Genomic DNA, 56,166 nt, shown 5'->3' on the forward strand with positions numbered 1-56,166 from the left:
TAGACGTCCGTGATCGAAGAGGAGAGGGGCCCCGCGTTGGTGAAGTCGAAGAGGACCTGACCGCCCCCGATGTCCATGACGTCGACCGAGAGCTGGGCCTCGCCGGTCGCACAATCCGTCGCGGAGTTGCCGCTGATGCAGCTGAAGCCGTAGGGGACGGCGTGCGCGGACGGCGCGATCAGGGTCGAGGTCAGAGGAGCGACCGCGAGCAGGGTCATCAGCGCGCGCAAGGAGCGGCGATCCGAGAACAGCATCATCTTCTATCTCCCGCAGATTGGATCGGCGATACACCACGGGAAAGAGCGCACGCCAGACGTGCACTCGACCTTCCCAGGTATTTTCACCCTACCACGGGTCCCGCGTGCGAATGCAAGCACTTTTCCTTTCGGATACGAAGATCCGACCGCGGGCACGGATTCGTCGCGCAGGAGCCGGGTGGGCTCCCGCGGGCGAGGACGCGGGGATGCCCTCAGCCGTCGGCCAGCTCGTCCGCGATCTCCCGCAGCTGGTTCTTGGCCACCTTGTCCAGCGTCGCCACGGGAAAGGCGTCCCGAAAGTAGACGGCCCGCGGGACCTTGAAGTCCGCGAGATTCGCCGCGCAGTGGTCGATGATCATGGACGCGTGGTCTTCCTCGGACTCGGGGGCATCCGGGCCGCGGATCACGAAGGCGACGACGACCTGGTCGAGCATTTCGTGCTTCTGACCGACGACCGCGAGATCCCCGATCCCCGGCAGCGCGCGGATGCAGTCCTCGACCTCGCGCGACGACACGTTCTCGCCGCCGACCTTGAGTGCGTCCTTGTCGCGCTCCTTGTAGAAGAAGTTGCCTTCGGCGCCGAGGGCGACCAGGTCGCCGGTCTTGAACCAGCCGTCCTCGGTGAAGGCCTTCGCGTTCGCGTCGTCGTTGTCGAAGTACTCGAGGAAGAGCTGGATTCCACGCCGGCCGCGAACCCAGAGCTCGCCGGTCTCGCCGTTCATGCACGGCTTGCCCGTCTCGGGGTCGACGATCATGAACTCGTAGCCCGGTGTGGGCTTGCCCATCGAGCCTTCGGGATAGGTCTGGTGCCAGTCGTTCCGCGTCGCGTGGGTGACGGTCTCGGTCATGCCCCAGGCCGACATCACGCGGAGCCCGAGCCAGCTTTCGAGGGCGGGCATGATCAGGCCGAAGACGCCGATCCGGAGCTTGTGCTCGGGGATCGGCTGGCCGGCGAGGGCCTTGAAGACGAAGGGAATCAGCGAGATGTGGGTGACGTCGTGCTTCGTCACGACTTCCCAGAAACGGCTCGAAGAAAACTTGGGCTGGAGGACGATCGTCCCGCCGGCGCCGAGGGTCGACCAGGTCGACCAGCTCTGGGCGTTCACGTGGAAGAAGGGCAGGTAGATCAGGTAGACCCCTTCGCCGTCCATGTCGATGTTGATCGAACCCTGGCGGCTCGCCCAGATCGCGTTGGCGTGGGTGTGGACGACGGCCTTCGGACGAGAGGTCGTGCCGGAGGTGTACATGATGCCGACCGGCGCCATCGGATCCGCTTCGCGCTGGGGACAGCCAGCGGCGTCGCCTTCGAGGCTCGAGAAGGACGGGTGGCCGTGATCCGCGGTCCCGGCGCTCGGCGCCTCACCCGAATCGTCGTCGGTCACGACGATCCACTGGAGGTCCTTGGCGTGCTCGGCCACGACCGCGGCGTACTGGGGCTGCGTGACGGCGCCGACGCAGCCGACGTGCGAGGCGTAGTACTCGATCTCCGGCCCGGCGCTCCGCGTATTGGTCGTGACGCCGACCGCGCCGATCTTTGCGCAGGCGTACCAGGCGAGGATCATCTCGGGGCAGTTGTCGCAGTGGATCAGGACCTTGTCGCCCTTGCGGACGCCCTTCGCCGCGAGTCCGGACCCGATCCGCGTGATCGCGGCTTCGAACTCGGCGTAGCTCCAGCGCCGTTCTTCGCCGCTCTTCGGCTCCCAGATCAGGAAGGGATGGTCGGGCTTCTGCGCGGCCCAATGGGAGACGAGCCAGGGGATGTCCTGGCCCGCCATCTGGAAGGCATCGACGAGGGCGGGATCGAGTGTGTCGGACATCGGGCGGGAAACTCCATTCGGCCGCGGATTCGCGGGCGCTCCGGGTATAGCCGAGTGGTCTCGGGCCATCACCCGGGGCGAAAGAAGGTGCTAGCGTACGCGTCCGCTGCCCGACGTGGTCGAGGGCCGTGAAATCGAATCAGGAGACTCCAGCGATGCCGATCCAGGAAGGCGAGAAGATTCCCGCCGTCACGCTCAAGAACACCGACATGTCCGACGTGACGACGGACGAGCTCTTCTCGGGCCGCAAGGTCGTGCTCTTCGCCGTTCCCGGCGCCTTCACGCCGACCTGCTCCGAGCAGCACCTCCCGGGCTACATCGCCCAGTCCGACGCGATCAAGGCGAAGGGCGTCGACGAGATCATCTGTCTGTCCGTCAACGATGCCTTCGTGATGGGCGCCTGGGGCAAGGACCGGGGCGCCGGCGACGCGGTCCGCATGATCGCGGACGGCAACGGCGACCTGACGAAGGCCCTCGGCCTCGAGATGGACGGCACGGGCATCGGCTTCGGTCTGCGCGCCCAGCGCTTCGCGGCGATCATCGACGACGGCACGGTCACCAAGCTGGCCGTCGAAGAGCCGATGAAGTTCGAAGTCAGCGCCGCCGAGGCGATTCTCGCCGCGCTCTAGGGCGCGCCGCGGACGACCGTTTTTCCGGCGCGCGCAGCGTGTCGGGACTCCCAACACCCAATCTCCCAATTAGAGACTCACAGAGGGGAATCATCCAATGGCCAACGAAGAGTTCGGACCGCTAGCAAAGCTGATCGGCACCTGGCGCGGTGATCAGGGCGTCAACGTCTCCTATGACTACGCCAAGGGCGAGATCATCGAAGAGACCTACACCGAAGAGATGACGTTCAAGATCGTCGGCGACGTCGACAACGGCCAGCAGAAGATCTGGGTGCTCGACTACATCACGGCCGCGAAGCGGACCGGGTCCGACGAGGTGTTCCACACCGAGCTCGGCTTCTGGGGCTGGGATCCGGCGCGCAAGGAAGTGATGCGCTGCTTCATGGTCCCGCGCATGTCGGCCATCCTCGCAGGGGGGACCTGCGAGCCCGATGCGAAGAGCTTCTCGATGAACGCGAAGATCGGCGCCGAGGACTGGGGCGTGCTGTCGAACCCCTATCTCTGCGCGAACGCGAAGTGCACCCGCTACGAGTCGTCCTACACGATCGACGGCGACACGTTCTCCTACGAGGAGAACACGGTGATGGAGATGAAGTCCCTGGGCGGCAAGACCATGGACCACACGGACAAGAACACGCTCACCCGCGTGTAGGGTCCGACCTCTCTCGAGACACCGAGACAGAGAACGCCGCTCCGGCCGAGACCGGAGCGGCGTTTCTGTTCTCGGAACAGGGGTTTACGGTGGACCCCTCTACGGAATCGTGAACTCGACCGGGAGCGTCTGTGGCCCCCGCAGCACCGTTCCCTGGATCCCCGGGTCGGCGCCGTCGGCGAGCGCCAGGTCGGGGAGGCGCTCGGACAGGACCCGCAGGCTCACTTCCATCTCGCGGCGCGCGAGATGGGAGCCGAGGCAGAAGTGGGCGCCGTGTCCGAAGGCCAGGGACTCGCGCTCGCTGCGATCCGGGTCGAACCGATCGGGCTCGCTGAAGACCGCCGCATCGCGGTTCGCCGAGGTGATCCCGAAGATGACCTCGGAGCCGCCCGGGATGTCGACGCCGGCCCAGCACACGTCCTTCGGTGCGAAGCGCGGGAGCATCGCGGTCGGCCCCTCCCAACGAAGCGCTTCCTGCACGACCGCGGGGATGCGGTCGGGATCGGCCTTCACGCTCTCCCAGACGTCGCGGTGGGTCAGGACGGCGTAGAAGAGACTGCCGAGGCCGCGGTAGGTCGTGTCCGCCCCGGCCGGGAAGAGCAGGCGCAGGAAGGAGAAGATCTCCTCGTCGGACAGCGAGTCTCCGTCGATCGCGACGGTCGCGAGGGACGAGAGCAGGTCTTCCCCGGGCTTCGCGCGCCGATCGTCGATGATCGGCTTCAGGTACTCGGTGAATTCTGCCGAGGCGCGCTGGGCGCCCTCCGGATCCCAGGGAAAGTCGATCAGGCCGTCACCCCAACGCTTCAATCGCGCGAAATCCGTCGGCGGAAAGTCGAGGAGTCGCGTGATGACCGTGAACGCGTACCGGGTCGTGTAGCGCTCGACGAGGTCGGTTCGGCCCTTCGGCCTGGTCTGGCCCTCGAGGATCGCGTCGACGAGCTGATGGGCGACGGGGGTCAGGAAGGCCTCGACGAACTCGGTCATCAGGCGCGGGCGGAAGGCGGCGGATACGAGCCCGCGGTTGCGGCGGTGCTCGTCGCCGCCCATGCACTGGATCGTGCGTCCCATGACCGGCTCGGTATGGCGCTCGTAGGCCGCCCAGGACGGAAACGCCTCGTCGTCCGCCATCGCGCTTCGAAGATCCCCGAAGCGCGTGATCAGGTAGGCGGTCGCGCCGTGGTACCGGACGGGGGCCACGGCATGGCGCTCGCGCAGATCGGCCAGAACCTCATGGAGGTTCGGGACGGCATCCATCGCGAAATCGATCTCGGGGTATTCGACCGGGGTCTCGGGCACGGCGGGTCTCCCGGCGACGCGGCGTCGCCCAAAGCTCGGTGTCGAGTCTACCCAGCCGAAACCGGCCGCGCCCTCGCGCTTCGCGGCCTCGCTTGCGAAGGTTGGCGCGGATGGCGGGGGCGGCGGACACGTCGCGTCGCGTGGACGGAGGGCCAGGAAGATGCCGAAGGAATGCGAGGGGCGCGTGGCGCTCGTGACCGGCGCGAGCCAGGGTGGGACCGGGACGGCGCTCGCGATCCGGCTCGCCGCGGAAGGCGCGCGGGTCGCGATCACCGCGCGGAGTCGAGCCGGGCTCGACGCGACCCGGGAACGGATCGAGGCCGTCGGCGCGCGGCCGCTCGTGCTGCCTTGCGATCTCGCCGACCCCGACGGCGGTCGCGACCGCCTGGTGTCCCACGTCGAGGAAGCGCTCGGTCCGATCGACGTCCTGGTGAACAACGCTGCGGCCGGCGGCTACCAGGCCTTCGAGACCTTCGCGCGCGACCAGCGAAGGGCCGCAGCCGAGGTGAACGTGTGGGCGCCGTGGGAGCTCATGGCGGCGGTGCTGCCGGGCATGCGGGCTCGCGGCGAGGGCTGGATCCTGAACATGACGACGTCGGTCGCGGAGCTGCCGCCGGGGCCGCCCTTCGCGAACTCGGGCCCCGCCAGAGCGGGCACGCTCTACGGCGGGACCAAGGCGATGCTCAATCGGGTGACGGTCGGCGTCGCGGGGGAGGTCGAGGGACAGGGCATCGCGGTCAACGCGCTCACGCCCCAGGCCGCGATCCTGACGCCGCCGCTCGAGGTTGCCCGCGAGAAGGGGCTGATCCATCCCGACCTCTTCGAGCCCCTCGAGACGATGGTGGAGGCGTCGATGGCGTTGTGCACGTCGAGCCCGGACGCGCTCCATGCACGCATCGGCTACAGCCTCGATCTGCTCGTCGAGCTCGACCGGCCGGTCTACGGCCTGGATGGCGAGACGTTGCTCGATGGATGGCAGCCCGCGGACCTGCCGGAGAAGCTCCGGCGCCAACGGGCCGCCGTCGAGGCGGACGCAGGGGGCGGCTACGGCCTCGACTGACCGACGGCGTGCGCTCAGGTGTGGCTCGGTCGGTGTCCGGGCGTCGACCGGATCCATTCGACCAGGATCGCGGCGACTTCGGCACCACAGTCCTCCTGCCAGAAATGCCCCGCGCGCTCGAGGGTCTGGTGGGGCTGACCTGCGGCGCCGGGAATCCGCTCGCGGAAGATCTCGGCCCAGCCGCGGGTCGGCGGATCCGAGTCGCCGAAGAGCGTCAAGAAGGGTCGGTCGAAGTCCGCGAGGGCGGCCCAGGTCTGCCGGTTGATCGCAGCGCCTTCGTCGCTCTGCGTGACGGGAATCAGGATCGGGTACTGACGCATTCCCGCCTTGTGCCACTCACTCGGGAAGGGCGCATCGTAGGCCTTCGCCACGTCGTCGCTCACCCCACGCGCGGTCGCGAAGGGGATCGAAGGGCTCGCTTCGAAGTCGGGGGACCGGGTCGAGGCCATGCGCCAGTCGAGGAGCGCGCTGCTCACCGTCGCGTCGAGCTCGCCACTCGCGTGGGCCGCCCACTCGAGGCGCCCCTCGAGCGCGGGCTCGGCGGTGTGGAGCATCGTGTTCGCCGCGCAGATGCGAGAGAATCGGTTCATCTCGCGCGCCACGACACCCATGCCGATCGGCCCGCCCCAGTCCTGACAGACGAGGGTCACGTCGCGCAGGTCGAGGGCGACGACGAGCTGACGCACCCATTCGATGTGGTTCGCGAAGCTGTAGTGGGACGGACGGGTCGGCTTGTCGCTGCGGCCGAAGCCGATCTGGTCGACGGCGACGGCCCGCAATCCGGCCTCGGCAAAGACCGGGATCAGCTTCCGGTAGAGAAACGACCAGGCGGGCTCGCCGTGCACCATGAGGACGACGGGTGCGTCGCGGGGCCCTTCGTCCACGTAGTGCATGCGCAGGGCCGGTTCCGCATGGGGATTCGTGACGTCGACGTAGTTCGGGGCGAAGGGGAAGTCGGGGAGATCTTCGAAGCGCGCGTCCTCGGTCCGCACGGCGATCGGGATCTCGGGTCCTCGGGTCGGGCACGTGGTCATGGTGTGATGCTAACGGGTCGAGGACGACCGCGCGGCGTCGCGTCGCTGCGCTAAACCTCGGTCGAACGATCGAGGAGAGAGGCCGTGGCCGAAGAAGAGAACACCGATCCGGAAGTCGTCCGGACTTCGCGGGACGACCAGGTCCTCCGCCAGCGTCTGCAGGACTGGCTCGCCACGCAGCTGCCGGACGGCGCCGCCCCGCAGGTCTCGGAGATCTCGTCGCCGTCGTCCTCGGGGATGTCGAGCGAGACGCTGCTCTTCGATGCGAGCTGGAAGGGCGAGGGCGGCGCGACGGAATCGGGCGAGTTCGTCGGTCGGATGGCGCCGTCGGAGCAGGACCTGCCGACGTTTCCGAGCTACGACATGTCGATGCAGGCCGGGGTGCTCCGGCTCGCCGGAGACTACGGCGTCCCGGTCCCCGCCGTGCGCTGGCTCGAGACCGACCCCGGACCGCTCGGCGCGCCCTTCTTCGTGATGGAGCGGCTCCGCGGCCGCGTCCCGGGTGACGTGCCGCCCTATCTCGCGGCGGGTTGGGTCTTCGAGGCGAGCGACGCCGAGCGCCGGCAGCTCCAGGATGCGACGGTCGAGGCGATCGCGAAGATCCACTCCATCGACCTCGAGCAGAGCGACGCGTCCTTCCTCGAGTTCGACGAGCCGGGCGACACGCCGCTTCGCCGACACGTCGACAACCAGCGCAGCTACTACGCCTGGCTGACCGAGGGCGGTCGCCGGTCCCCGCTAATCGAGCGGACCTTCGAGTGGCTCGACGCGAACTGGCCGAACGAGACCAGCACCGTCGTGACCTGGGGCGATTCGCGGATCGGCAACGTGATGTACGCCGAGGACGGCTTCGCGCCGGTGGCGATCCTCGACTGGGAGATGGCGGGCCTGGGGACCCGGGAGCTCGACCTCGGCTGGCTCTGCTTCATGCACACCTACTTCTTCCAGGTGCTGCTCGAGCAGGCCGGCGCGCCGGGGCTTCCGAAGTTCCTCCTGGCCGACGACGTCGCCGAGACGTACGGCCGGATCACGGGCCACACGGTCGAAGACCTGCGCTGGTACCTGGTCTACGGAGGACTGCGCCACGCGATCATCATGTCGCGCATCATGGAGCGGACGGTCCACTTCGGGCAGGGGGAGCCGACCGAGGACCCCGACGACCGCATCCCCCATCGCTACACGCTCGCGAACATGCTGGAAGGCCGTTTCTGAGCCTTCGCCGAGGAGAATCGATGCGCCGCGCACCCGCTCTCGTCCCCCTCGTCGTCGTGGTCCTCGTGATCGCGACGACTTCTGTCGCGCGAGAGAGCTATTCGCCCTACGCGGAAGACGACCACCCCAACCGGGTCTTCTGGGGAGATACTCACGTCCACAGCAGCTGGTCGCCGGACGCAGGCGGCTCCGGCAACGAGAGCCTGACGCCCCTCGACGCCTTTCGCTTCGCGAAGGGCGAGGCCGTGGTGGCGCACAACGGCCAGACCGTGCGCCTGCGGCGCCCCCTGGACTTCCTGCTCGTCTCGGACCACAGCGAATACCTCGGTCTCTATCCGATGCTCGAAGAGGGCTATCCCGCTCTGTTGGCGACGGAGACGGGCAAGCGCTGGAAGCGCCTGCTCGCCGAGGGGCGACGCGGTCTCGTGGGCGGGGAGTTCGCGGTGTCGCTGACGACCGGCGGAGACATCGTCGGCGATCGCTCGTTCGTTCCCTTCGTCTGGAAGCGGGTCGTCGAGAACGCGGACCGGATGAACGAGCCAGGGAAGTTCACGGCCTTCATCGGGTACGAGTGGACCTCGATGCCCGCGACGGCGAACCTCCATCGCAACGTGATCTTCCGCGACGGGGCCGACCGAACCCGCGATCTGACGCCCTTCAGCTCGGTCGAGAGTCAGGACCCGGAGGCCCTCTGGGCCTACCTGGCGGACTACGAGGCCCGAACAGGGGGGCGGGCGATGGCGATCCCGCACAACGGGAACATGAGCGCCGGGCGGATGTTCGAGAAGACCCGTCTCGACCGGACGCCCCAGACGAAGGCCTACGCCGAGGCGCGCATGCGCTTCGAGCGCGTCGTCGAGGCGACCCAGATCAAGGGCGACGGCGAGGCCGATTCGTTCAACTCGCCGGACGACGAGTTTGCGGACTTCGAGAACTGGGATGCGTACGCCGGGATGGGCGTGATCGGCCCGCACGAGGACTGGATGTACGCCGGCGAATACGTTCGTCCGGCCCTGGGGCGTGGCCTCGCGCTCGAGGCCGAGCTCGGTGCGAACCCGTTCGCCTTCGGTCTGATCGGGTCGACGGACGCGCACACGAGCCTCGCCACCGCCGACGATGCCGACTTCTGGGGCAAGTTCTCGAGCAACGAGCCCTACGCCGGACGGGGAGAGGATCCCTTCTCCAGCCTCGAGATGCCCGAGTCCGCGAGCTTCGATTTCGACGTGTCGCCGGAACGACTGCCGGAGCAGCTCTTCACGCGTTCCCTCGTCGCGTCCGGGTACGCGGCGGTCTGGGCGCGCGAGAATACGCGGGCCGAGATCTTCGACGCGATGGCGAGGCGGGAGACCTACGCGACGACGGGCCCGCGAATGGTCGTGCGCTTCTTCGGTGGCTTCGGCTACGACGAGGCCGACGCGGCGGCGCCGGACGTCGCGCGGGTCGGGTATGCCGGAGGCGTTCCGATGGGCGGGGAGCTCGCGGGGGCACCCGATGATGGGCAGGCGCCGCGATTCCTCGTGTCGGTTCTGCGCGACCCGGAAGGGGCGCATCTCGATCGGGCGCAGATCGTGAAGCAGTGGCTCGATCCGGCGACCGGCGAGGTGCGCGAACGGATCTTCGACGTGGCGGTCTCGGACGGACGCGCGATCGGGGCCGACGGCCGATGTCGCGAGCCCGTCGGGAATACCGTCGACGTGGAGAAGGCGCGCTACCGGAACTCGATCGGCGATGCGGCGCTGGCCGCGGGCTGGGTCGACCCGACCTTCGATCCGTCGGTCCCGGCGGTGTACTACCTGCGCGTGCTGGAGATTCCGACTCCGCGCTGGACGACCTACGACGCCGCGAAGTTCGGGACGCCGCTCCCGGACGGGCTGCCCGCGACGCTCCAGCAGCGCGCGTATACGTCGCCGATCTGGTACCGGCCGGGATAGGGGCGCCGCGAAGGGACGAGGCCGGCTAGGCGGGGGCGCCCACGCCTTCCGCGGCCGCGTCCAGCTCCTGCCGCAGGCTCCGAGACGCGACGAGCGAATGGAGCGCGCCCCACGCCTTGCCCAGCCCGATCAGGAGCAGCGAGTAGCGGATCGCCTCGAGTCCGTAGCGAGCCTCGAAGACGTCGTTCAGCACACCGACGAGCTGCGGGCCGAGCCCGAGTCCGATCAGGTTCAACACGAAGAGCAGGACCGCCGAGGCCATCGCCCGCATCCGCAGCGAGACCAGGCTCTGGACGCAGGCGTACGTGGGCGCACTCCAGGTCGCCGACAGGAAGGAGATCGGCACGTACGCGAGGAGCGCGGCCGGTCCGGAGTCCGCGAGGATGAACGCGAAGAGGAAGGGCGTGGTCAGCGTGCCGGCGCAGGCGGGGAGCCAGACGAGCCAACGCCGATCCCGCTGGGCGCCGTAGTCGGCGAGCCAGCCTCCGGTCCATGCGCCCGCGAGACCGCAGCCCGCCGCGATCAGTCCGAGCCAGGCGCCGCTCTCGCTTCGCGGCATGTCGTGCACGCGAGTGAGGAAGGTCGGGATCCACATCATGAATCCGTAGGAAGCCACGTTGTAGAGCGCGGTCGCCGTCGCGATCTGGCGGTAGCTCCGGATCGAGAAGAGCACGCGGAGGGCCTGGCCGACCGGAGGCTGCTCTCCCTCGGCGCGACGTCCTTCCGAGGCGCCACGGACGGGTTCCCGCATGCCGAGCAGGACGAGCGCGACGAGGGCCAGCCCGGGGAGCCCGACGGCAAAGAAGGCACCGCGCCAGCCGATGGCCGCCTCGAGCCAGCCGCCGAGCGCGTAGCCCAGGCCGATGCCGACGCTCGCACCCATCGTGTAGAGCGCGATCGATCGCGCACGGCACTCCGGCGGAAAGTAGTCCGCGATCAGCGAGTGGGCGGGCGGGCTTCCCGCCGCCTCTCCGACGCCCACGAGGACGCGGGCGAGGGCCAGGTGGACGAACGATCGTGCGAGGCCGCAGGCCGCGGTCGCTGCGCTCCAGAGCGTGAGGCCGATCGCGATCACCCGGACGCGATTGCTCCGATCCGCGAGACGGGCGATCGGAATGCCCGCCGTCGCGTAGAAGAGCGCGAAGGACGTTCCCGTCAGGAATCCCAGGGCGGTGTCGGAGATGCCGAGCTCCTCCTTGATCGGGACGAGGAGCATCGACAGGATCTGGCGGTCCAGGAGGTTGACCGCGTAGACCACCGAAAGGATGGCGAGGGCGGTCCGCGCCTGACGCGGGGTGACGTGCTGGCTCATATCTCGTCGGGCACTCCGAAGTACTCCTGATACGTCCTGAAGCGAGCCCGCTCGGCAGCGATCTGCTCGGCCTGGGCGCGGTCGTACTCGAACTTCCCGTGCTTGCCCTTCGGCTTGTTCGCGAGATAGTGCTGGATCGCGGCCGCGGTGCCTTCTCCGAACTCGAGCCCGAGGTCCGCATAGCAGCGGCCGATCGTGTCGGCGGGGTCGTTCATGAAGTCGGAGTAGAGCACGTTCGACACGTAGCCCGGCTTCAGGGTCCCGTCCTCCATCCACTTCATGAGGTTCGCCTGGGTTTCGGCCCGCCCGTCCGCCATCACCAGCTCGTCCAGCATGCCGCCGCCCCAGGGATCGTCGGTGCGCCACCAGAAGATCGTACCCATCACGTTCGTGAACGAGTCGGAGACCGTGATCGGGTCCCGGTGGGTCAGGATGATCTTCGCGTCGGGATAGAACTCGAGCACGCGCGGGATGTAGTCGATCCAGATCGGGTTCTTGAGGAGCCAGTGGGGCTTGCCGTACTTCCACTGGAGGAGCTTGAGGAAGCGCTGGTGCCAACGGATCGTGTAGCCCACGTCCTGCTTCTGGAGGTATTCGGCGTAGCTCGGAATCTGGAACGAGAAGACGAAGACGTTCGAGAGGAACGAGGCGTAGAGGTATTCCGCGCACTCGACCGGCAGCCCGCCGCCGAACTTGTGCATCGCCTTCCACTCGGGCGTCACCCGATCGAAGATCGTGATCAGCTTGTCGGCGCGCTCGATCCGCGGGTCGGAGTCGTAGGTCGCGGCCTCCGGCGGCGGGCAAGGGAACATCGCCTCCCAGCGCTTCACGATCCGGAACTGGGGATCCGTCGACATCACCTCGTGGAGGATCGTCGTGCCGGTCCGTCCGTGGCCGAGGATCATGACGGGCTCGTGGATCACCTGCTCGTCGATCTCGGGGAAGCGCGTGTAGTAGTCCTGGATCCTGAGTCGGGTCTCGAGATAGAGCACGAAGTCCTGACGGGTCAGGATCCGGCCCATGAGGTTGAGCTTGGCTTCCTCCTCGATCGCCCGGATCAGGACGCGGAAATGATCGATCCACCCGTCGTCGCCGAAGTCGTCGAGCCCCGTATTGCGTCGTGCTTCGGCGAGCAGCGAGTTCTCGTCGAGGGGGACGATGCTCCGGCTGTTCAGGATCTCGCCTTCCTCGTTGAGGCGGGCCACCCACTCGGGCCGGGGGGCGGGCTGCCAGCGCTCGCGGCGGTCGAACTCACTCATCCTGGATCTCCTCGAATCGAAAGGCGTGCTGGGCTTCACGGACGCGTCGCTGCTCGCGGCGAGCCTCCGGGTCGATCGTCCCCGTCCGGGGGGGCAGATGATCGCGCAGTTCGGCGAGCTCGATCAGGCGGGTCTCGATCGCCGGCGCGCGGACCGGCGGCTTCTCGGGATCGAGGCCGGCCCACCGCACGAAGACGAAGCCGCGCTCGAAGCCGTCGGGATCGAGCCAGTTCGCGATGCCCGGGTCCTCGTGGGAGAGTACGCAGGTGAAACGGCCGTCCGGTTCCCGCTCGGCCTGGCGATCGTTGAGGCTCGCGCCCCGCGCGAGGTTGTCGTTGGTGGTCCCGTAGAGATTGGTGATCGGGACGCCGACGTAGGCCGCCTCCCCGGGATCGACGTCGAAGAGGAGCGCCTGGCCGGGCTTCACGTCGTAGTGGCCGATCGAGTAGGCCATCGTCACGAGCTTGCCGTGCTCTCCGCTCAGGATCGGCGTCGGGAACGCGTTCGCCGGGCGAGACAGGGGGGCCTCCGTCAGGCGGACGGCTTCGCTGAACCACTTCGCGACCCGGGCGCGGGCGCGTTCCACCGTCGCGTCGTCGTCCGTCGTGCGTTCACCGCCGCGATCGATCCGGTTCTCGATCCGGAGCGCGCAGGGCCGTTGCTCCTGCCAGTCGGCGAGGGTCTCCCGCAGGAGCAGCATCTCCGCGTCTGCGGGGAGGGGGACGAAATGATCGCAGTCGGGGCCGGGCTCGGGACCGAAGTGGACCCGGAAACGACTGCCCGGGGCGATGCCCAGGTCTTCGCGGGTCAGGTTGCCGAGGGTCTGCCAGCCCGCGGTCAACCCCGAGAGCTCGAAGATGGTGGCCGGGGACGTAGGGGCTTCTCCCTCCAGTACGAAGTCGGAGCGATCATCGAGGGGGATCAAGCGATAGAACGTGTCGGGGTTGTCGTGGAGCCCGCGATTGCCCGGCACGTGACGGCCTCCGAGCGTGCGCGGCGGCCGCATGATCACCCGCGGCAGGTCCTCGCCGAGCCGTCCGTCGACGACGCCGATCAACGCGTTCAGCGTGATCTCTTCGGCGATCGCGTCGAGCTTCGAGCGGCTCCGCCGGTCGGCCTGGGGGAAGGCGCTTTCCAGCAGGGCGCGACCGACCCGTCGCTCCTCCTGGATGGGCGCGCTCTCGGCGAGCGTGAGGCTGTGTTCTTCGAGGCGGCGCTGGAGTGCACCGGAGTGGCTACGGAACGGGGGCATCGGCGTCTCCTCCTGGCGGGGTGGCCCGGCGATATCGCTCGAGGGCGCTCGCGTAGCCGGCACGCAGCCTGGGCCCCGCGCCGCTTCGCTCGAGGATCGCGAGGGCCCGGGCCTGTACGGCGGCGGCGCGAGCGGGCTCTCCCGCTGCGAACCAGGCCGCCGCCAGCGTATCCAGCTGATTGGGGTCCGGTTCGCCGGAACCGAGCTCGACCAATCGCGTCGCGAGGGTGACCGCGCGCGCACCGTCGCCGCCAGCCTCGGTCGGGGTGGTCGCGAGGGCCCAGGCGAGCTCGTTCAGGTAGGTCGCCGAATCGGCGCAGCCTTCCAGGGCCGCTTCCAGCTCGGCGAGACGCGCGCGGGGTCGGCCGAAGCGCTCGAGGGTACGCGCGCGATCGAGGCGGGTCTCGCTGCAGGGATCGCCCTCGACGGCGAGGGCGCGGTCGAAGAGCGCGAGCGCCTTCGCTTCGTCGCCCTGTCCCGCATAGGCCTCACCGAGCATCGCGAGCACCGTCGCACTCTCCGGATGGGCCCCGACGATCGGCGACAGCGCCTCGATCGCGCGCGGGTAGCGGCCGGCGGAGAGGGCGCCCTTGGCGCGTGAAAGCGTCTCGGCGGCCTGTGCGAGGCCTCGGGGGTCGGGGCCGCGCGGCGCGAGGAGCGCGACCTCGTCCTCGAGTCGCGGCCTGGCCCGCGGAATCACGTAGCCGAGCGCCTCGAGACGCGCGACGTCCACGGCGCTGAGCGCCGCCGGTCGCTCGCCCTGCGTCGGTGCGGAGCGCTCGACGAGTTCACGCAGCCGGTCGGCCAGGCGCGCCGCGACCTCGGGATTCGCCGCGAGGAGGTCTTCCCGTTCCGACGGGTCGGCCGCGACGTCGTAGAGCTCGGGCGCCGCCGAATGGATGTACTTCCATCTCCCCTCGCGAATCAGCCGGAGCGGCGTCGTGCCGAAGATGCGATGGAGATCGAGGCTCTCGCCGTAGATCGGCGCGCCGGCCCGGGCGCCGTCGCCCCGGATCGCGGGTGCGAGGCTCTCGCCGTGCAGTCCGGCGGGAACCTCGCGTCCCATCAGGTCGAGGATCGTCGGGAGGATGTCGACCGTGCGGGCCGGCTCGTCGATGCGAAGTCCGGAGGGCAGGGCGTCGGGTCCCCAGAGCAGGAGCGGCACGCGCATCGTCGAGTCGTAGACGAAGTAGCTGTGGGTCGGCTCCTCGTGCTCTCCCAGGCCTTCGCCATGATCGCTGGTCACGACGACGAGCGTGTGGTCGCGGAGACCATTCGCTTCGAGAGCGGCGAAGACCCGGCCGAGGGAGCGGTCGAGGGCGTGAACCTGGGCGAGGTAGGGCGTGTCGGGGAACGCCGCGCGATCCGCCGGGCGATCGACGTAGGGGAGATGCGCGTCGAAGTAGTGGAGCCACAGCAGGAAGGGCTCGTCGTGTAGGGCGTCGAGGGTCTCGAGCGCCCGCGCGGTCACGTTCTCGGCGCTGCGCCGAAGACCGCCACCCGGCGCGCGGGCGACCGGGGTCTCCCCTTGCGTCGCGGCCGCGCTGTGCGCCTCCGACTCGAAGCCCTGCGCGATCCGCGTGGAGGCGTGGAGGACCGGCGCGGCGATCTCGGCGCGGGTGCGATGTCCAGCGCCCGCGAGGATCTCGGCGAGCGTGGTGTGCTCGGCGGCGAGCGGGAAGCCGTGGTTCGCCCGCGCACCGTGGGCGAAGGGGTAGAGACCGGTCATGATGCTCGCGTGCGAGGCGACGGTATGCGGCGCGGCGCTGGTCACGTCCGTGAAGACGACGCCTTCACGGGCGATCCGGTCGAGCACGGGCGTCGTCGACCGAACCTGCCCGTAGGCACCGAGGGCATCGGCTCTCACGGTGTCGAGCGTGACGAGCACGACGTTCCAGTCGGCGGGCGTACGCGCGTCGCGGTCGTCGCTGCACGACGCGAGTCCTAGGACCATCGCCAGACTGACCAGGGTCGACGCGAGGCGAAGGCTCAAGAGTCTCCGTTCTCCCGGCCGCGGTCGAGCTCTTCGACACCTCCGACGCCTCCGACGCCTCCGACACCTGCGACGCCTCCGACCGACGCGTCGCCCTCCGCCCGCGCGAGCGCGCGCACCCAGTCGAGCAGGGCACCGTTCTCGACGCTCGCGTGGAGCGGGTGGTCGTCGTCGACCTCGATCACGCGGACGCGCTCCGGATCCCCGGTCGCGGCCAGCCGACGACTCTGTTCGACCGGGATCAGCGTGTCGCCCGTTCCGTGCGCCAGCCAGACCGTCGCGTCCTGCGGGAGCGAAGCGGCCGGGTCGTAGTGGACTGCCGCCTGTGCGAGCAGGAGTGTCGGTCCGCGCCAGGCGCCGGTCGCGAGCAGCGCAACCGCGACGGCGCCTCCGAACGAGCTCCCGACCAGGACGTCCGGTCGGAAGGCCTCGATCGCAGCCCGCTGGACCGCGACGCAGGCCTCGAAGTCGGACGTGTCCATCGCCGGTGTCTGCGCCTCGAAGTGCTCTGCGAAGAGCCGCGCCTTCGCTCCCTGTGGACTCCCTTCGAGTCCGTGGACGAAGAGCACCTTCGGATCCGCCATGTCCCCTCCTCGAGATCGTCGTGCGACGGTAGCGCTCGACTGGACCCGCAGTTGGCGCCATTCTCAGGGGGCCGCGCCGGCTAGAGCCGGCTCGAGGAGGGATCCGGTCATGACCGTGTTCCGACGTCGATCGTCCATCCGCGCCGCGCTCGGGATCCTGCGCGTCGGAGCGGTCGTTCTCGTCGCGGCGGCGGCCCCGGTCTCGGCGCAGAGGACGGGATTCGCTTCGATCGATCGTCTCCCCCGCTTCGACTGGGAAGTCGAGCAGTACGAGCTGTCGGACGTCGCCGAGCGGGACATCAAGAAGGCCTACCGCCGCGGGATCGAAGACCTCAAGAAGGGCAATTGCCGCGATGCCTCGAGCAAGTTCGAGTTCATCCTGGGATTCATCGACGACGACCCGATCATCTACTACGTGGCGGCGACGGCGGCTCGCTGCATGCGCGCCTTCCGGGCGGCCGCGGGCTACTACGAGAGCACGATCGAGTTCGAGCCCACGAACTACGATGCACACCGATTTCTCGGCATCTCGCGGCTCGCGCTCGGCCAGATCGACGAGGCCAGCGACGTGCTGGCGACGCTGGATCTCGAGCGGGTCGAGTGCGGAGAGGGCTGCGATCCGGAACTCGAGGCTGCGTACGCCGGCCTCCGCGGGGCCCTCGAGTTCGCGCGGACCCACGCCGCCGAGGAGTGAGGCTGGGGCTCAGTCCCGGGTCACTCGCGCGAGCAGGTCTCCGAAGATCGCGTTGCGTCGCGCGCCATAGGCCTCCTGCATCGTCGCCCGCTCGCCGGGGATCGGCTCCCAGCTGTGGTCGGCGCGCACCCGGGCCCGGGGGACCGTCCGGGTCGGCACCCATTCGGGCTCGATCAGCCAGGCGGTCGCGATGATGTCCCAGATCACCCAGCTCTTGCCCGGCGTCCCGGGCTCCGGCTCGATCGGGTTGCTCGTGTAGGTGTCGAAGAGATACTGCGCGAGGCGGCTGCGTCCCTCGAGCCACTCGCGGGCCGCGGGCAGGGCGAGCTGCAGGACCTCCGCGACCTGGTAGCCGGGGATGTAGAGGAGCGGCACCTCGCTCTCGAAGAGCACGTTGCTCGCGTGGCGGTCCTGGACGAGGTTGAACGAATCGTCCGGCAGGCCCGCGCCGGTCGGGTAGCCGGCGAGGAAGATCACGTGGAGGTTCGGCGTGATCGACGGCTCGATGAGCAGCGCCGACGCCACGTTCGTCGGAACGCCGATCGTCGCGACGTGGATGGGCACCTCGGGACTCGCGGTCTTGGCGAGCGCGATCAGGTGGTCGACCGCCTCGCTCTCGACGGGTTCGTCCGGCCCCGGCATGAACGACGTCGCGCCGTGCTTGACGCGCCCTCCCGGGTCGACGCCGGCCGCCTCGAAGACGCGTAAGATCTCGTCGTGGCTGCGCTGCTCGGAGTCGGCGACCGGGACCCGCTCCAGCAGTCGCGCGCCGCCGTCCGGACCCATCCCGACGGCCATCTCCTCGAAGGGGGTCGCGGGGCCTCCGCGGCGTGCGGCGGCGTCCGCGAGGGCGCCGAAGAAGGTGCCGTGGGAGAAGGGCGCCGCGTGGACGGCTTCGAGTCGGATCCGCTCCGGTGCACGGAGCGCCCAGGCGAGGGCGAACTGGTCGTCGATCTCGTTGGCGGTGTCGGTGTCGAAGACGACGCGAAGCGGAGGCGGCGCGGACATGGGCGAAGCGTACCGACCCGACCGGCGCTTCCGCATCCGGATGGGTACGCTCCGTCGCCCCGTTCCCGTTCCCGTTCCTTGGAGTCCGCCTCATGGCGCACGCGCCCGCCGACCTCGAAGCCGCCGTCGACCGATTCTTCCGCGCGGCGGAAGCCCGGGACTTCGAGACGTTCCGCGCCGGGTTCGCGGACGCGCCGGAGATCTTCCAGAATGGCGACGCGCTCGGACTCGACGATCTCGTCGCGTTCGCGGAGAAGGGCACGAAGTCGGTCCGGTACGTCGACGTCCGTCGCGTCGTCGCCGACGGAGCGGTGATCGAACAGCACCGGGCCGAGATCGTGTTCCCGGACGGCACGCCCTACACGAGCCGCGATATCTGCGTCGTCTTCCGCTTCGACGCGGACGGGCGCTTCTCGCGCGTCGAGGAATACGCTCCCCTGCAAGGTGTGCCTCGCTAGATCAGACGACTGGAGAGAACGAAGATGTTGAAAGTCACGGCCACGATGGGTGCGAACGTCTCCCTGCGAGAGGTGGTCCCCCACGCACAGCGGGTCGAAGGGCTCGGGTACGACACCCTCTCGGTGGCGGAGGCCGTCCACGACGGCATGCTCTCCGCGATGGCCGCCCTCGGCGCCACGACGCGCCTCCGCGTCAGCCAGGGGGTCCTCGTCGCGTTCGCGCGGAGTCCGATGCTCGCGGCGCAGGGCGCGTGGGACCTGCAGCAGTACTCCGACGGTCGCTTCCAGCTCGGCCTCGGCACCCAGGTGAAGGGGAACATCATCGGCCGCTTCGGCATGCCCTGGTCCGCGCCGGCGCAGCGGCTGACCGACTACGTCGGCGCGGTCCGCGCGGCCTTCGACACGTTCCAGAGCAGCGCGCCCCTCCAGTTCGAGAGCGAGAACTACACGCTCAACCGGCTCCAGCCCTTCTTCAATCCCGGGCCCCTCGAGTGCGGACCGCCCTCGATCCTGATGGGCGCGGTTGGCCCGCTCATGACGAAGGCGGTCGGCCGGGTCGGCGACGCCATCCAGACCCATCCGACCAACAGCGAGCCGCGCTTCCTGCGCGAGGTCACGCGACCCCGCCTCGAGGAGGGCGCCAAGGCCGCCGGCCGCGACGTGCGGATCGAGCTGACGGCGGGACCCATGATCGCGACCGGCGCGAATTCGGAGGAGGTCGAGGCGCAGAAGCAGGCGGCGCGCGAAAGCCTCGTCTTCACCCTGTCGACGCCGGCGTACTGGCCGACCCTCGAGTACCACGGCATGAAGCACGTGGGCGAGCAGCTCCGGCAGTTCACCCGTGAAGGCAAGTGGGGCGAGATGAACGATCTCGTGACGGACGAGCTGCTCGACATCTTCGTACCCCAGGGCACGTATGACGAGATCGCGGACGTCCTGCTCGACCAGTACGATGACGTCGCCGAGCGGATCCTCTTTCCGGTCCCCGTCGATCCGAAGAACGACGATGCGGCACGGAAGGCGATCGCGAAGCTGCAGGGCGGCTGAGGTCTACGTCTCCGCCTTCATTCCGCCTTCAATCCGCCTTCATGGAGTCGCTCGAGAGGGCGCCGAAGCCCGGGTCCATCATCGCGGCGTCGGTGGTTCCGTCGAGGGCGATCTGCGGGTCGCCACCGGCCATGACCTCGTCCCAGTGGTCGCGAAAGGACTCCGGGCGGTCGTCGTCGGCGCGATAGCCCGGATAGACGTTCGTCGTCACTCGCGCCGCCCGTCCGCCGCCGACGGTGAAGATGTCGCCCGAGACCGGTACGTCCTCGTGGCAGAGCCACGCGACGAGCGGCGCGACCCGGTGGGCCGGGAACGTCGCGCTCATCCAGTCCCGGATCTCCTTGTTCGGGACGCCAGCGGCCATGCGCGTGTACGCCAGCGGCATGATCGCGTTCACCTTGATCCCCAGCGTCGCGCCCTCCCGCGCGAGGGAGCGGGTCAGGCCGAGGAGGCCGGCCTTCGCGGCGGGATAATCGAAGCTGCCGTCGACGCCGAGGGCCGTCGAGGAGCTCGTGTTGACGATCCGGCCGTAGCCGGAGGCCTTCATGTGACGCCAGGCAGGGCGGAGGACGTGGATCGCCCCGTAGAGATGGGTCTTGAACACGGCGTCGACGTGCTCGTCGCGAACGTCTTCGAAGGGCCCGGTCCCCCCGCCGATCCCGGCGTTGTGGACGACGACGTCGATCCGCCCCCAGAGATCGAGGGCCTGCTCGACCATGGCCGCGCCGTCCGCGCTCTCGGCGACGGAGCCCGCGTTCGCGACGGCTTCCCCGCCGGCCGCCTCGATCTCGCGGACCACCGCCTCCGCGGGGGCCTCGGAGCGCCCCCGACCGACCGTGTCGCCGCCGTAGTCGTTCACCAGGACCCGCGCCCCCCGCGCCGCGAGGAGCAGGGCGTGCTCCCGTCCCAGGCCGTTGCCCGCCCCGGTCACCAATGCCACCCGCTCGTCGAATCGAATCCGGCTCATCCGGAGAGGGTGACACGTCCCCGCCGGAGAGGCTGCCAACCCCCGCGCCGTTCCATAGAATCGACGGGGTCCATCGCACAGAACGGAGAACCGCCATGGCCGCAGCCGAACTCGATCCCGAACTCTTCCTGCCCGACCCGGAGCCGGCCGTCGAGAAGTACACGATCATCTCGGTCGACGATCACGTGGTCGAGCCGCCGCACCTCTTCGAGACCTACGTTCCGGAGAAGCTCCGCGCCGACGCGCCGAAGCTGATCGAGACGCCGGAAGGTCATCAGGTCTGGTCCTTCGAGGGCGAGGTCTTCACGCAGGTCGGAATGAACGCCGTCGCCGGTCGCCGCCCCGAGACCGTCCAGCTCGAGCCCTTCCGCTTCGAGCAGATGCGCCCGGGCTGCTACGACATCGACGCGCGGATCCGGGACATGGACATCGCGGGCATCTGGGCGCAGATGAACTTTCCGTCCCAGATCACCGGCTTCTGCGGCCGCATCTTCGCCAATGCGAAGAACAAGGAGGTCGGCCGCGCCTGCGTGCGCGCCTGGAACGACTGGCTCTTCGAGGAGTGGTACAAGCCGCATCCCAACCGGATCATCCCGTGTGGGATCACCTACCTGCAGGATCCGGCGTGGGCCGTCGAAGAGATCCACCGCAACGCCGAGCGCGGCTTCGTCTCGGTCACCTTCCCGGAGCGTCCGCACGCGGTCGGGATGCCGAACCTCTGGGATCGGAACCACTGGGATCCGATCATCCAGGCCTGCGCGGATACCGATACGGTGATCTCGCTGCACGTCGGTTCGTCCGGCATGTATCCCGCGCCGGAGGGGGCGCCGATGCTCCAGCTGGGCGCGACGATGTTCGGCCAGCTCTCGCTGGCGGCGTGCTCGGAGTGGCTCTGGAGCGAGTATCCCAAGAAGCACCCGAACCTGAAGATCGCGATGAGCGAGGGCGGGATCGGCTGGGTCGCGATGCTGCTCGATCGCCTCGACAACATCATCGACCGCTCGGGCTACGGCATGGGTTGGGACGAGCGCCCCGCCGACATCCTCAAGCGCAACTTCTGGTTCTGCACCCTCGACGATCCCGGCACGATCAACACGCGCCACCGGATCGGGGTGGAGAACATCTGCTACGAGACCGACTACCCGCACGGCGACGGGACCTGGCCGGGCTGCCAGCAGCTCGTCGAAGAGGTCTGGGGCGACATCCCGAACAACGAGCTCCGCATGATGCTCTCCGAGAACGCGGCGAAGCTGTACCGACACCCGCTTCCGGAAGTCGTCCTTCCGGTCGACTAGAACGGCTTAAGCGAAGAACACGCCCTTGATTGCTCGCTTCTCGCGAGCGGGCCCAACCCGGTTGCGGTCGTCCAAGACCGCGCCATGCCCCCAAAGCCAGGAGATCCCAGCCATGTCGACCACCGTGATTCGCGGAGGCACCGTCCTCGATGGAACCGGCGCCCCGGGCGCCCTGGCCGATGTCCTCGTTCGCGATGGACGCATCGCCGAGATCGGGAAGGGGCTCTCCGGCGACCGCGAGCTCGACGCCAGCGGCGCGGTCGTGACGCCGGGCTTCATCGACATCCACACCCACTACGACGCGCAGGTCTTCTGGGACCCCGCGCTCACCCCGTCCTGCTTCCACGGCGTGACGACGGTCGTCGCCGGCAACTGCGGATTCGCGGTCGGCCTCGAGAAGGTCGAGGACATGAACCCGGCGTCGCTCATGGAAGGCATCCCCTGGGACTTCGAGACCTTCCCGGAGTACCTGGCCTCGGTCGAGCGGCGGGGCACGATCCTCAACTACGCCGCCTACGTGGGCCATACGGCGCTCCGCCTCTTCCACATGGGAGACGACGCGTACGAGCGCGAGGCGACGGACGCCGAGGTGGCAGCGATGTGCGCCTCGGTCCGGGAGGCCATGGAAGCGGGCGCCGTGGGCCTCGCCACGAGCTTCGCGCCGACCCACGTGGGCGTCGGCGGCAAGCCCATCTGCAGTCGCGTGGGCGACTTCTCCGAGTTCGAGGCGATGGCAGGGGAGCTGGGGAAGCTCGGCCGCGGCGTGATCGAGGCGACCCTCGGCGGAGACTTCGTCTTCGACAAGGTCTACGACTTCCAGCGCCGCGTGGGCGTCCCGCTCACCTACACCGCGCTCCTCGCGATCCCCGGTCTTTGGCAGCACGGCTCGAACGTCCACCGCGAGCAGCTGGCCAAGGGCGATACCGGCGTCTGGCCCCAGATCTCGGTCCGCGCGGTCACGCTCCAGCAGCAGCTGAAGTCGCCGTTCTCCTTCGACCAGGCCGACTGCTTCTCGTCCCTCTACGCCGAAGCGCCGGAGATGCGCGAGGTCCGCTACAAGGACGCCGAGTGGCGCAAGAAGGCGATCGAAGAGCTGGCGAACATGCCGCTTCCGACGCGCTGGGAGAACTTCTATCTCGCGGAGAGCGAGGTCTACGCGGACCACACCGACCGCAAGCTCGAAGACATCGCGAAGGAGCGCGGCGAGCACCCCTTCGACACGATGGTCGCGATGTCCCTCGAAGAGAACCTCGAGTCGCGCTGGCGCTACGTGCTGGCGAACGACGACGAAGAGGGCGTGGAGCACCTGCTTCAGCAGGACCAGATGGCGATCGGCCTCTCGGACGCCGGCGCGCACGTGGGGATGCTCTGCGATGCGCCGCTGCCGACCGATCTCCTGGGCAACTGGGTGCGCGAGCGCGAGGTCCTGCCCCTCGAGAAGGCGGTCCACAAGCTGACCGGCGAACCCGCCGGGATCTTCCGCTTCGAGGATCGCGGCGTGCTGCGCGAGGGCGCCCACGCCGACGTCTGCGTCTTCGACCCGAACGAGGTCGCGCCCGGCCCGATTCGCCGCGTGCAGGACTTCCCGGCCAACGCGGACCGGCTGACGGCGGACGAGCCCTCCGGCATCCGGCACGTCCTCGTGAACGGCACGGCGATCTGCGAGGACGGGGAGTCGAAGGCCCAGGGCCTCGACGGCCGGCCGGGTCAGCGTCCGAACCAGCTCCCCTTCGCCTAGGGTCCGGAGGAGGGAATCCGGCATGGCCACGAGCGACCCGGTGATCCTCGAGGTCGCGCTCAACGGCGCGACCCCGACCGAACGCAATCCCCACTCGCCGCAGACGCAGGAGGCGCTCGTTGCCGATGCGATCCGCTGCATCGACGCGGGGGCCGCGATCGTCCACACCCACGCGCCGGACATCACGGTCGGCGGCGAGGCGGGCGCGCGGCAGTACCTCGGCCACTTCGAGCCGGTCCACGCGCGTCATCCGGACGCGATCCTCTATCCGACCATCGTCTTCGGCGAGACCATCGAGGAGAAGACGAGCCACGTCGAGCCGCTCAAGAAGGCGTATCCGCTTCGCATGGGGTTCGTCGATCCCGGCTCGGTGAACCTCGTTCCGACCGATGAGACGGGCGTGCCGGCGCCCGCGGACTGGGTCTACGCGAATTCGCCGGCGGACGTCGAGAAGAAGTTCGCGCTCTGCGAGCGCCTCGGCCTCGGGCCGGGCATGGCGATCTTCGAGCCCGGCTTCCTGCGGACCGCGCTCGCCTATCACGCGGCGGGACGGATGCCCCGCGGCGCCTTCCTGCGCTTCTACTTCGGCGGGGAACGCAGCTACCGCGGCGAGGGTCCGGTCGACCTCCTCTTCGGGATGCCGCCGACGCGCGCGGGGCTCGACCTCTATCTCGACATGCTGGGGGACTGCCCCTTGCCCTGGTCGGTCGCCGTGGTCTCCGGAGATCCCTTCGACGGCGACGTCGCAAGGCATGCACTCGAGCGCGGCGGCCACCTCCGAGTGGGGCTCGAGGACTACGCCGGCCTGCGCAGCCCGAGCAACCTGAAGCTGGTAGAAGAAGCGGTCGCGCTCTGCGCGGACGTCGGCCGGCCGGTCGCGACCCCCGCCGAAGCCGCCCGCCTGCTCGACCTGCCGGACTAGCGCCCGTTCTCCCTCGACCTTTCGCGTCGATCAGCCGATAGACTGCGAGCCCGCTCCAACCGCTCCCTCTTCGGAGACCCGCACGCGCATGTCCACCGAGTCCGCATCCGTCCAGGGCGAAGAGGGCGGCCCCGTCGTCCACGAAGGACACGGCTGGTGGCCCTACCTGGTGCCGTACCTCGTCTTCATCCTGATGACGGAGTTCGGCCCGCGACTCGGGGAGGCCGCGCAGCCCTGGCTCCTGGCGATCAAGCCCGCCGTCGTCCTCGGCCTGGTCGTCTGGTTCCGCGCCGGGGGCGCGTACCCCGAGTGGCGGGGCGAGGGCGGACGGATCGGCCTGGTCGGCGGTGCCCTGGACATGGCCGTCGGACTCGCCCTCACGGTCGTCTGGGTCGTTCCGTACTGGCTCTTCCCGGCGATCCGTCCGGAGCCCGGGGAGGTCTTCGATCCGGCGATGGCGGGGGAGTCCTTCGTCGGCCTGATCCTGGCGCTGCGACTCTTCGGCTATGCGGTGGTGACGCCGATCTTCGAGGAGCTCTTCATTCGGAGCTTCGTCATGCGCCAGGCGGACGCGTGGGAGGTCTCGGACTTTCGCGACCTCCCGATCGCCCGCTACACGCTGCGCAGCATGATCGTCACGGTGGTGATCTTCACCGCCGGCCACGTGCCCTGGGAGTACTGGGTCTGCGTGCCCTGGGTCTTCCTGTCGAACCTCTGGTTCTACTACCGGAAGAGCCTGTCCGCGGTGATCCTGCTCCACGGCACCACGAACGCGGCGCTGCTCGCGCTCGCGGTCTGGGGCGGCGATCTCCTGAAGAACCCGGATGGCACGCCGTTCAGCTTCTGGTTCTTCGTCTAGCGCGTTCGGACCGGGGCAGACGACGTCGGGATCAGGCGGCGCCGCGGTGTCCCTGGCGGATCCGCTGCGCCAGCTCGGTCAGCTCGACGATCGTTTCCTGAAGCTCGTCGCCGGCGTCGTCCTCGGCTGCCGTAGCGACGCCCTTCGCGCTCACGGCCATGCCGGGATAGCCGAGACGATCGGCCTCCGACGACAGCGTCCGCGCGAGCTCCGCGACTTCGCCGTGCTTGCCGGCGAGCTCGGCGTCCTGAATCGAGTCGATGCGCTCGGCCAGGCCGATCACGAAGCGATCGATGTCCTCGGCCAGCTCGACGACGTCTTCCTGGGTGGACCGGATGGGCGGCTTGCGTTCGAACATGCTGATCCGAACATCGGCGCGCTCCGGACGGAACTGGAGAGGGGCGGGGGGCGATCCCGCTCCCGGTGGCGCCTGCGCGGGGTCTGCCGCAGGCTTGCGCGATGCGATGTCATGCATGCGATGCAGAGGTCGAGCTCGCCGCAGGCGAGGCCATCGGGTTCCGCGCGGAATGCGATCGCTGCGCGGCGGACCTTCACGTCTGCCTGAACTGCGATCACCACGACCCGGGCGCCTACAACGAGTGCCGCGAACCGAGCGCGGAACGCGTTCGAGACCGGGACCGCGCGAATCGGTGCGAGTATTTCCGATTCCGAACGACGGGAGGCACCGGGGACGGGCCCGAAGCAGAGCGTCGACGTGCGCAGCAGGCGCTGGACGCCTTGTTCGGAGACGACTAGGGCGTGCCGCCGATCCGCGGCGGCGCGTGCCCGCGCCGTGTGCTTTGGGTCTCATTCTGCACGATTGCGGGCACGATGCGCTCCGCCTGCGATCGGGTGACGACGCGAATCGACCGAACAGCACCGGAGCTCGAAAGTACGTCACCGCGACCGCGAACCGGTCACTGACGTAGGTGCAACCCTCGCGTCACTCATCTCATCCAGCGGATCGTCTATCCTCCCCTCGGACCCGTCGTCCTGGGGCATCGCTGTTTCGTAGTCAGCCGCCCCGCCTCCGGAAGGAACCTGCGTGAACATCCTCGGCATTTCCGCGTACTACCACGACAGCGCTGCCTGCCTCGTCCAGGACGGGACGATCGTCGCCGCGGCGCAAGAAGAGCGCTTCACGCGGAAGAAGCACGACTACCGCTTCCCGGAGAACGCGGTCGAGTTCTGCCTCGCAGAAGCCGGAATCGAGGCCTCTCAGCTCGATCTGGTGACGTTCTACGACAAGCCGCTGCTGAAGTTCGATCGGCTTCTCGAGACGTACATCACGTACGCCCCGTCGGGATTCAAGATGTTCCTGATGGGCATGCCGCTCTGGCTGCGCCAGAAGCTGCATACCCCCCGCGAGCTCGATCGGGGACTCAAGAAGCAGTACAAGGGTCGCTACGTCTTCACGGAGCACCACGAGTCCCACGCCGCCAGCGCCTTCTATCCGTCGCCCTTCGAGGAGGCGGCGGTGCTCACCCTGGACGGCGTCGGCGAATGGGCGACCGGCTCGATCGCGCACGGACGCGGCAACCGGCTCGACATGCTGAAGGAGATGCGGTTTCCCCACTCCCTCGGTCTGCTCTATTCGGCGTTCACCTACTTCACCGGGTTCAAGGTGAACAGCGGCGAGTACAAGCTCATGGGACTCGCTCCCTACGGCGAGCCCGTCTACAAGGACCTGATGATCGAGAAGCTGCTCGACATCAAGGACGACGGCTCCTTCCGCATGGACATGGACTACTTCGGGTTCTGCAACTCCGACGTGATGACGAGTCCGAAGATGAACGGCCTGTTCGGGGGCCCGCCTCGAGAGGCCGAGAGCGAGATCACCCAGCGCGAGATGGACATCGCCGCCTCGATCCAGGCCGTGACGGAAGAGGTCGTGTTGAAGATCGCGAACTACGCGCACGAGGTGACGGGTTCGCGCAATCTCACGATGGCCGGCGGCGTCGCTCTCAACTGCGTCGCCAACGGGCGCGTTCTCCGCGAGGGCCCCTTCGACAACGTCTGGATCCAGCCTGCTTCGGGTGACGCCGGTGGGGCGCTCGGCGCCGCGCTCTTCACCTGGCACGAGCTGCTCGACAAGCCCCGCGAAGTCGTGGCGCAGGACTCGCAGTACGGCTCGCTCCTGGGGCCCGCGTTCTCGAACGACGAGATCCGCGAGTACCTGGATGCCGAAGAGGCCGTCTACACGTTCTACGAGGACGAAGACGACCTGGTGGATCGGATCGCGCAGCTGATCGCGACGGAGCACGTGGTGGGCCACTTCTCCGACCGGGCCGAATTCGGTCCCCGTGCGCTCGGCTCGCGATCGATCATGGGGGACGGCCGTTCGCGGGAGATGCAGGCGACGATGAACCTGAAGATCAAGTTCAGGGAGTCGTTCCGGCCCTTCGCTCCGGCGGTTCTCCGCGAGGACGTCCACGAGTACTTCGAGATGCGCCCGGACGAGAACAGTCCGTACATGCTGCTGGTCGCGCCCGTCAAGGAAGACAAGCGCCTGCCCGTCGAGGCGGCGGATCGCGCCAAGGGGCTCGACAAGCTGAAGGAGATCCGATCGGTGGTCCCGGCGATCACCCACGTCGACTATTCGGCGCGGGTGCAGACCATCGACATGCAGCACCATCCGCGCTTCTACAAGATCATCTCGAAGTTCAAGGAGAAGACGGGGAGCCCGGTCGTGATCAACACGAGCTTCAATGTTCGCGGGGAACCGATCGTGAACACGCCCGAGGACGCGATGCGCTGCTTCATGTACACGAACATGGACGCCTTGATCCTCGAGAATTTCGTCATCCTGAAGCAGGACCAGCCGAACGCGAAGGAAATCGACGTCGACGCGTATCTGGCCGAGTTCGCGCTGGACTGACCCTGGACTGAGAAGCGAGACGACGCATGAGCAAGATGGTCGAGATCGATTGGAAGCCCGACGAGGGAACCCTGAAGCAGTTCGGGTTCATCGCACTCGTCGGGTTCTCGTTCCTCGCGGCGCTGGCCTGGTTCCAGCTGCTGATTTTCGCTGCGCTGCCGGACGACTGGCGGGAGCCGGTGTCCATGGGGCTCGGCGCGCTCGCGCTCGTTTCCCTCGTCTTCTCGCTCGTCGCGCCGAAGGCGAACCTGCCCATCTACGTCGGACTGACGGTGATCGCCTATCCGATCGGGTTCGTCCTCTCGTACCTGATCATGGGCTTTCTCTTCTTCGGGATGATCACGCCGCTCGGCCTGATCTTCCGCGTGATCGGGAAGGATCCGCTCAACCGGGCTTTCGAGCCGGAGGCTTCGACCTACTGGGCCGATCCGCGACCGCGCCGCGACAAAGAGAGCTACTTCCGCCAGTTCTAGCAGGGCCCGGGCTCTGCCGGGTTCCGTCGAGATACCGCGTCGCACCGCGTCGCTGGAGGCCTTCAGGATGAGTGATCAGAACAGCGACCAGGATTTCGCCGCTCAGGCGGCGGGTGACCGGACCGGCCTCGTCGGCGAGTTCACGGACTTCCTTCGCGAGAACAAGAAGTGGTGGCTGGCCCCGATCGTGATCGCGATCCTCGGCCTCGGGCTGCTCGTGCTGCTGGGCGGGACCGCCGCAGCGCCCTTCATCTACACCCTGTTCTAGAGCGCGCCGGTCACGAACGGCCGGAGGGGGCTCGAGCGACGCAACGCCGTCGCTCGAGCACGACGCCGGGCTCGTGCGCGCTTCGAAGGCCCGACCCGTGCACGGCTCGGGCTCGAAGAACGTCGCGCGGCTCGGTGGTCCGGAGCGGGCGGTGAGCGCGGGCTGGACGGAGCCGCCGCCGAGCGTGGGCTAGACGGAGCCGCCTGCGAGGTCGCTCGCCAGGCCGGCTGCGCGGGTCGCCCCCATCGCCTTCGCCTTCGCTTCGACGAAGTCCGCCGAGATCGGCGCGATCTGCTTCGAGTACGCCGCGAGGAGCACGCGGTCGGCCAGCAGGCTGATCAGCCGCGGGCACCCCTGCGAGAACCAGTAGAAGACGTTCTCGACACCGGGCTCGAAGATCTCCTCGTAGCGCCCCCCGGCCACGTCGATCCGGTGGGCCAGGTAGGGCTGCACCTGCTCGGGCGTCAACGGCTCCATGTGGTGCTCGACGGCGATGCGCTGTCGGAGCTGCCGGAGCTGGGGGGAAGACAGCTTGCGGATCAGCTCCGGCTGACCGGTCAGCACGATCTGCATGAGCTTCGACGTATCGGTCTCGAGGTTGGAGAGGAGGCGCACCTCTTCGAGGGTCGCGGCGTCGAGATTCTGGGCCTCGTCGATGATCAGGACCGTGTTGCGCCCCGTGCGGAGGCGCTCGAGCAGCATCCGATTGATCGCGATCAGATAGTCCGCCGTCGACTCGAAGCGACCCTCCACCCCGAACTCCGCGGCGATCAGCTTGAGCAGGTCGAGCGGGGTCAGGCCGATCGTGTTGATGATCAGGGCCGTGTCGGTGTCTCGGGGGAGCTCCCGGAGCGCGGCGCGCAGCAGCGTCGTCTTGCCCGTGCCGACCTCGCCGGTCAGGAGCAGGAAGCCCTTGTTTCGGGTGATGCCGTAGACGAGGGTCGCGAGACCCTCCTCGTGGGTGTCCGACAGCCATAGGAAGCGGGGGTCGGGCGTCAGCGAGAAGGGGAGTTCGCGCAAGCCGAAGAAGCTCTCGTACATCTTCGCTGTGTACTCCCCATGGTGAGCAGGCAAGCCTGGCGCCCCACCTGGCTCGACGGCCGCGAAGAGCGGCAGCCCGGCCACCCATATACCCATATCGGTAGGTCGCGCGCCCGCCTTGCGGGGCAAAGCCCGAACCGGGGCCACTGAGTAGGTGCTCACGGGCACCCGGAAGGTGCCTGGGATTTCGAGGTTTTTCGACCAGTTACGGTCGAAAATGACTGTAACTCGGCGGGGCGCGCACGCCAGCGGCAGGTCTGCGGAAGCGACGAAGCGATTTCGTCCCGGGGACCGTGGGCGTGCTACTGCACGGTTTGCGCTCCTGCCGCGATCGCCCCCGCCGACTGTCCCGCGGCGATGAGCGGCTGGAACGGGAAGAGCAGCGCCTGCATCGCGTAGCCGAAGCGGGCGAGAATCGTGGGCGGGACCACGATCAGGTCCCCCTCGCGCAGCACGTGATTCGTGCGCATGTCTCCGTAGGAGATCGCATCGAGGTCGACGGCGAGGATCCGGGTCTCGTTCCCGCGTGTTCGGACCAGCCGAATCGCGTCGAGGTTGGCGAAGGGGCGCGTGCCGCCGACGCGACCGATGGCCTCCGAGACCCGGGTCTCCGTCTCGAGAGAGAAGATGCCAGGGGACGCGACCTCCCCGTACACCGTGACGAACTGACTCGGCGAGGAGACGACCGTCACGTTCACGACGGCGTCTCGCTTGAAACGACCGATCTGCTCCTGGATATCCAGGGCGATCTGTCGTGGCGTTCGACCGGCGGCCTGCACGTCGCCGACGAGGTCGATCGAGATCATGCCGTCCGGACGCACGCGGACCTCTCGGTTGATCTCGGGGTCGGGAAGGATGTGCACTGTGAGCTCGTCGGGTGCGCCGACGATGTAGCTCTCGATCGAAGGCGCGGCCGGCGGCGGCTGCGGATTCGTGGTGCAGCCCAGCGCGAGGGCGAGGCCTGCGATCAGGCCGGTCAAGAGAACGCCCGTAGGACGCGCATGCGACGGAGCGTGACGGAACACGGATCTTCCCCCCAAAACCTGCCGCGAGCGGCTCTGCGGCGTCGCAGGCGCGCATGGAAGCGGACGGGGGAAGGCTATCGGGCCGGGCGGGGGCCCCGCAAGAGACGTGCGGGACGGAGGACTAGTCGTCCTTCAGGAGCACGAAGCGGAAGAGCGTCTGACCGATCTGGATCTCGTCGCCCTCGGCGAGGGGGGCGGAGCGGATGCGCTTGCCGTTCAGCTTCGTGCCGTTGGTCGACGCGAGGTCCTCGATCACGTAGCCGGGCGCATCCTCGTCGAAGAGGAGCAGGGCGTGCTCGCGGCTGATGCCCTCGTCGAGGAGCGTGATGTCGGTGGTCGGATTGCGGCCGATCACCACCTCGTCCCCGGTGAGGTCGTAGGTCATGCCTTCGAACCCGCCGTTCATGATCTCGAGTCGCCCTGTGGCCATCTCCCCTCCGGTCGCCGACGGGCGCCTCGAGGGCGCGCACGCAGCTTTCCCGGAAATCGGTCCGCCGGGCGCCTGCCTTGAGGCGAGAGCCGCGAGATCGTCTCCTGCGGCCCGAGGGCGCTACTCGGGCGAGGGGAGCCGGCGGTTCTCGAGGGCGGGGATGGCCCGCCGGACGCGGTCGATCTCCTCGACCGGGCAATCCGCCACGAGCACCGTCGGCGCGTCGCCCGCCTGGGCGATCACCAGCCCCCATGGATCGATGATCAATGAGCGGCCGTGGCTCGCGCGGTCTTCCGAGTGGCGACCACACTGGGCCGGTGCGAGGACGTAGGCCTGGCACTCGATGGCGCGCGCCCGCAGCAGGACCTCCCAGTGGTCCTTGCCGGTCTCCTTCGTGAAGGCACTCGGAACGACCAGCCATCGGGCGCCGCGCAGGGTGAGGGCCCGGTAGAGCTCGGGGAACCGCAGGTCGTAGCAGACGCTCAGGCCGATCCCGCCGAAGGGCGTCTCGGCCATCACGAGCTCGTCCCCTGCCGCGAACCAGGTCGATTCGCGATAGGCATCGCCTTCGGCCGGGCCCAGCGTCACGTCGAAGAGATGGATCTTGCGGTAGCGGGCGATCTCTTCACCGCTGGGCGCGCAGACGATGCTCGTGTTGTACACGCGTTCGTCGCCGGGGATCTCCTCGGGGAAGGTCCCGCCGAGGAGCCACACGCCGTACTGTCTCGCCCACTCGCGCAGGGCGCGCACGATCTCGCCGTCCGGTCCCTGGACGCAGGGGAACTTCCCGCCCTCGCGCCGCATGTAGGCGAAGTTCTCGGGCAGCGCGACGAAGGTCGCGCCACGCTCGGCCGCCTCGGCGATGCCCTTCTCGGCGTTCGCGAGATTCGCCGCGAGATCGTCGGTCGAGCAGACCTGGACGATCGCGGTTCGCACTAGCCCCGGAACTGGCCCGGGTCGACGCCGGTCCGCCGGATCACGTCGTAGAAGTCCTTGCGGTCCTTCTTGGCCATCCGCGCTGCGCGGCTGATGTTGCCCGAGCAGCGGCGCAGCAGTCCCTCGACGTAGCGCGTCTCGAACGCGCGCTTGGCGTCCTTGAACGACGGAACCTCGTCGCCCTCGGTCGAGAGCATGAGGGCCTCCGCGGAGATCGCTCCCTGGCCCGCGAGTCGGATCGCCTGACGGATGCGTTCGCGCAGCTCCCGGACGTTGCCGGTCCAGGGCTCCTCGACGAGCCAGCGGCGGGCATCGGCGCTGAAGCCGACCGGCTCGACGCCTTCCTCGGCGGCGAACTCCGAGAGGAAGTGGGCTGCGAGCGGCAGGATGTCCTCGATGCGTTCGGCCAGCGAGGCGAGGGTGATCCGCTCGCCGCCGAGCGGGGCGAGGGCGCCCACGCCTTCCCTGGACGTCGTGGCGAGAAGTCGCACGCGACCGCCCGCGGAGCGCAGGGCATCGGCGAGTCGGGTGAGCGTCGCGCTGCTCAGCTGGTCGGCGCTCTCGAGAAGCAGCGTGCCGCCCTGGGCGCGGGCGATCGCGCCGGGCCCGCCGTCTTCGCCGAAGAGCTCCCGGATCTGCGAGGGCTCCGTCGAGCCGGCGACCTGGACCTCGACCAGCGCTCCCCCGGCGCGGGGACTCCACTGGTGGATCGCGCGGGCGACCTGCTTGCGGCCGCTCCCGCTCGCGCCGGAGATGACCACCAGGTCGTCGGAGCGGGCGATGGCGCTCGCTTGATCGACCACTTCCTGCATCTGCGCACTGGCAGAGATGATACGATCGTTGCGACGGCGGCCGGTGGCGCGACCGGCCCCCACACCCGTCTCGGCCGTTCCATCGGCGGTGTGGCCCGCTGCGGACGCGGGTGTGGTCGACTCGACGCGGTTGGCGCCGAGAGAAGTCTGATGCTCGGACATGGCACGAAGCCCCCAGGTAGTATCGTGACCAGTCCAGAAGTATTGGGATTCCGGACGTTTGTCAATGGTTATTGCGGGTCGCGAGCGTCATTGCCGCCGAGTTGACGCTAAATCAGACTCATGGTACCCCGGCGTCTTTTCTTTGTGGGAATAATCTAGCAGGCGCAAATGACGAGAATTCCCCACCCCTTACGCGCATCGATATCCCACGGGGGCACCGCGTGACGGAACCGATCGCCGAAGGGAAAGGGGAGACCGAGGCCGGCGAAAAAGGGCGCATTCGCCTGCTGTCCGATGCGCTCGTGGACCAGATCGCCGCGGGCGAGGTCGTCGAGCGCCCGGCTTCCGTCGTCAAGGAGCTCGTCGAGAACGCGATCGACGCCGGGGCGACGACGATCCGCGTGGAGGTGCGCGACGGGGGCGCCGCGCTGATCGCGGTGACCGACGACGGCGTGGGGATGACCCCCGATGAGCTGCCGATGGCCCTACAGCGTCACGCGACCAGCAAGCTGCGCTCGGCCGCGGACCTGATGCGGATCGGGAGCTTCGGCTTCCGAGGCGAGGCGCTGCCCGCGATCGCGTCCGTCTCGCGCTTCCGGATCGTGAGCCGCGCCCGCGATCGGGCCGAGGGCTACGAGATCCTGATCGAGGGCGGCGAGATCAAGAGCGAGCGTGCCGCCGGGGGGCCGGTCGGCACGCGGATCGAGGTCGCGGACCTCTTCGCCTCGGTCCCCGCACGACGCAAGTTCCTGAAGCGTGCCGGAACCGAGTGGGGTCACATCGCCGACTGGCTCGCGCGACTCGCCCTGGTCCATCCGGAGCTCCACCTCGAGATCCAGCGCGACGATCGCAAGGCGACCGTCTGGCCCACCTGCCGTTCGCTCCGGGACCGCATCGCCATGATCCTCCCCGACGAGGACGCCGCGGCCCTCGTCGAAGTCGAACACGACACGCCGGAGGCGAAGGTCCACGCCTTCGTGTCGACACCGGAACGAACCCGACCCAACGGCAACGCGCTCTACCTCTTCGTGAACGGCCGGCCGGTCCGTGACCGACTCCTGCGCGGCGCGCTGATCCAGGCCTATCGCGATCTGATTCCACGCGGTCGCTTCCCGGTCGGCGTGCTCTATGTCGAGGTCCCGCCGGCGACCGTCGACGTGAACGTGCATCCGGCGAAGTGGGAGGTCCGGTTCATCGATCCCCAGGCCGTCCATCGCGCGATCCGGCACGCCGTACGCGACGCCATGGCCAAGCGGAGCTGGCTCGGCGACATGAGCGCGCCTGGCAAAGGGCCGCCGGTCGCGACGGGGCTCGGCGCGCGCGCCACCGCCACGACCGAGCCGATGTTCACGCCGCAGCGATCGATTCCGACGACGGGGGCCGCGGAGACCAACGACTGGGTCTTCGCGCGGGGTGATGCCAGCGTCGACCGCGTCGCCGAAACCGCGACGTCGCCGCCGGCGTTCGAGGCGCCGACCGGCGGGCACTCCGGCTCCGTTCTCGTCGTCCCCGGGGCGCGATCCGACGAATCCGCGCCGGTCTCCTCTTTCGGCGCGCTCTCGATCCTCGGCCAGCTCCGAGCGAGCTACATCCTCGCGGAGACCGCCGACGGCTTGATGGTGATCGACCAGCACGCCGCCCACGAGCGCATCCTCTACGAGAACCTCCGGAAGGGGTGGCTCGAGCGGGGCGTCGCGCGTCAAGGGCTCCTCACGCCGCTCACGGTCGAGCTGGCCCCGAGCGCGGTGGCCGCGATCGGGGAGGCGCCCGAGATCGTCGCGCGGCTCGGCTTCGAGATCGAGCCCTTCGGCGACGATGCGGTGCTCGTTCGCGCGATTCCGGCCGAGATCTCCGGGCAGGACGTCGGCGAGCTGGTGACCGAGCTCGCCAGCGCCCTCGACGACGTCGAGGGGGGCGACGAGGCGGACGAGAACGTGGTGCGATGGCTGCCGAGTCTCGATCGACTCTTCGCGACGATGGCCTGCCACTCGGCGCGACGTTTCGGTGACCGCCTGCCGCGCGAAGAGCAGGAAGCGATCCTCGCCGGGCTCGACACGATCCCCTGGGCGCCGACCTGTCCCCACGGTCGGCCGGTGGCGATCCTGCTGTCCCACGCCGATCTCGAGCTCCGCTTCCGCCGCCGCTAGCACTGCCGCAGGCGCCAGCACCGCCGCAGGCGCCGCGCGCGAGATTGCCGCCGGGCTGCGCGGCGTCCGGCGGCATCTCGGCTAGTGTTGGCCGCCACCGCCTTTCGGCCCGTACAGCCGAAGGGCCTCCGCAGACGCAACGGGCTCCACACCCGAACGCGACGAGGAACTCCGCCATGGCTGAAGAGCAGGGCGCCGAGACGGCGCCCGACCCGAAGGACGACCGCCCCCCGGTCGTCGTCGTGACCGGTCCGACCGGCTCCGGCAAGACCGACCTCGCGATCGGTCTCGCCCAGCGCTTCGACGGCGAGATCGTGAACGCCGACTCGATGCAGGTCTTCCGGTTCATGGACATCGGTACGGCGAAGCCTTCGCCCGAAGAGCGCCTGACCGTCCCCCATCACCTCTTCGACGTCGCCGATCCCGACGAGGACTACAGCGCCGGCCGCTTCGGCAAGGAGGCGCGCGCCACCGCGGAGATGATCCACGGTCGCGGTCGCGTGGTCTTCCTGACCGGCGGAACCGGCCTCTACATCCGCGCGTTCCTCGACGGCCTGATCGAGACCGGCAACGTCGACCCCGTACTGCGTGAACGCCTCGAGAACGAGCAGAGAAGGGCGGCGGAAGAGGGCGATCCGACCCGGCTCCACCGCAGGCTGCGTGAGCACGATGCGGACGCGGCGGACAAGATCCATCCGAACGACGTGCGCCGCACGATCCGCGCCCTCGAGATCCTCCAGATGTCGGGACAACGCGCCTCCCGGGTCCGCGAGGAGCACGGATTCCAGGATCGTCCGTTCCGGGTCCTGCACCTCTGCCTCGATCCGGGGCGCGAGGTGCTGAACGAACGGATCGATCGGCGCGCTGCGCAGATGATCGAGGCGGGTCTGCTGCGCGAGGTGCGGGATCTGCGTGAGCGCGGCTACGGCCCGGAGCTCAAGCCGATGCAGGCGATCGGCTATCGCCACATCCAGCCCGTCGCCGACGGCGCGGACACGCTCGCGAACGCGCTCCCGGCGATGCAGGCGGACACCCGACGCTTCGCGCGGCGCCAGCGCACCTGGATCCGTGCCGTGCCCGACGTCCACTGGCACGACCCGCGAGCGCCTGAGCCGGTCTTCGAGCGCGTCGGTGCCTTCCTCGACGCGGATCGCGGCTGAGGGCGGGGGACGCACGCATGCAGGACGATGCCCGTCTGCCCATGGTCGCCCTCGTCGGCCGACCGAACGTCGGGAAGAGCACGCTCTTCAACCGATACGCCGGCTATCGCCGCGCGCTGGTCGCCGACCAGCCCGGGCTCACTCGCGACCGGATCGCCGAGAAGATCGAGATCGACGGCCGCTGGATCTGGATCGTCGACACGGCGGGCCTCGATGCCCCGCGTGGCGAGGAAGAGCTCGACGCCGCCGTCCAGAGCCAGGCGCGCTCGGCGGTCGAGGCCGCCGACGTGATCCTCTTCATCGTCGACGGAAAGCTCGGTCTCGTGCCCGAGGACGAGGCGATCGCGACGACCCTGCGGCGTTCGGGCAAGCCGCTCGGTCTGCTCGTCAACAAGATCGACCAGCCGATGCATCACCAGGACCGCGTGAACGAGTTCTATGCGCTGGGCATCGAGCAGACCTACGCGGTCTCCGCGGAACACGGCGGCGGCGCCTTCGATGCGCTCGAACGAATCCTCGACACGCTCGCGCCGGCGGAGGAAGAAGAGGTCGAGGAGGACGACGCGACGCGGGTCGCGATCGTGGGTCGACCCAACGTCGGCAAGAGCTCGATCGCGAACCAGCTCGCCGGCGAGGAGCGCATGGTCGTCTCGAACACGCCGGGCACGACGCGCGATGCCGTCGACATCCGGATTCGGCGCGGCGATCGCGAATACGTCCTCGTCGATACCGCCGGACTCCGCAAGGTCGGCAAGCGGCAGGGGCCCGGGGAGCACGGGGGGGCGCTGATGACGCTGCGCTCCCTCGAACGCGCGGACGTGGCGCTCCTCGTCGTCGACGCGGCCGAGGGCATCGCGGATCAGGATGCGCGCGTCGCGTCGCTCATGCGCGAGCAGGGCTGCGCGTCGGTCGTGCTCGCCAACAAGTGGGATCTCGTCGAAAAGGAGGATCGCGAGGACCGGCTCGCCGACATCGACCACGGCCTGCGCTTCATGTCCGACGTGCCGGTGGTGTCGGTCTCCGCGAAGACCGGGCAGGGGTTCAAGCGGCTCTTCGATCGCCTCGACAGCGTCGTCCAGGCCGGGGAGCAGCGCATCCCGACGGCGGACCTGAACCGCTGGCTCCAGGACGTGTCCGAGAAGCATCCGCCGTCGATGGCGAGCAAGGGCGCGCTCCGGCGGCCGAACAAGCTCTTCTACGCCTCGCAGGTCAGCGTCCGGCCGCCGACGATCGTCGTATTCTGCACGGATCCGAAGGCGATCCAGACGTCCTACGTGCGCTTCCTCGAGAACCAGCTCCGCGAGAGCTTCGGCTTCGAGGGCACGCCGGTTCGCGTGCGGCTGCGCAAGCGCAGCGGCCGGAAGGGCGCGGATCGGAGCGAATAGGGCGCCCACCGCGCGGAAACCCCGGTCGCGGGCCCGGGCCTCGAAGTCCCGGCGTGCGGCGGTACACTCCCGCGCGCCCCGGGGGCCTCCCGGCGCGTTGCCGACGAGCGGGCGATCGAAACGAATCCGCCGCGCCCGTCCCATGAAGGACCGACCCTTGGCCCGACGAAGCAAGCAAGTCCCGAGCCCCACCTCCGAGACCCTCCGCGAGATCGAGGAGTCGGGGGATCGCGTCGCCGAGTGGGCGAGCGAGAACGCCGCGCTGATTCTGGGCGTGATCGCCGCGATCCTGGTGCTCGCCGGGGCCGTCGGCCTCTACGTGCAGAGCCAGGAGAACACCCGCGACGCCGCTGCGGACGCGCTGGCCATCGCGACGAGCCAGTACCGACAGGCGATGGGCGCGGACCCGATCGGGGGGCCGATTCCGGAGCCCGCCAATCCAGAGGTCGCCGAGCGGACGCGCACGGAATACGCCGAGCGCTTCATGGCCGTCGCGAACGAACACGCCGGAACCACGGCCGCGGCCGTGGCCTGGCTCGAAACGGGCCACCTCCAGACCGAGCTCGGCCGGCTCGAGGCCGCGGCCGAGAGCTTCGGGCGGGCGCGCGACGAAGCGAAGGGGTCGGCCCTCGAAGCGCTCGGATCCATCCGGCTCGCCGGGCTCGCCGAGGATCGCGGGGACTTCGGCGTCGCCGCCGAGGCCTATGAGCTGGCCGCCGACGTCGAGACGTATCCGCTGCGGGCGAACGCGCTCGGCGATGCGGCGCGCTGCTGGGCGGCCGCCGGCGAGGAGTCCAAAGCGCTCGAGGTGTTCCAGCGCCTCGAGGCGGGCTTCCCGGATGCGAACGTGCCGCCGCAGATCCAGGCGCTCGTCGCGGAGCTGCGCGCCGCACGTTAGGCGCCGCACGCCCCGGCCGAGACCGATGGGGCCTCAGACGACGGGGGCGCCCGGCTCGCCCGGCGACGCGTCGTTCACGGGTGCGCCTCCATCGGCGACCGTGGCCTCGGCAAGGCGCGCGGCGTCGAACGCGGGCGAGATCGTCTCCGCCGATCGGAGCGCCTCCGCGAAGGGGGCCGGCTCGTGATCGGACGCCTCGACCTCGCGCCCCATGCTCCAGAGGGCGAAGGCGCCCAGGCCGATGTGCATGGCCGCCGTGTGCAGATAGAGCGAATCGGGGCCCGCGATCTGCATCACCGTGGACGCGACGATCGGCCCGATCACCGCTCCTGCGCCGTAGATAAGCAGCAGGCTGCTCGAAGTCTCGACCAGATCCTCTCGCGAGGCACGGTCGTTCGCGTGCGCGACGGCGAGGCTGTAGAGGGGAAACGCGGCCGCTCCCCAGAGTGCCGACGACGCGTACAGAAGCGGCCCCTGACCACTCGTCGCCAGGACGCAGAGCGATGCGAGCACGGCGAGGAGCGTGGCGCCGAGCACGACCCATCGCCGATCCATCCGGTCCGAGAGGCGCCCAAGGGGCCATTGGCCGACCGCGCCGCCAATGACGCAGGCGCTCATGAAGACCGCCGTGCGCGTGGTGTCGGGCGCGTCGTGGGCCGTGAAGAGGGGAGCGAGCGCCCACCAAGCGCCATTCGCGAGGCCGACCACCGCACACCCCACGAACGCGACCGGCGAGACCTTCAGGATGCGGAAGGGGCGGATGGCGACCGACTCGAGCGGTGCCGGCTGGGGCTGTCGCGTCAGCGCGACGGGGACGGCGGCGACCGACACGAGGACCGAGGCGACCGCGAAGAGCAGGAACTCCGTGGGCTCCGCGAGCGTCAGCATCATCTGGCCGACCGTGATCACGGTCAGGTTGATGACCATGTAGGCCGAGAGCACGGTTCCACGCGTCTCGTTCGTGGAGCGATCGTTCAACCAGCTCTCGATGATCACCGTGAGCGCCGCGATGCTCAGGCCGGTGATCGCCCGGGTCAGGATCCAACCGAAGGGCGAGATCCACATCGCGTGGATCAGCGGCGCGGCCGACGCGACCGCGGTCATCGCGGCGAAGCTCCGGATGTGGCCGACGCTCTGGACCAGGCGCGGGCACGTCAGGCAGCCGACGGCGAAGCCCAGGAAGTAGGCCGAGCCCATCGTTCCGATCGCGAGGGTCGACAACGCCTCGGCCTGGGCGCGAACGGGCAGCAGGACGGACTGCAGGCCCTGACCGGTCAGCAGCAGGGCGACGCTCATCAGCAGTACGGAGATCGGAGCGATCGCGTTCATCCGGCGGCGGTCACTCCAGGCGCGCCGTCGCGCGCGCCACCGCGCGCAGGATCGGCTCCATGAAGACGTCGTCGGAGAGGATCTCGCCGATGGCCACCGCGAAGAACTGGATGCCCACGCAGACGAGCAGGAAGCCCATGATCCGGCTCAGCGCGTCCATGCCGACGGGGCCGAGGAAGGACACGATCCGGTTCGCTTCGCGCAGGACGACGAACGAGATCCCGGCCACCGCGGCGATCCCGGTGGCGATGGCGAGGTGGCCCGCGAAGCCTTCCGCGCCCGCGGCCATGCCGATCGTGACGGCGATGGCGCCCGGACCGCTCAGCATGGGCATCGCCAGGGGCGTGAACGCGATCCCAGCGCCCGGACCGTCCTTCTCGACCGGCAGCGGCTCGTCACCGGGCGTCAGCATGTTGAAGCCGATCCGCGCGACGATCAGCCCGCCGGCGATCCGAACCGCTGGCAGCGAGATCCCGAAGAACTGCATGATCAGCGCGCCCGCGACCAGGAAGACGAGGAGCACCCCGGCCATGTAGACGCTCGCCTGGTAGGCGGTCTCGTCGCAGCGTGCTTTCGAGTAGCCCTTGGTGAGGCCCAGGAAGACGACCGCGGTGCTGAAGGGATTGGCGATCGGGAGAAGCGCGATCAGCGTTCCCAGGACGGTCGTGAAGAAAACGCCGATCAAGCCGGTCCCCTCGCTCCTCGCATGCCGAAGACGATAACGAACGCACCCGCTCACGCCTCGCGGGCGTTCACGCACCGCCGTGCCGACGCCAATCGCGCTAGGAGATGCGAGCGACGCGTTCACCGATCGGCGGCGCGAACACGAGGAGCACCCCGAGCAGTGCCAGGGTGAGCGCCGTTCGACCCAGCCCACCCGCGGTGGGCACGGACGGGGCCACCGCGCAGTTTGCCGTCGCGAACCCGAAGCCCGGATCGCCGAGTCCGAGGAAGTCGTCGAAACCGACGGAATCCCATTCGGTGGACGGATCGAAGGCGGGAACGCCGTGCGGCTTGGCGCAGTCGTAGAAGCTCCGGACGAGCGTCTGGTCGCGTGTCGACACCCCGTTGCCGCTCCACTCGGAGCCCGGATCGAACCCGATCTGGCCGATCGCATCGACGATCTGTCCCGAAACCCGGAGCACGACGGCGTCGTCTCCGTTGAAGTTCAGGTCGGTTGTCGTCTGGTCGGCGAGGGGTGCGACGCCGGTGCCGTTCGGATTCGCGAGGACGAATACCTCGCCGGGCTGGAGCATCGCAGGGGAAAGCGAGATGGCGGTCGTGGGCGTCGGCGAGCCGTTTCCGTAGATCTCGACCTGGGCGTCCGTGAGGTCGACGGCCGTTGCGGAGATGGCATTCTGGATCTCGACCGCCTTGTTGTTTCCCGAGCCCTCGACGTACTCCGAGAACACGAGCGATTGGGCATGCGCGATCGAACTCCAGAGCAGACCGAGAGCGAGCGCCGGAACGAAGAGTCGGAGGGGGGCGTGGAGCATCGACGGCATCGGGGAGATCCTCCTGGATCGCTGCCAGTATATGCGGGCCAGAGCCCGATCGGCGCTGCCTGCTGCGGTGCACTACACCACTGATAAGATAGATTATGTCAAATATGGGATCGGGTCGGATCCGCGGGACAGGCTCAGGTCGACCTCGCCGAAAAGCCCTTCTGGATGGCCCTGATGGCCCGAATGGGCAGAAATCCGTTGAGTTCCGACTGACTCGTCAGTAGGCTGATCTGCATGGCCCCTGGCACATCGATTCCCCCCTCGATGTCGAGTCCGCGCGGCGATGAACGCCGTGACGAGGTCCTGCGCGCCGCCATCGACGTCTTCGGCGAAGCGGGCTTCTCCGGCGGACGGATCGACGACGTGGCTCGTCGCGTGGGCATCCGTCGGCCCTCGGTCCTCTACCACTTCCCGGACAAATCCACGCTCTACCGCGCAGCACTCGCGCGGGTGGTCACCGAGATCACCGACCGGGTCGTCGCCACCGAATCCGAGCCCGCCGGACGTCTGGAGACGATCGTCGATCGCTGGGTCGACTTCGTTCTCGAGCATCCGTGGGCGGCGCGTCTGCTGCTGCGCCAGATGATCGAGGAAACCCCCGGTGTGGCACCGGACGAGACCGTCGGCCCGGTCTCGACGCTACTGGCCTCGCTCCAGAAAGCGCTCGACGATCGCGCGGTCGGTCGCGTCGACGCGAGCGAGTTCGCTTTGATCCTCTCCAGTACGACTCTCGTCTGGGTTGCGTCGAACCGCGCGGTCCAGGACACGCTGGGCCTTCGGACGCTCGCGCCCGAGGCCGTCGAGCGTCACCGCGCGATGCTCGGCGCACTCGTCCGACAGCTCGTCGAAGCCGCGGCGGTCGCCGATGATCCCGCCGAGGCCGCTGCGAACGCCCCGATCACGGCGTCGGGAGCCGGCCCGCGTGTCCGGCTCGAGGATTCGCCCGTTCCCGCCATGCCCAGCCGAAGGACCACCCCATGATGAAGGCGCCGACGCCCTGCTCTCCTCGTTCTCGGCTCCGTACGTTATCGGTGGTGCAGGTCCTGATCGTCTTCGGACTCGCCGCGCCGGTCCTCGCCGAAGACGCGTCGCTCGCCCCCTTCAGCGGTCAATGGGCGCGAATCGTGGACGAGGTGGCGGACGAGGCGCGCCTCGAGAGCATCGGGACGGCGACCGGCGACCTCTCCTGGATCGTCCGGAAGATGGCGACGGGTGTGCTCGAGAAGACGACGAGCCCGCCTCGGGAGCTCGCGTTCGAGTGGGACGGTGAAGCGCTTCACCAGCGCGTGCGGGGGCCGAACGGGGAATACGATCGGCCGGTCGATCCCGGTGCCGGCCCGACCCGCCAGACGGATCCACGGGGCGAAGAGACGACGATCGAGTGGCGGCGGACGACGGAGGGCCTCGAGGTCCATTGGCAGCAGTCCCAGGCCTTCGGTCGCAATCTCTACCGGGTCGACGAGGTCAGCCAGACCCTTCATGTCGAGCACCGCATCCAGGTGACCGCGATCGACGGCATCGACGAGATCGTCTACGGCGCGCGCTTCGGGCGCATGACCCTGCCGCCGGTTTCGGCCGCACCGCTCGCGCCGCCCGGCTCGGGCGACGGCGTCGACGTCCGCTGACTCACCCTCACCCCTCCCCCACCGCCGCCGTGGCGAACCGCGGCCGTGCTGGCGCGCCGCCCTGAGCCCCTGCGATGCGCGTCTGAAACGAGTGTTTTTACCCTCGTTTTTGGGATTCGCGCTCATCTCGTCGCCGAAGACTGGCCGCGAGCGCGCCGAACGGCTACAAGCACGGGCGATTCCTGTGCGCAAATCAGGCTTTGTGCACGGTGATCTCGAGAGGGATGCATGGCGGCCAGCAAGAAGAAGGCGGCGAAGAAGCCGGCGAAGAAGAAGGCTGCAGCCAAGAAGAAGGCTGCAGCCCCCAAGAAGAAGAAGGCTCCGGCCAAGAAGAAGGCCGCCAAGAAGCCGGCCAAGAAGGCGGCTGCGAAGAAGAAGGCGGCTGCGAAGGCCAAGGCACCTGCCAAGAAGGCGGCCGCGAAGAAGAAGGCGGCGCCGAAGAAGGCGGCCGCGAAGAAGAAGGCGGATCCGAAGAAGGCCGCCACCCGGAAGGCGCCGAAGAAAGCCGCCGCGAAGTCGGAAAAGGAAGCGTCCAAGAAGAAGGCCGCCGCCAAGGGCAAGGCGGCTTCCAAGGACGGGGCCACGCCCGCCAAGAAGGCGAAGCCGAAGAAGGCCGTCCAGCCCTCGGGTCCGCGCCACCCGAAGCTCGGGTACAAGTGGACCTGCTTCGAGTGCGCCGCGAAGTTCTACGACCTCGGTAAGGAAGAGCCGATCTGTCCCAAGTGCGGCGCTGACCAGCGCGATCGGCCGCCGGAGGCTCCGAAGCCCGTCTCCGAGGTCCCGAAGCCGAAGGTCGTGCGTCCGATGGCGCAGCTCCTCGACGACGAAGAGCCGCAGCCCTCGCCCGACGACGAGGTCGAAGAGACCAAGGCGCCCGGCGAAGAGATGTTCGACGACACCGAGGCCGACGACGGCGGCCTCGACATCGACGACGACGCGGGGCCGGACGAAGGCGCCGACCCGCCGGAGATCGACGAGCTCTAGCCGGGCCCGATCGACACGCGAATCAGATCGTCGTGAGCCGCTTCACGTGGCGCATGAGGCCCTGGCCGAGGTTCGCCCGCAGCTCGAGCTCACGGTCGAGCTCGCTGAGCTCGTTCTGTCGCTCGGCGACGCCCGCAGCGGCCCGACGGATCGCGCGGCTCGTGTGGGCGGTCTGCGCGAACTGCTGGACGTTTCCGGAGACCGATCCGAGGTCGCCCTTGGGTCGCGTGCGCTGGCGCTTCACCGCCTCGAACTTCGCTTCGGAGCCGACGAGCTCGGATTCGAACGCGTCGCGAAGCGCCTGGATGTCCTCGGTCGAGTAGCTCTCGTAGGGGCGGTGGCCCTCGGACTGGCGCTCGATCTCGAGGTTGCGGTGATAGTTGAAGCCACCCGCGCCGACGAGCAGCACGAGCAGGAAGAGCAGCGAGCCGCTGGCGCGGCCCGCCGTACGGCGAGCGTCGTGTCGGGAAACGGTCATCGCGGACCTCCGAGGCGCGCGAGGGCGCGCGGCACTCCCCGATTCATCGGCGACGGTCGCGCCCTGCTCAACCGGTGCCCCCGTTTTTTCAGCGGGGAACGGCAGCCCGCGCGCAGCGCGCACGCAGGACGCCGGAAGCGCGCCGAAGGCGTCGCGGCTCGCGCGCAGCGAGCACGCCGCGCGCCCGAGCAGTCTCAGTAGAGAAGCCGGTAGGCCTGCAGGCTGCGCATGACGCGCTTCACGTAGCTCCGCGTCTGCGAGTAGGGAATCGCTTCGACCCACTCGTCGTCGGGGCGCGCATCGCCCTCGACCCAGTCGGTGACCACGTGCGGGCCGGCGTTGTAGCTGGCGATGGAGGCCGACAGCTTGGTCGGGAATTGCGCCGAGAGTTCGGCCAGGTAGAACGAGCCGAGCTCGATGTTCGTGCGCGGATCGAAGAGATCATCGGGATCGAAGCCGCGGCGCCCGCTCCGGTCCGCGAGGCGCGCGCCGGTCTCGCGCATGATCTGGAGCAGCCCCCGCGCGCCGACCGGGGACACGACCTTCGGCCGGTAACCGCTCTCCTCGCGCATGATCGAATACACGAGCTCCGGATCGACGCTGCCCTCGTCGGCGGTCGCCTCGTCGACGAGCCCCTCGAAGGCCGAGGGCCAGGCGTACCACCAGAGCTCCTCGAGGCCGGCGACCGGGCCCCGCGCGAGATTCGCGCTGTAGGCGTCGACGATCACGCGCTGGGCGCGATTGAAGTCCCCGGCCGAGGTCAGCAGCCGCGCGAGCTCGACGCGATCGTCGAGGCCGCGGGCGCGGCGCGTGAGCGACGCCGTCTCCTCGGCACCCGCCTCCGCCAGCCCCGCCTTCATCAGGATCCGGACCCGCTCGAGGGCGCTGCCCGGGAGCGCTGCTCGCCCGACCGAGATCGCGTGCGCGGGGCGGGCCACGTCCTGCCGCCCGGTCGCGATCCGCGCACGCCAGCCGTAGTAGGCGAGCGGGAACTCCTCGGCGATCTCCGCGAGGATGGCGTTCGCCTCCTCGGGCCGCCCGGCCTTCTCGAGCGCGCGAGCGTGCCAGTAGCGCGGCCGCAAACGGTCGATCGGATGGGAGGTCGCGTCCGCCAGGGCCTCGAAGCGCTTCGCGGCCTCCGCGTGCCGGCCGAAGCGGTAGTCGCTCCAGCCGAGCCGCCAGAGCGCCGCCCGCTTGTTGCCATTGCCCTTCGGATCGTTGGCCAGGATCTCGAAGTGCGCACGTGCCTCGTCGTCGCGATCGCGCCCGTCCAGGAGGAGCGCGGCGAGGTAGTGGGCGCGCATCTGGTTGGGCCCGGACTTCTTCGCGAGCTTCTCGAACGCGGCGATGGACTCCGGTACGCGGTCCGCCCGGGCCATCGAGCGCGCCGTCCAGATCGGCGTGTCCCCCGTCTGCGGCAGCGCTTCGAAGGCGGCGACGGCTTCCGGATAGCGGCGCATGCGGAAGAGCGTCTGGGCGCGCTGCTTGCGGGCGCGACGGGTCTCGGCTTTGGGCAGTCCCATCGCGAGCGCACGATCGTAGGCCTCGAGGGCCTCGTCGTTCATGCGCTGGCGGAAGAGTCGGTCGCCGCGACGCCGCCAATCGCTGGCGCGGCGCAGGCGCTCGCCCAGGTGCGCTTCGATCACGTCGAGGCGATGACTCGCCTGCTTCGCCTCGTCGGTCGCGGGGTGCGCATACCAGAGAAGGCGCCAGGTGATCCCTGCGGCGCGGTCCTCGCCGGAGCGTTCCTCGCTCCGCGCGACCTTCCGGAGCAGCGCGGCGCGCTGGTCGTCCTCGTCGGTCGCCGAGAGCGCCGCCGCCCAGGCCTCGCGGGCCGCGGCCTCGTCCCGGGTCCGGACCAGGGCCTCGCCGACGAGCTCGTGGAGCGGAGCGCGCAGCGGCGTCTCCGCGAACTCGGAGAGCGTCGCCGTCGCGATCTCCCGGGCCTCGGTCGGGCGACCGCGGTCGAGCTGCAGTCGCGCGCGCAGGAGCCCCGAGTGGTCGCCGACGATCGGGTGCCGCAAGCCGATCTGGGCGTAGAGCCAGTCGGCGTGGGCATAGTCCTCGGCCTCGATCGCCGCGGCCGCCGCGCGGAAGAGCGCCGCCGGGTCGTCGAGCATCGCCTGGCTCTGTGCGCGCAGGACGGCATCCGCCGGGGGCGTCGGCAGGCCGCCCGGCACGTCGGCCGCGACCGCTGCGTCGGGATCGAGGGGGGGCACCTCCGTCGACTCCGCGCCCCGTTCGGACACCGATTCCACAGGCGCCGGGACGACGGTCGCGCCGGATTCGAGCGGCGGCTGGATCTCGCCGTCGACCCGCGCCGAGACGACGCTCGACAGCAGGCCCGTCGCGACGAGGGCCAACGCGATCGCGCGGATCCCGCGGCCTGCCGCGTGGCCCTGCGTGTCCTGCGTCCCCTGCGTCATCGTGACCATCCTCGCCGACTCCTCATCGCCGCCGTCGCATCCGGACCTCCGATTCTGGCCCTGCATGCGATGCTGTCAATCGGACCGATTCCACACGGCGTTTCGTCCAGGGAACGAAGCAAAGCGGGGACGCCGGCCTCGGAAGTGAGTGGCCCACATTGAGGTGAAGGGCACGCAAAGTTACCGTTCACCCGCTTTGCTCCCCCACCCGATCCATTCCGCGTTGCGGAGGCCCCTCGTGGGGTTGGCCGGCCTGCTTGCGGGTCTCCTGCTGGCGTGTGTGCCCGAACCCGCGACGCGCCCCGCTCCCGCCAGCACCGCCGAGGCCGGCGCAGAAGTGCCCGGGGCGCTTCGTCCCGATGCCGGATCGGCCGAGGCCGCCCCCCTCGCCCGCGGCCTCTGGATCCTCGCCGAGGGCAGCGAGCGCGTCCTCGACGCCCCTCGCGAACGCCTCGGCCCCCTGCTGGATCGCGCGGCTCGACTCGGCGCGACGGATCTCTTCGTCCAGGTCTACCGTGGAGGGCGGGCCTTCTACGCTGCCGGGCCCGGGATCGAACGGACGCCTGCGGTCGACCCGCTCGAAGCGGAGGGCGTCGACGGCCTGCAGCTGCTCCTCGACGCCGCCCGTGCGCGGGGCTTCCGGGTGCACGCCTGGGTCAACGTGCTCTCGCTCTCGACCCGACGCGACGCGGCGTTGATCGGGCAGCTCGGGCGCGAGGCGATCCTCGTGGATCGGTCCGGTCGGTCGGTCCTCGACTATCCGGACTTCGACGTGCCGCAGCCCGATCGACGGTACTACCGGATGGGCACGCGGGGGCTCTATCTCGATCCCGCGGTGCCGGCGGTTCGCGACCGGCTCGTTTCGACCTTCGTCGATCTGCTCCGCCGCTACCCCGACCTCGATGGTCTCCACCTCGACTACATCCGGCATCCTGGCGTCCTCCCCTTCGCCCCCGGTTCGCGATTCGGGGTGGGCCTCGAGTTCGGGTACGGCGCGGTCTCGCGTTCCCGATATCGAAGCGAGACCGGGCGCCCCGATCCGATCGACGGCGCCGGGCCCGGTGTGGTTCGCGGCGCCAACGCCTGGGACGCCTGGCGAAGGGAACAGGTCACGCAGCTCGTCGAAGCGATCGCGCAGAACGCGCGGGCGACGCGGCCGGGCCTGGAGATCTCGGCGGCGGTCATCGCGTACGACGATCGGGCGTACCTTTCGTTGGCCCAGGACTGGCGGGGCTGGCTTCGATCGGGGGCCCTCGATCGCGCGATTCCGATGGCGTATACGCTGGACGACGCGCTGTTGCTGAACCAGCTCGAGAGCTACGCCGGCTGGCCCTATGCCGATCGCATCTGGCCGGGCCTCGGCGTCTGGCTCTTCGACGACGCGCCGGAGCGGGCGCTCGACCAGCTGGCCCAGCTGCGCGAGCTCGGCTTCGGGGGGGAGGTCCTGTTCTCGGACGACGCGATCGCGCAGAGCCCGGCCCTCCTCGACGCCCTCGCGACGACGGCACCCGCGCGCCGCGAGGAGACGCGCCCTTGACCTCTTCGTGCCGGGAGGCGGACCCGCTCGCGGTCCTCGAGGACTACGACTTCGAGCTGCCCGAATCGTCGATCGCCCAGGTGGCCCTCGAAGAGCGGGACGCGGCGCGTCTGCTCCTGCTCGACCGGGAGACCGGCGCGCGCGTCGCTGGCGGCGAGGACGTCCGGGTCCGGGATCTCGTCGGCTGGCTTCGCCCGGGCGATCTGTTGGTCGTGAACGCGACGCGGGTGCTCTCCGCGCGCCTGGTCGGTCGCAAGGCGAGTGGCGGGGCCGCCGAGGCGCTGTTGCTCGGTCCGGATCCCGAGCGTCCCGGGACCCACCGCGCGCTCGTGAAGTGCACCGGTCGCGTCCGCGAAGGCCTCGAGCTCGTGCTCGGCCGCGGCGACGGGCTGCCGGCCACGATCGAAGCGCTCCACGGGCGCGGGGAAGTGTCGTTGCGTTTCGCGTCGGACGCGGATCCCTATTCAGAAGGACAGGCGCCGCTCCCCCCGTACATCCGACGCGAAGGGGTGGACGACGCCGAAGCGGACCTCGAGCGCTATCAGACGGTCTACGCGCGCGAGCCCGGGGCGATCGCGGCACCGACGGCGGGACTCCACTTCACGCCCGCGCTCCTCGCGGCCCTCGAAGGGCGCGGCATCCAGCGCGCCGAAGTCGTCCTGCACGTGGGCGCAGGGACGTTCCGCCCCCTCGACGACGAAGCGATGACCAGCGGCCTGCTCCACGAGGAGGCGTTCGTCCTGCCCGAGGAGACGGTGGCGGCGGTCGAGGCGACGCGTGCGCGCGGCGGCCGGGTCGTCGCGGTGGGGACGACGAGCGTGCGGGTGCTCGAGAGCCAGGTCGGCGAGGACGGCCGGCTCGCGGCGGGACGCGGCACGACCCGGCTCTTCCTCCGGCCGGACGGGGCGCCCTTCCGCGTCGTCGACGCCCTCCTCACCAACTTCCATCTTCCGCGCTCGTCGCTCCTCCTGTTGGTCGCGGCCTTCGTCGGTCGCGAGCCGATGCTCGAGGCCTATCGGGCGGCGATCGCCGAGGGGTTCCGGTTCTACTCGTACGGCGACGCGATGCTGATCGCGCCCGGTCTCGCCGAGATGGCGAAGGAGCGCTCATGAGCGTGATCACCCGCGCCGAGGGCTTCGCGCTCGAAGTCGTGGACCGGGAAGGTGCGGCGCGGCGCTCGCGGCTCACGACGCCCCACGGCGTGATCGAGACGCCGACGTTCATGCCGGTCGCGACGTATGGCGCGGTTCGCGGCGTGAGCTTCCAGGAGCTCGCCGAGGCGGGCGCGCAGATCCTGCTCTCGAACACCTACCATCTCCATGAGCGCCCGGGAGAGGAGACGGTCGAAGCCCTGGGCGGTCTGCACGGCTTTACCGGTTGGGACGGGCCCTGGCTCACGGATTCCGGCGGCTTTCAGGTCACGAGCCTCGCCGACCGCGCGAAGATCGACGAGGAGGGCGTGACCTTCACGTCGCCCCTCGACGGACGCCGTCGCCAGCTCACGCCCGAGAACACCATCGCCATCCAGGAAGCCCTCGGCTCCGACATCGCGATGGTCCTCGACGAGTGCCTGCCGATCGATCACGACGAATCCGGACGAACCGACCCGCGCGAGATGCAGCGGGCCATGGAGCGGACCCTGCGCTGGGCGGAGCGCGCCCAGGCGGCGCGCCGACGCTCGCAGCAGGCGGTCTTCGCGATCGTCCAGGGCGGGGCCTCGGAGGCGCTTCGGCGTGCGAGCGCCGAGGCGACCGCGGGGATCGAGTTCGACGGATACGCCCACGGCGGCCTCGGGCTCGGCGAGAGCCGGGAGGAGCGACGCGCCGCCGTGGCGACCGCCAATGCGGCCCTGCCCGACGACCGCCCCCGCTACCTGATGGGTCTCGGCCGCCCGATCGACCTCCTCGACGGGGTGGCCGCGGGGGTCGATCTCTTCGACTGCGTCGTGCCCACCCGCAATGGTCGCCACGGCCTCGTGTTCACCTCCGAGGGCACGATCAGCCTGCGCAACGCCGGCTACGCCCGCGACCAGGACCCGATCGATCCCGCCTGCACCTGTCCGGCCTGCCGAAATCACAGCCGGGGCTACCTGCGCCACCTGGTGAAGACCGGTGAGTCGCTGGGCCGCCGACTCTCCGCGCTCCATAACCTCACGTATTACTTGAACCTTCTCACGCGGGCGCGGGAGGCGATCCGCGCGGGCCGTTTCGCGGCGCTCCACGCCGAGGTCGGGGCGATCGCGGACGTTCGGCTCTAGCGGGGCCGCTCGGCGGGCCCGAGGGCGGGTGCGCAAACCGGCACATCCGTGCTGCTCAAGGCCTGCTTGCGATTCACCGATTCAACTTCTGATGCTGTATCGGAAAACGCGGCCGGACGATGCGAGGATCGGAGGACACGGCGTGGTGAGCACTGGGCTCGCTCGCCTCGGTCCGTCCCACGTCGCGGGGGCGATGGTGCTCGTCCTCGGGCTGGGCGCTGCCGCCCTCGGACTCTCCGCCGGATGGACGGCCCTGCTCGTCGCCGTCGCCGTGTTCGTCGGCGCGCGTCGTGTCGAGGACGCGATGGCGCGGGCGCGTGATGCGGCGGACCGGGTCGTCGACCAGGCGATCGGCCTCGAGTCCCCTCCCGTTCCCGACGACGTACCCGAGCGCTGGCGGGAGGAGTGGCCTGCTCGGGCGGCCCACCTTCGCCAGGCGGAGACCCTCCTCTGGCGCGCTACCGCCCTGCCGCCGCTCGTCGACGAACGCCTGGGGCGCCTGACCGACGCAGCCAGTCGTCAGGAAGAAGCCATCGAAGAAACCGCCTCGCTGGTCGCGAACATGCGTCAGTCGATGCGGGAGGTCGCCGACCAGGTCGAGAAGCTCGAGGATTCGTCCGACCAGTCGGCCGCTTCGGTCCTCCAGCTCGGGCAGTCCGTCGACGAGGTCGCCGATAGCACGGCCTCCCTCCATGAGCGGGTCGACTCCTCGACGAGCTCGGTCCACGAGATGAGCGCTTCGATCCGACAGGTCGCCACCAGCGCCGAGCAGGTCCAGGGCATGGCCGAGTCGACCGCGGCCGCGGTCAGCCAGATGGATCGGTCCATCCAGGAAGTGTCGAACCACGCGGTCGAGGCGGCGACGCTGACCGATCGCGCTCGCGAGGGCGCCACCGACGGTCGACAGGCCGTACAGTCCACGATCGAGGACATCGAGCGGATCTCCACCCTCACCAGCGACGCGATGGAGCGACTCGACGGTCTGGTCGGCCGGATCTCCCAGATCGGCAGCATCCTCGGTGCCATCGACGAGATCAACGACGAGACCAACCTGCTCTCGCTCAATGCCGCCATCATCGCGGCCCAGGCCGGCGAGCAGGGCAAGGCCTTCCTCGTCGTCGCGAACCACGTGAAGACCCTCGCGAAGCGGACCGCCTCGTCGACCCACGACATCGAGCGGCTGATCGGCGGAATCCACGAGGAATCGAGCCGGGCGGTCGACGCGATGCGGGCGGGGATCGAGGCCGTCAAGACCGGCGTCGAGCGTTCGCGCGGCGCCGGGGTCGCCCTCCAGACGATCGAGGAAGCCTGCAGCGACGCGAGCGAGCGCGTCGCCGAGATCGCGAGGTCCACCGCGGAGCAGTCCCGCAACTCGAAGGGCGTCGCCGAGACGACCCTCCAGACGTCCATGCAGATCCAGCAGATCTCCGAGGCGATCGAGGAGCAGCGGAGCGCGAGCGAGTCGTTGCTCGCGAACTCGGAGGTCGCCCTCACCAGCTGCCTGAACGTCCACCGCGCCACCGACGAGCAGCGCGCGACCAGCCGCCACATCACGACCACGATCGCCGCGATCAGCGAGCGGATCCGCGACATCGGTGAGCAGACGCGGAATCACGCCGAAGCCAGCGACTCGACGAGCGCGGCGGTCATGCGCCTGCTCGACAACGCGCAGGAAGCCGCCTCCAACGCTGCCCCCATCCGGGAGCTCTTCGACGAGCTCGCGCCGGCGCCGAGCGGCGGCGAATCGGCCTCGGACGGCGCCTAGCGCCGATCGGGATCGAGGGCGACCGCGAAGCCCGCGTGTTCCGGAAGCGTGTCGCCCAGCGCGGCGGGGACCACCTCGAGCCGCTCCGCCTGCTGGGGCCAGAGTCGCTCCGCGAGTCGCGCACGCAGGGGGGCGAAACAGAGCGCCTCGCCGGCGGCCACGGCGATGGTCCCGAGCACGATCCGACGGGGCTCGAGCAGCATCACGATCGTGGCGATCCCCTGCGCGAGATCGTCGAGCCAGATCCCGAAGACCTCGTTCGCCCAGGGGTCGCCTGCGCGTGCCGCCTCCACGACGTGTTCGGGCCGGAGGGCCGCGCGATCGCCGCCGGCCCGGTGAACCGCTTCCGAATCCGCCGGCGCGATCGTGCGGAGATGATCCCGCCAGGCATTGCCGCCCGTGTACGCCTCGAGACAGCCACGCAGCCCACAGGCACACAGGCGTCCGCCCGCGACGATCGGGATGTGACCGGGCTCCCCCGCTGCCCCGAAGGCCCCTCGGATCAGCCTCCCCTCCGAGAGGAATCCACCGCCGACGCCGGTCGACATCGTCAGGTAGACCAGGTCGTCGGTGCCCTGCCCGGCCCCGAATCGCGCCTCGGCGAGCGCCGCCGCATTCCCGTCGTTCTCGATCCGCGTCGGTGCGCCGAGCGCCTCCGCGAGAACCTCGGCCACGGGGACGTCACGCCAGCCCGGCAGATTGGGGGGATTGATCAGCACCCCGGCGCGCGGATCCGTCGGCCCGGGAACCGAGACCCCGATCCGCGTGAGCGCCTCGCGCGGGACGTCCGCCTCCTCGAGCAGCAAGCGGGCCTCGTCCACCAGAGCGTCGAGATCTGCCCTCCAGTCGCCCGAGAGCGGCATGGGCCGGCGTCTCGACGCACGTGTCCGTCCCTCGGCGTCGCCCACCGCCAGCACGACCTTGGTGCCTCCGATGTCGATCCCGAGCAGCAACGCCCTGTCCTCCGCGGGCCGGATGCCCTCCGGGGCTCCGGCGCAAAGCTATCACAATCCCGCTGAAGAACCGGAGCGGTCCCGCCGATGAGAATGACATTCACCGCCGGGGACCTGCGGCACATGCTGCGTGTTCCCGGTCACGTTCTCCGGAGATCCGCCATGACGTCGACCGCCTTCCGCTTTCCGGCCCGCGCCCTCGCCCTGATCGGCCTCGTCGCCCTCGTCCTCGCGAGCACGGGCTGCGCCTTCGGTGAGTTCCGCCCGACGGATCCCTTCGACCGCCAGCTGAGCCTCGACCGGGCGCAGCACCGCTACACGGTGCTCGTCCGCTTCTCCGACTTCGCCCGCGCCGGCGCCTTCGTCGCCGAGGAGCACCGCGAGGAGTTCGCGCGCCGGATGAAGGCGCTCGATGACGCGCGCTTCACCGACTACGACTCGGAGAGCGTCGAGCTCGACGAGGAGAAGGAGAAGGCGACGGTTCGCGTCACGTACACGATCTACACGCCTTCGCTGCCCTACGAGGTCGAGGTCGCCGAGATCCAGGAGTGGAGCCGCGACGGGATGGGCAACAACTGGCGGGTCGTCTCGACCTTCGAAGGTCTCCAGCAGCTCGTCGCCAACTGACCCACGGATCCTCTCACGCCCCCGCCTCGAGTGATCTCCATGTCGAAGAAATCGCGCATCCTGCTCATCGATGACGTCCCGATGTTCCGTGAGCTGGGGCAGGTCTTCCTGTCGCGTAGCGGACCGGTCGATCTCGCCGACTCCGGGGTCTCCGCCTTCAAGAGCGCCGAGCATCGCCCGCCGAGCGTGGTGATCGCGGACATGCACCTGCCGGACATCGACGGGGCCGAGCTCTGTCGCCGCTTCAAGGAGAACCCGGGCCTGGGCTGTCCTCGCGTGGTCCTGCTCGCACGGCCGGACGCACCGGAGGACCACGCGGAGGCGGTTCGCGCCGGGGCCGACGACGTGCTCTTCAAGCCGCTCGAGCGCGACGCGTTGATCAACGCCGTCCGCCGCCTCGTCGACTTCGACACGCCGCGCGGTCTCCCGCGCGCCCAGATCTCCGAGCGCATCGAGATCACGACCCGCGGCCGGCAGATCGAAGGGACGCTCCGCAACGTGAGTCGAGGCGGCGTCTTCGTCGACGCGGCCCTCGAGACGACGCTGGCCGAGGAGGTCGCGCTCTCCTTCAGCCTCGAGGGCAACGGCTTGGTCGCCCCGACGGCTCGCGTGGTGTGGGCGGAGCACGGTGAAGACGGCGTCGACCACGTCGGCCTCCGTTTCCTCGAGATCGATGCGCAGACCGTCGAGCGCATCGACCACTACGTGAGCGATCACTTCCCGCGTACGCCCAGCCTGCCCGCCTAGCGCGGTCCAGGCGCGGCGCCCGCCCTCCCCAGGAGACTCCCATGACGCTTCCGATCCGTTTCGTCCGTCGTACGGCCGCGCTCGTCCTCGCCGTCGCGCTCTCGCTCTCCGCGGGCCTCGCGTTCGCCGAGACCGAGGAAGAGATCCTCGCCAAGCGGACCCAGTGGCAGGAGCGCTACCGCGTCGCCCTCGGCAATCGCGAGATCCTGAAGGACAACATCGCGAAGCTGCGCAAGAACTATGCGCAGGCCCAGCGCCGGAACTACCCGCGCGGCGGCGCGCGGGAGGCGTTCCTGACCCAGGCCCAGGAGCAGGAAGTGCTGCTCGAGGAGACCGAGCAGGAAATCGAATCGATTCGAGAGGAAGCGCGGGCCGCGAGCATTCCGCCGGGCTGGCTCGCCGAGGTCGAGGACGAGTCGTTCGAGCGTCCCTCGCAGCCGGCCGCTCCGTCGAGCGACGAAGAAGAAGTCGATCGCGAAGGGCGGAATCCGATCTACTTCGACGACGACGACGACGCGTAGTCGTTCGGGGTCGCTCGAGGATTCGAAGACCGTCTCCTGAGGCAGGCGACGTCCCGCAGAGGCGAACCTCCGCGGGACGTGCCTCTCGACCTAGTAGTCGAAGTCACTCTCGGACATGGCCTTCAGCGGTCGCTGTCGGCGTTCGCCCTTGATCACGGACACGACACGGTCGCCCTTCTTGACGATCGTAAAGTGTCGGGTGGCCAGGCTGTCCTTCGGCTTCATGCGTCGACTCTCGATCACGGTCGGCTCGTCGGAGCCGTCGTCCATCCCGGTCGGGATTCGGAGAGAGACGCCATTGCGTCCGGACCGCGTGGTCCCGCCGGTCACGGCGACGGTGTAGTCCATCGACGTTCCTGCAGCGACCACGGCCCCCGCGACGGCGCCTTCCGGTGCCGTTCGAAGCGAGTCCCGTCGTGCGAGGATGCGATCCTCGTACGACTCCTTGGACTTCTCCACGTCGATCTCGGTGTAGCGCTCGTAACGCGAGAGCTTCCCCATCGATCGCCGCTTGGCTTCGT

The 56,166-nt window shown here is 69.3% G+C and carries 54 protein-coding genes (2 of these 54 running past the window's edge); 30 read left to right on the forward strand and 24 right to left on the reverse strand.

The annotated features are described in order from the left end of the window. Both NXI30_06110 and NXI30_06115 read right to left on the reverse strand, forming a co-directional pair. Window positions 1–257, reverse strand: partial view of a PEP-CTERM sorting domain-containing protein gene (locus NXI30_06110; GenBank protein MCR9093768.1) — the 5' portion only. Its footprint begins 430 nt before the window's first position; the window shows 257 of its 687 coding nt (coding positions 1–257); the start codon lies at window positions 255–257; the stop codon falls past the left edge of the window. 212 nt (window positions 258–469) lie between these two features. After that, on the reverse strand, window positions 470–2,074 hold the full coding sequence (locus NXI30_06115) for an AMP-binding protein (GenBank protein MCR9093769.1): 1,605 nt from the start codon (window positions 2,072–2,074) through the stop codon (window positions 470–472). Between the two features lie 155 nt (window positions 2,075–2,229). Between NXI30_06115 and NXI30_06120 the strand changes: the two genes are divergently transcribed. After that, window positions 2,230–2,703, forward strand: coding sequence for a peroxiredoxin (locus tag NXI30_06120; GenBank protein ID MCR9093770.1), 474 nt, complete (start codon window positions 2,230–2,232; stop codon window positions 2,701–2,703). A gap of 97 nt (window positions 2,704–2,800) precedes the next feature. Beyond that, window positions 2,801–3,355 carry a heme-binding beta-barrel domain-containing protein gene (locus tag NXI30_06125; GenBank protein ID MCR9093771.1) on the forward strand — a complete coding sequence of 185 codons (555 nt, stop codon included), beginning with the start codon at window positions 2,801–2,803 and terminating at the stop codon, window positions 3,353–3,355. Between the two features lie 99 nt (window positions 3,356–3,454). Here the strand turns inward: NXI30_06125 and NXI30_06130 are convergent, their stop codons facing one another. Next, the gene (locus tag NXI30_06130; protein MCR9093772.1) at window positions 3,455–4,651 is read right to left on the reverse strand and encodes a cytochrome P450; all 1,197 of its coding nucleotides are present in this window, start codon (window positions 4,649–4,651) and stop codon (window positions 3,455–3,457) included. A 160-nt stretch (window positions 4,652–4,811) separates the two neighbouring features. On the opposite strand from NXI30_06130, the gene NXI30_06135 reads away from it, so the two are divergent. Continuing rightward, window positions 4,812–5,711: an SDR family NAD(P)-dependent oxidoreductase gene (locus NXI30_06135; protein MCR9093773.1), complete on the forward strand. Its 900-nt coding sequence runs from the start codon at window positions 4,812–4,814 to the stop codon at window positions 5,709–5,711. A 14-nt stretch (window positions 5,712–5,725) separates the two neighbouring features. Here the strand turns inward: NXI30_06135 and NXI30_06140 are convergent, their stop codons facing one another. After that, complete coding sequence (locus tag NXI30_06140; protein MCR9093774.1) at window positions 5,726–6,745, reverse strand: haloalkane dehalogenase; 1,020 nt, start codon at window positions 6,743–6,745, stop codon at window positions 5,726–5,728. Window positions 6,746–6,829: 84 nt separating this feature from the next. Here NXI30_06140 and NXI30_06145 point away from each other — a divergent pair, with 84 nt between their 5' ends. Next, on the forward strand, window positions 6,830–7,957 hold the full coding sequence (locus NXI30_06145; protein ID MCR9093775.1) for a phosphotransferase family protein: 1,128 nt from the start codon (window positions 6,830–6,832) through the stop codon (window positions 7,955–7,957). 20 nt (window positions 7,958–7,977) lie between these two features. Continuing rightward, complete coding sequence (locus NXI30_06150) at window positions 7,978–9,888, forward strand: DUF3604 domain-containing protein (GenBank protein MCR9093776.1); 1,911 nt, start codon at window positions 7,978–7,980, stop codon at window positions 9,886–9,888. Between the two features lie 25 nt (window positions 9,889–9,913). On the opposite strand, the gene NXI30_06155 is transcribed toward NXI30_06150, so the two are convergent. The 5 genes from NXI30_06155 to NXI30_06175 are packed head-to-tail and all read right to left on the reverse strand — an operon-like array spanning window position 9,914 to window position 16,288. Beyond that, window positions 9,914–11,200 (reverse strand): MFS transporter, encoded by a 1,287-nt coding sequence (locus NXI30_06155; GenBank protein ID MCR9093777.1) that lies wholly within the window; start codon window positions 11,198–11,200, stop codon window positions 9,914–9,916. After that, window positions 11,197–12,459, reverse strand: a complete 1,263-nt coding sequence (locus tag NXI30_06160; protein ID MCR9093778.1) for a sulfotransferase — start codon at window positions 12,457–12,459, stop codon at window positions 11,197–11,199. The genes NXI30_06155 and NXI30_06160 overlap by 4 nt, the downstream gene beginning before the upstream one ends. Next, window positions 12,452–13,711, reverse strand: coding sequence for a hypothetical protein (locus NXI30_06165; GenBank protein MCR9093779.1), 1,260 nt, complete (start codon window positions 13,709–13,711; stop codon window positions 12,452–12,454). Before NXI30_06165 ends, NXI30_06160 begins: the two co-directional genes overlap by 8 nt. Next, window positions 13,695–15,704 carry a sulfatase-like hydrolase/transferase gene (locus NXI30_06170; GenBank protein MCR9093780.1) on the reverse strand — a complete coding sequence of 670 codons (2,010 nt, stop codon included), beginning with the start codon at window positions 15,702–15,704 and terminating at the stop codon, window positions 13,695–13,697. The genes NXI30_06165 and NXI30_06170 overlap by 17 nt, the downstream gene beginning before the upstream one ends. Continuing rightward, on the reverse strand, window positions 15,701–16,288 hold the full coding sequence (locus NXI30_06175; GenBank protein MCR9093781.1) for a hypothetical protein: 588 nt from the start codon (window positions 16,286–16,288) through the stop codon (window positions 15,701–15,703). Before NXI30_06175 ends, NXI30_06170 begins: the two co-directional genes overlap by 4 nt. A gap of 109 nt (window positions 16,289–16,397) precedes the next feature. Between NXI30_06175 and NXI30_06180 the strand changes: the two genes are divergently transcribed. Continuing rightward, the gene (locus NXI30_06180; protein ID MCR9093782.1) at window positions 16,398–16,982 is read left to right on the forward strand and encodes a tetratricopeptide repeat protein; all 585 of its coding nucleotides are present in this window, start codon (window positions 16,398–16,400) and stop codon (window positions 16,980–16,982) included. A 9-nt stretch (window positions 16,983–16,991) separates the two neighbouring features. Here NXI30_06180 and NXI30_06185 read toward each other — a convergent pair whose 3' ends face one another. Then, complete coding sequence (locus NXI30_06185; protein MCR9093783.1) at window positions 16,992–17,990, reverse strand: nucleoside hydrolase; 999 nt, start codon at window positions 17,988–17,990, stop codon at window positions 16,992–16,994. Between the two features lie 92 nt (window positions 17,991–18,082). Between NXI30_06185 and NXI30_06190 the strand changes: the two genes are divergently transcribed. Continuing rightward, entirely contained in the window at window positions 18,083–18,448 is a 366-nt protein-coding gene (locus NXI30_06190) for a nuclear transport factor 2 family protein (GenBank protein ID MCR9093784.1), read from the forward strand. 24 nt (window positions 18,449–18,472) lie between these two features. After that, a complete protein-coding gene (locus NXI30_06195) occupies window positions 18,473–19,495 on the forward strand; it encodes a TIGR03617 family F420-dependent LLM class oxidoreductase (protein MCR9093785.1) in 1,023 nt (340 codons plus the stop codon). Between the two features lie 28 nt (window positions 19,496–19,523). Here the strand turns inward: NXI30_06195 and NXI30_06200 are convergent, their stop codons facing one another. Continuing rightward, entirely contained in the window at window positions 19,524–20,462 is a 939-nt protein-coding gene (locus NXI30_06200) for an SDR family NAD(P)-dependent oxidoreductase (protein ID MCR9093786.1), read from the reverse strand. Between the two features lie 95 nt (window positions 20,463–20,557). On the opposite strand from NXI30_06200, the gene NXI30_06205 reads away from it, so the two are divergent. The 4 genes from NXI30_06205 to NXI30_06220 all read left to right on the forward strand — a co-directional run bounded on the left by NXI30_06205 (window position 20,558) and on the right by NXI30_06220 (window position 25,276). Continuing rightward, window positions 20,558–21,757, forward strand: coding sequence for an amidohydrolase (locus NXI30_06205; GenBank protein MCR9093787.1), 1,200 nt, complete (start codon window positions 20,558–20,560; stop codon window positions 21,755–21,757). Window positions 21,758–21,869: 112 nt separating this feature from the next. After that, entirely contained in the window at window positions 21,870–23,495 is a 1,626-nt protein-coding gene (locus NXI30_06210) for an amidohydrolase family protein (protein ID MCR9093788.1), read from the forward strand. Window positions 23,496–23,517: 22 nt separating this feature from the next. After that, window positions 23,518–24,417, forward strand: coding sequence for a 3-keto-5-aminohexanoate cleavage protein (locus NXI30_06215; GenBank protein ID MCR9093789.1), 900 nt, complete (start codon window positions 23,518–23,520; stop codon window positions 24,415–24,417). Between the two features lie 88 nt (window positions 24,418–24,505). Further along, the gene (locus NXI30_06220) at window positions 24,506–25,276 is read left to right on the forward strand and encodes a CPBP family glutamic-type intramembrane protease (protein MCR9093790.1); all 771 of its coding nucleotides are present in this window, start codon (window positions 24,506–24,508) and stop codon (window positions 25,274–25,276) included. 31 nt (window positions 25,277–25,307) lie between these two features. Here NXI30_06220 and NXI30_06225 read toward each other — a convergent pair whose 3' ends face one another. Further along, window positions 25,308–25,634, reverse strand: coding sequence for a hypothetical protein (locus NXI30_06225; protein MCR9093791.1), 327 nt, complete (start codon window positions 25,632–25,634; stop codon window positions 25,308–25,310). A 101-nt stretch (window positions 25,635–25,735) separates the two neighbouring features. Between NXI30_06225 and NXI30_06230 the strand changes: the two genes are divergently transcribed. From NXI30_06230 to NXI30_06245, 4 genes are all read left to right on the forward strand, one after another. After that, a complete protein-coding gene (locus tag NXI30_06230; GenBank protein MCR9093792.1) occupies window positions 25,736–26,032 on the forward strand; it encodes a DUF4407 domain-containing protein in 297 nt (98 codons plus the stop codon). Between the two features lie 289 nt (window positions 26,033–26,321). Next, on the forward strand, window positions 26,322–28,154 hold the full coding sequence (locus NXI30_06235; protein ID MCR9093793.1) for a carbamoyltransferase: 1,833 nt from the start codon (window positions 26,322–26,324) through the stop codon (window positions 28,152–28,154). Between the two features lie 26 nt (window positions 28,155–28,180). After that, on the forward strand, window positions 28,181–28,627 hold the full coding sequence (locus NXI30_06240) for an SxtJ family membrane protein (protein ID MCR9093794.1): 447 nt from the start codon (window positions 28,181–28,183) through the stop codon (window positions 28,625–28,627). A gap of 67 nt (window positions 28,628–28,694) precedes the next feature. Beyond that, window positions 28,695–28,895 (forward strand): DUF5989 family protein, encoded by a 201-nt coding sequence (locus tag NXI30_06245; protein MCR9093795.1) that lies wholly within the window; start codon window positions 28,695–28,697, stop codon window positions 28,893–28,895. Window positions 28,896–29,084: 189 nt separating this feature from the next. Here the strand turns inward: NXI30_06245 and NXI30_06250 are convergent, their stop codons facing one another. The 5 genes from NXI30_06250 to NXI30_06270 all read right to left on the reverse strand — a co-directional run bounded on the left by NXI30_06250 (window position 29,085) and on the right by NXI30_06270 (window position 33,301). After that, complete coding sequence (locus tag NXI30_06250; protein ID MCR9093796.1) at window positions 29,085–29,936, reverse strand: AAA family ATPase; 852 nt, start codon at window positions 29,934–29,936, stop codon at window positions 29,085–29,087. 302 nt (window positions 29,937–30,238) lie between these two features. Beyond that, complete coding sequence (locus NXI30_06255) at window positions 30,239–30,916, reverse strand: polysaccharide biosynthesis/export family protein (protein MCR9093797.1); 678 nt, start codon at window positions 30,914–30,916, stop codon at window positions 30,239–30,241. Between the two features lie 166 nt (window positions 30,917–31,082). Beyond that, window positions 31,083–31,391, reverse strand: a complete 309-nt coding sequence (locus tag NXI30_06260) for an FHA domain-containing protein (GenBank protein ID MCR9093798.1) — start codon at window positions 31,389–31,391, stop codon at window positions 31,083–31,085. 120 nt (window positions 31,392–31,511) lie between these two features. Next, window positions 31,512–32,327, reverse strand: coding sequence for a carbon-nitrogen hydrolase family protein (locus NXI30_06265; GenBank protein ID MCR9093799.1), 816 nt, complete (start codon window positions 32,325–32,327; stop codon window positions 31,512–31,514). Next, window positions 32,327–33,301: a sigma 54-interacting transcriptional regulator gene (locus NXI30_06270; protein MCR9093800.1), complete on the reverse strand. Its 975-nt coding sequence runs from the start codon at window positions 33,299–33,301 to the stop codon at window positions 32,327–32,329. The genes NXI30_06265 and NXI30_06270 overlap by 1 nt, the downstream gene beginning before the upstream one ends. A gap of 221 nt (window positions 33,302–33,522) precedes the next feature. Here NXI30_06270 and mutL point away from each other — a divergent pair, with 221 nt between their 5' ends. The 4 genes from mutL to NXI30_06290 all read left to right on the forward strand — a co-directional run bounded on the left by mutL (window position 33,523) and on the right by NXI30_06290 (window position 38,891). Continuing rightward, complete coding sequence (gene mutL / locus NXI30_06275) at window positions 33,523–35,448, forward strand: DNA mismatch repair endonuclease MutL (GenBank protein MCR9093801.1); 1,926 nt, start codon at window positions 33,523–33,525, stop codon at window positions 35,446–35,448. Window positions 35,449–35,624: 176 nt separating this feature from the next. Beyond that, complete coding sequence (gene miaA / locus NXI30_06280; GenBank protein MCR9093802.1) at window positions 35,625–36,608, forward strand: tRNA (adenosine(37)-N6)-dimethylallyltransferase MiaA; 984 nt, start codon at window positions 35,625–35,627, stop codon at window positions 36,606–36,608. A 17-nt stretch (window positions 36,609–36,625) separates the two neighbouring features. Next, a complete protein-coding gene (der, locus tag NXI30_06285) occupies window positions 36,626–37,993 on the forward strand; it encodes a ribosome biogenesis GTPase Der (GenBank protein ID MCR9093803.1) in 1,368 nt (455 codons plus the stop codon). Between the two features lie 157 nt (window positions 37,994–38,150). Next, window positions 38,151–38,891: a tetratricopeptide repeat protein gene (locus NXI30_06290; GenBank protein MCR9093804.1), complete on the forward strand. Its 741-nt coding sequence runs from the start codon at window positions 38,151–38,153 to the stop codon at window positions 38,889–38,891. A 33-nt stretch (window positions 38,892–38,924) separates the two neighbouring features. On the opposite strand, the gene NXI30_06295 is transcribed toward NXI30_06290, so the two are convergent. From NXI30_06295 to NXI30_06305, 3 genes are all read right to left on the reverse strand, one after another. Further along, complete coding sequence (locus tag NXI30_06295) at window positions 38,925–40,220, reverse strand: MFS transporter (GenBank protein ID MCR9093805.1); 1,296 nt, start codon at window positions 40,218–40,220, stop codon at window positions 38,925–38,927. A gap of 10 nt (window positions 40,221–40,230) precedes the next feature. Beyond that, window positions 40,231–40,905, reverse strand: coding sequence for a MarC family NAAT transporter (locus NXI30_06300; GenBank protein MCR9093806.1), 675 nt, complete (start codon window positions 40,903–40,905; stop codon window positions 40,231–40,233). Window positions 40,906–41,002: 97 nt separating this feature from the next. Further along, complete coding sequence (locus NXI30_06305) at window positions 41,003–41,725, reverse strand: lamin tail domain-containing protein (protein ID MCR9093807.1); 723 nt, start codon at window positions 41,723–41,725, stop codon at window positions 41,003–41,005. A 264-nt stretch (window positions 41,726–41,989) separates the two neighbouring features. Here NXI30_06305 and NXI30_06310 point away from each other — a divergent pair, with 264 nt between their 5' ends. The 3 genes from NXI30_06310 (at window position 41,990) to NXI30_06320 (ending at window position 44,334) form a co-directional block, all read left to right on the forward strand. Continuing rightward, entirely contained in the window at window positions 41,990–42,706 is a 717-nt protein-coding gene (locus tag NXI30_06310; protein MCR9093808.1) for a TetR/AcrR family transcriptional regulator, read from the forward strand. A 53-nt stretch (window positions 42,707–42,759) separates the two neighbouring features. Next, window positions 42,760–43,350: a hypothetical protein gene (locus NXI30_06315; GenBank protein MCR9093809.1), complete on the forward strand. Its 591-nt coding sequence runs from the start codon at window positions 42,760–42,762 to the stop codon at window positions 43,348–43,350. 228 nt (window positions 43,351–43,578) lie between these two features. Further along, window positions 43,579–44,334, forward strand: coding sequence for an FYDLN acid domain-containing protein (locus tag NXI30_06320; GenBank protein MCR9093810.1), 756 nt, complete (start codon window positions 43,579–43,581; stop codon window positions 44,332–44,334). 22 nt (window positions 44,335–44,356) lie between these two features. Here the strand turns inward: NXI30_06320 and NXI30_06325 are convergent, their stop codons facing one another. After that, on the reverse strand, window positions 44,357–44,812 hold the full coding sequence (locus tag NXI30_06325) for a hypothetical protein (protein ID MCR9093811.1): 456 nt from the start codon (window positions 44,810–44,812) through the stop codon (window positions 44,357–44,359). 194 nt (window positions 44,813–45,006) lie between these two features. Next, on the reverse strand, window positions 45,007–47,247 hold the full coding sequence (locus NXI30_06330; GenBank protein MCR9093812.1) for a transglycosylase SLT domain-containing protein: 2,241 nt from the start codon (window positions 47,245–47,247) through the stop codon (window positions 45,007–45,009). Between the two features lie 235 nt (window positions 47,248–47,482). On the opposite strand from NXI30_06330, the gene NXI30_06335 reads away from it, so the two are divergent. From NXI30_06335 to NXI30_06350, 4 genes are all read left to right on the forward strand, one after another. After that, window positions 47,483–48,775: a family 10 glycosylhydrolase gene (locus NXI30_06335; protein ID MCR9093813.1), complete on the forward strand. Its 1,293-nt coding sequence runs from the start codon at window positions 47,483–47,485 to the stop codon at window positions 48,773–48,775. Continuing rightward, on the forward strand, window positions 48,772–49,887 hold the full coding sequence (gene queA / locus NXI30_06340; protein ID MCR9093814.1) for a tRNA preQ1(34) S-adenosylmethionine ribosyltransferase-isomerase QueA: 1,116 nt from the start codon (window positions 48,772–48,774) through the stop codon (window positions 49,885–49,887). Before NXI30_06335 ends, queA begins: the two co-directional genes overlap by 4 nt. After that, window positions 49,884–51,032 carry a tRNA guanosine(34) transglycosylase Tgt gene (gene tgt / locus NXI30_06345; GenBank protein ID MCR9093815.1) on the forward strand — a complete coding sequence of 383 codons (1,149 nt, stop codon included), beginning with the start codon at window positions 49,884–49,886 and terminating at the stop codon, window positions 51,030–51,032. Before queA ends, tgt begins: the two co-directional genes overlap by 4 nt. Before the next feature lie 145 nt (window positions 51,033–51,177). After that, window positions 51,178–52,797: a methyl-accepting chemotaxis protein gene (locus tag NXI30_06350; GenBank protein ID MCR9093816.1), complete on the forward strand. Its 1,620-nt coding sequence runs from the start codon at window positions 51,178–51,180 to the stop codon at window positions 52,795–52,797. Here the strand turns inward: NXI30_06350 and NXI30_06355 are convergent. Next, complete coding sequence (locus NXI30_06355) at window positions 52,794–53,750, reverse strand: ROK family protein (GenBank protein MCR9093817.1); 957 nt, start codon at window positions 53,748–53,750, stop codon at window positions 52,794–52,796. The genes NXI30_06350 and NXI30_06355 overlap by 4 nt on opposite strands. 162 nt (window positions 53,751–53,912) lie before the next feature. Here NXI30_06355 and NXI30_06360 point away from each other — a divergent pair, with 162 nt between their 5' ends. The 3 genes from NXI30_06360 to NXI30_06370 are packed head-to-tail and all read left to right on the forward strand — an operon-like array spanning window position 53,913 to window position 55,645. After that, window positions 53,913–54,377 (forward strand): hypothetical protein, encoded by a 465-nt coding sequence (locus NXI30_06360; protein MCR9093818.1) that lies wholly within the window; start codon window positions 53,913–53,915, stop codon window positions 54,375–54,377. A 39-nt stretch (window positions 54,378–54,416) separates the two neighbouring features. After that, entirely contained in the window at window positions 54,417–55,124 is a 708-nt protein-coding gene (locus NXI30_06365; GenBank protein MCR9093819.1) for a response regulator, read from the forward strand. Between the two features lie 41 nt (window positions 55,125–55,165). Further along, the gene (locus NXI30_06370; GenBank protein ID MCR9093820.1) at window positions 55,166–55,645 is read left to right on the forward strand and encodes a hypothetical protein; all 480 of its coding nucleotides are present in this window, start codon (window positions 55,166–55,168) and stop codon (window positions 55,643–55,645) included. Window positions 55,646–55,735: 90 nt separating this feature from the next. Here the strand turns inward: NXI30_06370 and NXI30_06375 are convergent, their stop codons facing one another. Further along, a protein-coding gene (locus tag NXI30_06375; protein MCR9093821.1) for a hypothetical protein crosses the window boundary here: on the reverse strand, window positions 55,736–56,166 show its 3' portion. 184 nt of this gene lie beyond the right edge of the window; only the last 431 of its 615 coding nucleotides appear in the window; its start codon lies beyond the right edge, outside the window; the stop codon is at window positions 55,736–55,738.

It is taken from the genome of bacterium (assembly GCA_024742285.1).
GTDB lineage: Bacteria > Myxococcota_A > UBA9160 > UBA9160 > UBA4427 > UBA4427.

Excerpts from the sequence above, each read along its gene's own strand:
- NXI30_06205 (MCR9093787.1), top strand. The coding sequence starts at position 20,558 with ATGGCCGCAGCCGAACTCGATCCCGAACTCTTCCTGCCCGACCCGGAG.
- der (MCR9093803.1), top strand. The coding sequence starts at position 36,626 with ATGCAGGACGATGCCCGTCTGCCCATGGTCGCCCTCGTCGGCCGACCG.
- NXI30_06195 (MCR9093785.1), top strand. The coding sequence starts at position 18,473 with ATGTTGAAAGTCACGGCCACGATGGGTGCGAACGTCTCCCTGCGAGAG.
- NXI30_06230 (MCR9093792.1), top strand. The coding sequence starts at position 25,736 with ATGCGATGTCATGCATGCGATGCAGAGGTCGAGCTCGCCGCAGGCGAG.
- NXI30_06310 (MCR9093808.1), top strand. The coding sequence starts at position 41,990 with ATGTCGAGTCCGCGCGGCGATGAACGCCGTGACGAGGTCCTGCGCGCC.
- NXI30_06215 (MCR9093789.1), top strand. The coding sequence starts at position 23,518 with ATGGCCACGAGCGACCCGGTGATCCTCGAGGTCGCGCTCAACGGCGCG.
- NXI30_06240 (MCR9093794.1), top strand. The coding sequence starts at position 28,181 with ATGAGCAAGATGGTCGAGATCGATTGGAAGCCCGACGAGGGAACCCTG.
- tgt (MCR9093815.1), top strand. The coding sequence starts at position 49,884 with ATGAGCGTGATCACCCGCGCCGAGGGCTTCGCGCTCGAAGTCGTGGAC.
- NXI30_06270 (MCR9093800.1), bottom strand. The coding sequence starts at position 33,301 with ATGTCCGAGCATCAGACTTCTCTCGGCGCCAACCGCGTCGAGTCGACC.
- NXI30_06165 (MCR9093779.1), bottom strand. The coding sequence starts at position 13,711 with ATGCCCCCGTTCCGTAGCCACTCCGGTGCACTCCAGCGCCGCCTCGAA.
- NXI30_06225 (MCR9093791.1), bottom strand. The coding sequence starts at position 25,634 with ATGTTCGAACGCAAGCCGCCCATCCGGTCCACCCAGGAAGACGTCGTC.
- NXI30_06190 (MCR9093784.1), top strand. The coding sequence starts at position 18,083 with ATGGCGCACGCGCCCGCCGACCTCGAAGCCGCCGTCGACCGATTCTTC.
- miaA (MCR9093802.1), top strand. The coding sequence starts at position 35,625 with ATGGCTGAAGAGCAGGGCGCCGAGACGGCGCCCGACCCGAAGGACGAC.
- NXI30_06370 (MCR9093820.1), top strand. The coding sequence starts at position 55,166 with ATGACGCTTCCGATCCGTTTCGTCCGTCGTACGGCCGCGCTCGTCCTC.
- NXI30_06220 (MCR9093790.1), top strand. The coding sequence starts at position 24,506 with ATGTCCACCGAGTCCGCATCCGTCCAGGGCGAAGAGGGCGGCCCCGTC.
- NXI30_06140 (MCR9093774.1), bottom strand. The coding sequence starts at position 6,745 with ATGACCACGTGCCCGACCCGAGGACCCGAGATCCCGATCGCCGTGCGG.
- NXI30_06155 (MCR9093777.1), bottom strand. The coding sequence starts at position 11,200 with ATGAGCCAGCACGTCACCCCGCGTCAGGCGCGGACCGCCCTCGCCATC.
- NXI30_06305 (MCR9093807.1), bottom strand. The coding sequence starts at position 41,725 with ATGCCGTCGATGCTCCACGCCCCCCTCCGACTCTTCGTTCCGGCGCTC.
- NXI30_06115 (MCR9093769.1), bottom strand. The coding sequence starts at position 2,074 with ATGTCCGACACACTCGATCCCGCCCTCGTCGATGCCTTCCAGATGGCG.
- NXI30_06125 (MCR9093771.1), top strand. The coding sequence starts at position 2,801 with ATGGCCAACGAAGAGTTCGGACCGCTAGCAAAGCTGATCGGCACCTGG.
- NXI30_06150 (MCR9093776.1), top strand. The coding sequence starts at position 7,978 with ATGCGCCGCGCACCCGCTCTCGTCCCCCTCGTCGTCGTGGTCCTCGTG.
- NXI30_06295 (MCR9093805.1), bottom strand. The coding sequence starts at position 40,220 with ATGAACGCGATCGCTCCGATCTCCGTACTGCTGATGAGCGTCGCCCTG.
- NXI30_06330 (MCR9093812.1), bottom strand. The coding sequence starts at position 47,247 with ATGGTCACGATGACGCAGGGGACGCAGGACACGCAGGGCCACGCGGCA.
- NXI30_06200 (MCR9093786.1), bottom strand. The coding sequence starts at position 20,462 with ATGAGCCGGATTCGATTCGACGAGCGGGTGGCATTGGTGACCGGGGCG.
- NXI30_06160 (MCR9093778.1), bottom strand. The coding sequence starts at position 12,459 with ATGAGTGAGTTCGACCGCCGCGAGCGCTGGCAGCCCGCCCCCCGGCCC.
- NXI30_06135 (MCR9093773.1), top strand. The coding sequence starts at position 4,812 with ATGCCGAAGGAATGCGAGGGGCGCGTGGCGCTCGTGACCGGCGCGAGC.
- NXI30_06245 (MCR9093795.1), top strand. The coding sequence starts at position 28,695 with ATGAGTGATCAGAACAGCGACCAGGATTTCGCCGCTCAGGCGGCGGGT.
- NXI30_06120 (MCR9093770.1), top strand. The coding sequence starts at position 2,230 with ATGCCGATCCAGGAAGGCGAGAAGATTCCCGCCGTCACGCTCAAGAAC.
- NXI30_06250 (MCR9093796.1), bottom strand. The coding sequence starts at position 29,936 with ATGTACGAGAGCTTCTTCGGCTTGCGCGAACTCCCCTTCTCGCTGACG.
- NXI30_06320 (MCR9093810.1), top strand. The coding sequence starts at position 43,579 with ATGGCGGCCAGCAAGAAGAAGGCGGCGAAGAAGCCGGCGAAGAAGAAG.
- NXI30_06325 (MCR9093811.1), bottom strand. The coding sequence starts at position 44,812 with ATGACCGTTTCCCGACACGACGCTCGCCGTACGGCGGGCCGCGCCAGC.
- NXI30_06180 (MCR9093782.1), top strand. The coding sequence starts at position 16,398 with ATGACCGTGTTCCGACGTCGATCGTCCATCCGCGCCGCGCTCGGGATC.
- NXI30_06360 (MCR9093818.1), top strand. The coding sequence starts at position 53,913 with ATGACGTCGACCGCCTTCCGCTTTCCGGCCCGCGCCCTCGCCCTGATC.
- NXI30_06185 (MCR9093783.1), bottom strand. The coding sequence starts at position 17,990 with ATGTCCGCGCCGCCTCCGCTTCGCGTCGTCTTCGACACCGACACCGCC.
- NXI30_06365 (MCR9093819.1), top strand. The coding sequence starts at position 54,417 with ATGTCGAAGAAATCGCGCATCCTGCTCATCGATGACGTCCCGATGTTC.
- NXI30_06210 (MCR9093788.1), top strand. The coding sequence starts at position 21,870 with ATGTCGACCACCGTGATTCGCGGAGGCACCGTCCTCGATGGAACCGGC.
- NXI30_06175 (MCR9093781.1), bottom strand. The coding sequence starts at position 16,288 with ATGGCGGATCCGAAGGTGCTCTTCGTCCACGGACTCGAAGGGAGTCCA.
- NXI30_06260 (MCR9093798.1), bottom strand. The coding sequence starts at position 31,391 with ATGGCCACAGGGCGACTCGAGATCATGAACGGCGGGTTCGAAGGCATG.